Here is a 45,103-nt window from a genome sequence, read left to right on the forward strand (position 1 = left end):
GCGGCCTCGAACAACCCGTGGAACGTCACCGGATCCGACGCGGGCACCACACCCGCCCACTCCCCCAGGACCAGCCCACGCTCCACACCGACCAGCACATCGACCGCACCCACCCGCACACCCGGATCAGACGCGACCACGTCCAGGACCGCCACCAGACGACCGGCCAGCCCCTCCACCGTCACCCGGTCGAACAGATCGACCGCGAACTCGACACTCCCCTCCAGCCCCGACCCGGCCTCCGCCAGTGTGAAAGAGAGGTCGAACTTGGCGGTGTCCAGCCGGACCGGCTGCTGGGTCACCTCGACGCCGGGCAGGGCGAGTTGGTCCGAGGGGATGTTCTGGAGCTGGAAGGAGACCTGGAAGAGGGGGTGGCGGGCCGTCGACCGCTCGGGGTTGAGGACTTCCACGAGGCGTTCGAAGGGCACGTCCTGGTTCGCGTAGGCGGCCAGGTCCGTCTCCCGGACACGCTCCAGCAGCTCCCGGAAGGTGGGGTCGCCGGAGACGTCGGTGCGCAGCACCAGGGTGTTGATGAAGAAGCCGACCAGGTCGTCGAGGGCCTCGTCGGTGCGGCCCGCGATCGGGGAGCCGAGCGGAATGTCGGTGCCGGCGCCCATGCGGTGCAGCAGGGTCGCCAGGGCCGCCTGGACGACCATGAACAGACTCGTGCCGGTGTTGCGGGCCAGCTCTTCCAGACGGGTGCGGAGCTCGGCCGGGACGGTGAAGCCGACGGTGTCGCCGCGGTAGCTGAGCTGGGCGGGGCGCGGGCGGTCCGTGGGGAGCGCCAGCTCCTCGGGCAGGCCGGCGAGGGCTTCGCGCCAGTGGTCGACCTGGCGGGACAGCTCGCTGCGCGGGTCGTCCTCGTCGCCGAGGACCTCGCGCTGCCACAGCGTGTAGTCCGCGTACTGGACGGGCAGGGGGGTGAACTCCGGGGCGGTCCCGTCGAGTCGGGCGGCGTAGGCGCGGCCCAGGTCGCGGGCGAGCGGGGCGAGGGACCAGCCGTCGCCGGCGATGTGGTGGACGACGACGAGGAGGGTGTGGTCGTCGTCGGCGAGGGTGAGCAGGTGTGCGCGTACGGGGATCTCTCGGGTGACGTCGAAGCCCGTGGCGGCGGCCCGGGCGAGTGTGTCGTCCAGGGTGTCGGGGGTGACGGTGGTGCGGTGCAGCAGCGGCTGTGAGGCGGGGGCGGCCGGGTCCAGGACGAGCTGGTGCGGGCGGCCGTCGGTGTCGGGGAAGACGGTGCGCAGGGCCTCGTGCCGGGTGGTGACGTCGGCCAGGGCGGCGTCGAGGGCGGCGGTGTCGACGCGGCCGCGGAGGCGCAGTGACAGGCCGAGGTTGTAGGTGCCGCTGGGGCCGTCGAAGTGGCCGAGGAACCACAGTCGCCGCTGGGCGTACGACAGCGGGATCTCCGCTGGTCGGGCCTGCGGGAGCAGGGCTCGGCGGGCGTCGGCGGCGCCGTCGAGGGTGGTGGCGAGGGCGGCGACGGTGGGGGTCTCGAAGAGGGAGCGGACGGTGAGTTCGGCACCGGCCTCGGTGCGGATGCGGCTGATGAGGCGGGTGGCGAGGAGGGAGTGGCCGCCGAGGTCGAAGAAGCTGTCGTCGATGGAAACGGTGTCGAGGTCGAGGACCTCGGCGAACAGGGCGGCGAGGAGCGTCTCGCGCGGGGTGCGGGGGGCGCGTCCGGCGGAGAGGCCCGCGAAGTCGGGGGCGGGCAGGGCGCGCCGGTCGAGCTTGCCGTTGGCGGTGACGGGGAAGGCGTCGAGCACCAGGACGGCGGCGGGGACCATGTGGTCGGGCAGGGTGGCGCCGACGTGGGCGCGGAGCTCGGCCGGGTCGGCGTCGGACCTGGTGCCGGCGGGGACGACGTAGCCGACGAGGCGCTTGTCGCCCGGGCGGTCCTCGCGGACGAGTACGGCGCTCTGCGCGACGGCGGGGTGGGCCAGCAGGGCGGCTTCGATCTCGCCGGGTTCGATGCGGAAGCCGCGGATCTTGACCTGGTCGTCGGCGCGGCCGAGGTAGTCGAGTTCGCCGTCGGCGGTCCAGCGCACGAGGTCGCCGGTGCGGTACATGCGGCTGCCGGGGGTCCCGTGCGGGTCCGCGACGAAGCGTTCGGCGGTCAGGCCGGGGCGGCCGTGGTAGCCGCGGGCGAGGCCGGAGCCGGTGAGGTAGAGCTCGCCGGGGACACCGGCCGGTACGGGGCTGAGGCTCGCGTCGAGGACGTAGACGCGGGTGTTGGTGATCGGGCGGCCGATGGTGGGGGCACCGGCGCCCGGGCTGAGGGCGCCGGACATGGTGGCGCAGACGGTGGACTCGGTCGGGCCGTAGGCGTTGACCATGCGGCGCCCTTCGGACCAGCGGGCCACGAGCTCGGCGGAGCAGGCCTCGCCGGCGGTGACCAGGGTCATGCCCTCGGGCAGGCGGGAGTCGCCCATGGCGGCCAGCACGACCGGCGGGAGGGTGGCATGGGTGACCCGCTGCCCGGCGAGGAGCGCGGCGAGCGGTTCGCCGGCGGCCAGTCGCTCGGCGGGGGCGAGGACCAGGGCCGACCCGGTGCCGAGGGTGGTGAGCATTTCCCAGATGGAGGCGTCGAAGCTGGGCGAGGAAAACTGCAGCACCCGGTGTCCGGGACCGCCGCCGAACCAGGCGAGGTGGGCGGCGGCCATGCTGGCGACGCCTGTGTGGGTGACGACGACGCCCTTGGGGCGGCCGGTGGAGCCGGAGGTGTAGATGACGTACGCCGCGTCCGCCGGGGTGAGCGCCGCGTCGGCGGCGGGCTCGTCGGGCAGTTCGGCGGTGTCCAGGAGCAGCCGTGGGGTGCCGTCGGCGGGCAGGGAGTCCTGGAGGGCCGTGGTGGTGATGACGAGGGCGGGCCGGGAGTCGTCGAGGATGTACGCGATGCGCTCGGCCGGGTAGGCGGGGTCGACGGGCACGTACGCGGCGCCGGCCTTCATCACCGCGAGGAGGCTGACGACGGTGTCGGCGCTGCGGCCCAGGGCGACCGCGACGGAGCGGCCGCGGCCGGCGCCGTGGTGGGCGAGCAGGGCGGCCAGGCGGCCTGCTCGGTCTTGGAGTTCGCGGTAGCTGAGGACGGTGTCCTCGAAGACCAGGGCGGGCGCGTCGGGGGTGCGGGCGGCCTGGGCGGCGACGAGCTCGGGCGTGGTGGCGTCCGGGACGGGTGCGGTGGTGTCGTTCCAGCCGTGCAGCAGGCGGGTGCGCTCGGCCGGGTCGAGCAGGTCGAGGGAGCCGACGCGGGCCGTGGGATCGGCGGTGGCGGCCTCGACCAGGCGCAGGAAGCGCTCGCCGAGGTCGTGGACGGTGGCCTCGTCGAAGAGGTCGCGGGCGAACTCGATGCTGCCGTCGACGCCGGCGGGCCGGCCGTCGGCGTCGAAGCGCTCGCCGAGCCGGAAGGACAGGTCGAACTTGGCGGTGTCGGTGTCGAGGTGACGGACGGTCGCGGTGAGGCCGGGCAGCTCCAGGACGGGGGCCGCGTTGTCGTCCATGGCGAGGGTGACCTGGGCCAGCGGGTGGCGGGCCAGGGAGCGGACCGGGTTGAGGATCTCCACCAGCCGCTCGAAGGGCACGTCCTGGTGGGCGTACGCGGTGAGGTCGTACTCGCGGACCCGCTCGACGAGTTCGCGGAAGGTGGGGTCGCCGGAGACGTCGGTGCGCAGCACCAGGGTGTTGACGAAGAAGCCGACCAGGTCGCCGAGGGCGTCGTCGGTGCGGCCCGCGATGACGGTGCCGACGGGGATGTCCTCGCCGGCGCCGACGCGGTGCAGGAGGGTGGCGAGGGCGGCCTGGGCCACCATGAAGACGCTGGCCCGGGTGTCCTGTGCGAGGGCGAGCAGCCGCGCGTGGACCTCGGCGTCGAGGCGGAAGCCGATCCGGCCGCCCTGGTGGCCGGCCACCGCCGGGCGGGGCCGGTCGGTGGGCAGGGCGAGCTCCTCGGGGAGGCCCGCGAGGGTGTCCTTCCAGTGGGTGATCTGCTGGACGAGGACGCTGTCGGGGTCGCTCTCGTCGCCGAGGAGCTCCTGCTGCCACAGGGTGTAGTCGGCGTACTGGACGGGCAGCGGCTCGTACTGGGGGGCGGCGCCGCGCAGGCGGGCCGTGTAGGCCCGGCCGAGGTCGCGGGTGAAGGGGGCCACCGACCAGCCGTCGCCGGCGATGTGGTGCACGACGAGCAGCAGGACGTGCCGCTCGTCGTCGAGGGTGAACAGGTGGGCGCGGACGGGGATCTCGGTGGCGAGGTCGAAGCCGCGGGCGGCGGCGCGGGCGAGTTCGTGTGCCAGCTCGCGCTCGTCGGCCGGCTCGGTCACGAGGAGTTCGGGGCGGGCGTCGGCCGCGTCCAGGACGTGCTGGTGGGGGGCTCCGTCGACGACGGGGAAGAGGGTGCGCAGGCTCTCGTGGCGGGCGGCGACGTCGGCGAGCGCGGCGCGCAGGGCGTCGGTGTCCACGCGGCCGGTCAGCTCGACGGTGAGGCCGTCGTTGTAGGCGGCCTTGCCGCTGCCGGTCTCCATCTGGTTGAGGAACCACAGCCGGTTCTGGGCGGCCGACAGCGGCAGCCGGGCCGGGCGCGGGCGCACGGTGAGGGCTTGCCGGGCGCCGGCGCCCCCGTCGGTGGCGGCGGCGAGGCCGAGGGCGTCGGCGAGGGTGGCGACGGTGGCGTTCTCGAAGACGGTGCGGAGGGTGAGTTCGGCTCCCAGTTCCTTGCGGATGCGTCCGACGAGGCGGGTGACGTGGAGGGAGCTGCCGCCGAGGAGGAAGAAGTTGTCGTCCACGGAGACGACCTGGGTGCCGAGCACCTCGGTGAACAGCCGGCACAGGCTTTCCTCCGCGGCGGTGCGCGGGGCACGGGAGACGGCCCGGGCGGCGGCGGGCTCCGTGGTGCCGGCGGCCGTGGTGCCGGCGGCGGTGGTGCCGGGGGCCGTGGTGCCGGCGGCGGTACGGGCGCGTTCGGGCAGGCCCGAGGTGTCCAGGTCGATGGAGTCGACGCTCTCGTGGAGCTCGGTGCTGCCCAGCCGGTGCAGGAAGTCGAGGAAGGCGAGCTGGTAGGCGCGCAGGTCCTGGTCGGCGTACAGGTCGGGGTTCGCGTCGAAGTCGATCTGGAGGCCGGAGGAGGTGCCCCGGTCGTAGACGATGAAGGAGATGTCGTCGGCGGGGCCGATGGAGAGGTTGTGGGGACGCGCGGTGTGGCCGGCGAACCGCAGGTCGTAGTCGAACATCATGATGTTGACGTGCGGGCCGACCAGGCGGCGGTCGTCGGCGAGCATGCCGAGGTCGCGGCGCAGGTCCTCGAACTGGTAGCGCTGGTGCTTCATCGCGGCGCGCATCTCGGCGGAGACCTGGTGCAGCAGTTCTTCGACGGTGGTGCCGGGCTCGATGGCGACGCGGAGCGGCAGGACGTTGGAGACCATGCCGGGGACGCTGCGGGCGTTCTTGCCGAGCCGGGTGGAAACGGGCAGGCCGAGGACCACCTCGGGGGCCCCGGTCAGGCGCCGGAGCCACAGGGCGACCGCGGCGACCAGCGCGGGGGGCCAGGTGACGGCGGCGTCGGAGGCCAGGGTGCGCAGCCGCTCGGTCTCGGTGCGGCCGAGGCGAGCGGTGCGGCGGGCCAGGGAGCCGGCCAGGCCCGGCTGTTCCCCGGAGAGGCTGACGGGTTCGGGGCACTCCTTGAGCCGGTCGATCCAGTAGGCGCGGTCGGTGCCGAAGCGCTCGGAGTCGCGGTAGGCGGCCTTCTCGTCGAGGAGCTGCGCGAGGGGTGCGAAGGGGGTGGCGGGTACGGGTTCACCGGCGGCCAGCGCGGAGTACAGGGCCGCGGTGCGCTGCGCGACCATGTTGACGGTGAAACCGTCGACCAGCAGGTGGTGGTAGCGGTGAAGCCACAGGTGGCGGTCCTCGGCGACCTTGAAGAGGGCGAAGAGGAAGAGCTGGTCGTGCTCGGTGTCCAGGGGCCGGGCGAAGTCCTCGGCCATCCAGGCGCGGGCGGCCACGACCGGGTTGGGGGCGTCGCTGACGTCGACCACGTGCAGGGACCAGTCGAGGTCGGCCGCGGGCACGATCCGGGCCACGGGGCCGCTGTCGCCCTCGTGGAAGCGCAGGCGCAGCGTCTCCGCTTCGGCGACCACCTGGCGCAGGGCCTGCTGGAGGAGCAGCGGGTCCACCGGTCCGTCGATTTCCAGGAATTCACCGGTGTTGAAGATCGTGTTCTGCGGATTCAGCTGCTGCGCATACCAGACACCCGACTGGGCGGCGGTCAGCGGCAGCAGGGCACCCCGAAGGTCGGACACAGCCACTCACCCTCAATACATCGATGGAAATCACGGAGTCAGGCCCCCTGTCTAACAGCGGGCTTTCGGCCAGGACAACGGCGCTTGCAGAAAGCTGCCAAGCCCTGGGGAGCGGTCGGCCGCGTGCTAGCGTCGGCGTATGACCGAGAAGAAGGATGCGGAACGCACAATCGTCGACCGCTACATGCCCGAATGGCATTTCCGTGAACAGCATTGGATAGCGGTGAAGGCGCCGCGCGAAGAGGTGATGCTGGCGGCCCGCGAGATGACCTGGCGGGAGGCTCCCGTGGCCCGGTTCCTGTTCCGGTTCACCAAGAGCAGGCTGTCGGCGGACGGCCGCGTGCTGGATGACTTCGCCAAGGACGGCGACACCGTACTGGAGCTGTCCGACGATGAGTTGGTGTACGGCGGCATCGGCTCGCAGGCCGGCCCGGTGACCCCGGACCGGCCGATGGCGGAGGTGTTCGCGCAGTACGCGGAGCCGGGCTGCACGAAGGCCGTCTTCACGATGCGGTACGCCGATGGAATTCTGTCGACGGAGACCAGGATCCTGGCCACGGACGAGGCGACCCGGCGCCGTTTCGGACGGTACTGGAAAGCCATCCGGATTCCGAGCGGAATCGTCCGTCTCTCTTTCCTGTCCGCCGTGAAGCGCAGGGTCGACATACCCGCGTCGCGTTGAGTCACGTCACATCTGGGCGTCCCGGACGAGTTCGATGAACCGGCCTGCCGTGGAGTTGCGATAGAAGTCCTGCGTCGTGACCTTCGGCAGGCCCTGGCCCCGCATTTCGCGGAGCACCCTGATGACCAGCAGAGAATTGCCGCCGAGTTCGAAGAAATTGTCCTTCGTGGTGACGTCGCAATTCAGTGCGTGGCCCCAGACCTTGAGGATCTGCTCGGTCAGCGGGTCGTGTTCCGTGCCCGTCCCGGGGGCCGCTGCGGCCGTCGAGGCGGGCGCGGAGCCGGCCGGCGCGGCGGACGGAGCGGGCAGCGCGGCCGTGTCCACCTTGCCGTTGATGGTCAGCGGGATCGCGGCCAACACAGTCAGGGACGCCGGAACCATGTAGACGGGCAGCACCCCGCGGGCGTGGGCGAGGACGTCGGCGGCGGCCGCGGGGCCCCGCAGGGCGACGTAGGCGTCGATCCGGGCGGTGGCCGCGTCCCCCGGCACGTCGTGGTTGAGGACGGTCGCGGCGCCGGCGACGTCGGGGTGGCTGAGCAGCACGTTGCGGATCTCGTCGAGTTCGATGCGGTGGCCCCGCACCTTCACCTGGCTGTCGAGCCGGCCGAGGTGGTCCAGGCTGCCGTCGGGGCGCAGCCGGCCCCGGTCGCCGCTGCGGTAGATCCGTCCGCCGCCGTGGGGGTCGGTGACGAACCGTTCCGCGGTGAGCTCCGGCAGTCCCAGGTACCGGTCGGCGACGCCGGCGCCGCCGACGCAGATCTCGCCCGCCGCCCCGACCGGCAGCAGCCGGCCGCGCGGGTCGCGTACCGACAGGGTCCACCCGGGCAGGGCGGGGCCGACCTTGCGGCCGGCGGCCAGGACGTCGGCCGGGGTGACGGTGTGGGCGGTGACGTGCACGGTGGTTTCGGTGATGCCGAACATGTTCACCAGGCGGCACTCGGTGTGGGAGTGCCGGGCGAACCAGGGGGCGAGCATCCGGACGTCGAGCGGCTCTCCGCCGAAGACCACCAGCCGTACGGCGAGGGCGTCGGCGGGGGCGTGCCGGTCCGCCTCGACCACCTGGGCGAAGGCCGAGGGGGTCTGGTTGAGGACGGTGACGCCCTCGCGGACCAGCAGGGCGTGGAACAGCTCGGTGTCGCGGGTGGTCCAGTAGTCGACGACGACCAGGCGGCCGCCGGTCAGCAGGCAGCCCCAGATCTCCCAGACGGAGAAGTCGAAGGCGCTGGAGTGGAAGAGGGTCCACACGTCGTCGGCGCCCAGCCGGAAGTCCTCGCGGGTCGCCTCGATCAGGGCGGCGACGTTGCGGTGCGGGACGACGACTCCCTTGGGGCGGCCGGTGGAGCCGGAGGTGTAGATGACGTAGGCGGGCGCCGAGCCGTCCTCGGGCCGGGGCCGCGGCGGCGCGCCCGCGGCCAGGGCGCGCAGCGCGTCCGGTGTGACGAGGTGTACGCCGTCCAGCGTGGGGAAGCCGCTGCCGCCGACGACCACGGTGATCCCGGCGTTCTCGACCGTGTAGCGCAGCCGGTCCTCCGGGTAGCGCAGGTCCATGGGGACGTAGGCGCAGCCGGCCTTGAGGACACCGAGCAGGGTGATCACGAGGTCGGCGTCGCGCTCCAGGGCGACGCCCACCGTGGCGCCGGGGGCCACGCCCAGGGCGCGCAGTCCGGCGGCGGTGCGCTCGGCGCGGGCGTCGAGTTCGGCGTAGCTGAGGCTGGTGTCCCCGGCGGTCAGGGCGACGGCGTCGGGCCGGGCGCGGGCGACGTCGGCGAAGAGGCCGTCGATCGTGCGGGCGGCGGCGCCGGGGTCGCCGGTGGGAGGGGTGACGCCGTGGGCCAGTGTCCGCGCGGTCTCGTCGGCGTCGAGGAGCTCCACGGAGTCCAGCGGGCGCTCGGGGGCGGCCGCCAGCTGGGCCGCCACCCGGGCGACATGGGTGGCGAACCGTTCGGCGACGGCCGGGTGGAAGTCGCCGAGGTCGTGGCGGAACACCGCGGTGGCGGTGCCGTCCGCCTGCCGGGTCACGTGCAGGACGCCGGGCAGGACGGGAGCCAGGTGCGGCAGGCGGCGCACGCCCGGCCGGGATTCCTCGACCAGGACGCCGATGCCGGCCAGGTTCAGCAGGCCGCCTTCGTACGCCGCCCAGCGCGCGGTGAACGCGGCCGCGTCCTGGGTCTCGTCCACGGGCTCGCCCGCCCCGTAGCGGGCCAGGACCAGGGCGGTGGCCGCGGCGACCAGTGCCGGGTCGCCGGGCAGGGGCCGTGCCACGGCGGCTTCGGCGGTGTGCCCGGTCCGGGCCGGGTCGCCGAGGCCCCACTCCAGGACGGGCCGCTCGCCGGCCGGGGGTTCGGCGTCGGCGGGCGTGACGGCCAGGGTCCCGGGGTCGAGCGCGAGGGTGCGGCGGGCGACGAGCACGAGGTCGGCGTCGCCGTCACGGTAGTGGAGCAGGACCGCGCGCAGCGGCGGGCCGGCGGAGCGCAGCGGACGCCCGGCCTCCCGTCGCAGCCGGTCGGCGGCGCCCGGGTGGGTGGCGGCGTACGGCAGGCGGTCCTGCCAGAGGCGCAGCTCAGCGGCCGTGTCCCAGGCGCCGGCCGCGCCGGCGCGCAGACGCCGTTCGAGGTCCCCGGCATCGACAGGGCCCGGCATCCGGACCACCAGGCTGTGGCAGGACTCGGCCTGACTTCTCGACATGGTCGGACTCCTGTACGTGCGGGAAGGGGAATGCGGGTCGGGGGTCAGCGGGCGCTGAAGCCGCCGTCGACGGTGAGGGTGGTCCCGGTGACCTGGCGGGAGTCGTCTCCCGCCAGCCACAGGGCGGCGCCCGCGATGTCGTGCGGTTCGATGAGGGCGTTCATCGGCTGCGACTGGACGAAGATCTCCTCGTGCTCGGCGACGTCGACGTCGAGGGAGCGGGCGATCTCGGCGAGCATGCGGCCCTCGTGCAGCGGATCGTCGCGCACGGAGCCGGGGCACAGGGCGTTGACCCGGACCCGGAACGGCGCGTAGTCGAGGGCGGCGGCCTTGGTCAGGCCGATCAGGCCGTGCTTGGCGGCGACGTAGCCGGCGAAGTGCCGGTAGCCGACGAGGCCGGCGGTGGAGGCGACGTTGATGACGCTGCCGGAGCGCTGCTCGACCATGGCGGGGACGACGGCCTTCATCATGCGCCAGGCGCCGGTGAGGTCGATGCCGACCATCAGCTCCCATTCGTCCTCGGCGATCTCGTGCACGGCCTTGCCGGAGGGGGAGGCGATGCCGGCGTTGTTGAGCAGGACGTCGAGGGTGCCGAAGCGTTCCAGCGCCTGGCCGGCGACGGCCTCGACGGCTCCGGGGTCGCGGACGTCGGCGGCGGCGGTGTGCACGGAGACGCCGTGCGCCCGGCAGAGCTGGGCGGTGTGCTCCAGCTGGCTCCGGGAGCCCAGCGGGTAGGGCACCCCGGCCACGTCACCGGCGACGTCGACGAGCACCAGGTCGGCGCCCTCGGCGGCGAACCGCACCGCGCAGGAACGGCCCAGCCCCCGGGCGGCGCCGGTGACCACGGCGGTCCTGCCGGTGAGACGGCCGGCCCCCGTGGCGGGTGTGGCGGCGGTGGCGGTGGTCATGAGGCGGGCACCGCGGCGATCGCGTCGATCAGCGGCAGCGGAGACCCGGTGAGGTACATGTGGCCGCCGGCCGGTTCCACCAGACGGAAGGCGCCGGTGGTGAACTCCTGCCACTCCTCGGCCTCCGCGCGGGTCACCAGCGCGTCCTCGGTGCCGCGCAGCGAGGTCACCGGGATCCGCAGCGGCTCGTCGGAGCGCGGCCGGTAGCTCTCGTGCATCTCGACGTCGGCCCGCAGGATCGGCAGGAGCAGCTCCCGCATGTCGGGGTCGGCCAGCGCGTCGTGCTCGTACCCGGCGAACTCCTGCACGCGGGCGAGGAACGCCTCGTCGTCCAGTCCCGTCGCGTGCCGGGAGCGGCCGGTGCGGGGGCCGGGCGAACCGCTCACGTACAGGTGGGTGAGGGCCGCGGCCGGGTCCCGCTCCAGCCGGCGGGCGATCTCGTAGGCGAGGACGGCGCCCAGGCTGTGCCCGAAGAGCGCCAGGGGCTCGCCCGCGGCGAGGTCGGCCACGCGGGGGGCGAGGACGTCGGCGGCGGTGTGCGCGTCGCGGTACGGCTCGTCGAGGAAGAGTTCCTCTCGGCCGGGCAGCTGGATCGGGACGATCCGCGGGGCGTGCGCGGGCAGGTCTTTCCAGGCGCGGTAGAAACCTGCGCCGCCCCCCGCGAACGGAAGGCACATCAGGGAGTGCGTCATGAGCGGCATCGCTTTCTGGGAAGCTGCGTGAGGGCCACGCTGTCATCGGCTCCGGACATGGACAACGGGCGTTGCAGATTGCTGCCAACGCCCGCTGCCCAGCCGCCGGCGGGGGGTGTCAGGCGGCGTCCATGGCGTCGGCCAGCGACTTCGGCCGCATGTCGGTCCAGTTCTCGTTGATGTAGTCCAGGGACGCCTGGCGGGTGTCCTCGCCGTGCGCCACGGTCCAGCCGGCGGGGACCTCGGCGAAGGCGGGCCAGAGGGAATGCTGGTTCTCCTCGTTGGCGAGGACCAGGTAGCGGGCGTCGTCGTTCTCGAACGGGTTGGTGGCCATGGCCGGTTCTTCCTCCGGTTTGCGGGAGTGGACGGGGATGCGGGTGCTCGGGTCAGGCGGCCCGGGCGGACAGCTGCTCGACGAAGTCGGGGAGCCGGTCGACGCCCCAGTACTTGTCGAAGCCGCTGATGAAGAAGGGGACTCCGAACACCCCGTCGCGGTGAAGGGAGTTCAGCGCCTTCAGTCCCAGTTCGCGGATCTCGGGGTCCTCGTGGGCCCGGGCGAGCGCCTCGGCGTCGAGGCCGAGCCGCTCGCCGATCCCGCGCATGGTGCCGGGGTCGGAGATGTCCTCGCCGAGCTCCCAGCGGGCGCGGTAGGTCTCGGCGATGAACCCGGGGCCCGCGCCGAGCCGCTCGGCGGCCAGGTAGGCCAGGTGGGAGACCTCCCAGCGGGGGGCGGGGTCCACCGGCCACACCATGTCCAGGCCGCGGGCCCGGGCCAGGCGCCGGACGTCCTGGAGGATGTAGAGGTGCTTCTCCTTGGACATGGCGACGTACGGGAGCTTGATGTTGCTGCGTTCCAGCTCGTCCAGGGCGGGCTCGTCCGGCTCCCAGAAGGGCAGCCATTCGATCGCCGCGGCCACGTCCGCGTGGTGGTCCACCAGGTCCCGGTAGGCCATCCAGGAGTAGGGGCTGCGGAAGGAGAAGTACCAGCGCGGTACGCGTCGTGCCATCGCCGCCTCCAGCGGTTCGCGTGCGGGTGGTGCCGTGCGGTGGTGCGGGTGCGGTCGTGCGGGTGGTTCTAGATCGTGATGCCGCCGTCGATCTGCAGGACGGCGCCGGTGATGTAGGCGGCCTTGTCCGAGGCCAGGTAGGCGACGAGGTCGGCGACCTCTTCCGCGGTGCCCATGCGGCGCAGCGGGATCGAGGACAGGGCGTCCTTGCGGGCCTTGTCGTTCATCTGGGCGACCATGTCGGTCTCGATGAAGCCGGGTGCGACCGCGTTGACGCGGATGCCGGACCGGCCGGTCTCCTTGGCGAGGGCCCGGGAGAAGCCGATGATCCCCGCCTTGGAGGCGGAGTAGTTGGTCTGGGTGCCGTGGCCGTAGACCCCGGCGACCGAGGAGATGTTGACGATGGCGCCGCCGCGGCGCTTCATCATCCCGAAGACCACCGCGCGGCAGACGTGGTAGACGCCGTCCAGGTTGGTGTCGATGACCTGGCGCCACTGCTCGTCCTCCATGAGGACCAGCGGGTTGTCGCGGGTGATGCCGGCGGCGGTGACGGCCGCGGCGACCGGTCCCAGGCCCTCCTCGGTCGCCTCGGTCCAGGCGCGTACGGCGGGTCCGTCGGCGACGTCGACGCGGGTGCCCACCACCTGGACGCCGAACTCCTCGCCGGCCTTCTCCAGGGTGCGCGCGGCGCTGTCGTCCGAGCGGTAGCAGAAGGCCACGTCGAATCCGTCGCGGGCGAGCGCGCGGACCGTGGCGCGGCCGATGCCGCGGGAACCGCCGGTGACGAGGGCCACCCGGTTCGTGCTGTCTGGCATGTCGTTCGTCTCCTCAGGCGGTGGCGGGGCGCAGCGCCGCCGCCGGGCGGAAGGCCATGACGATCCGGCCGACGGTCATCACCGTCTCGCCGGCCGAGCGGGTCTCGCCGTCGAACAGCAGCGTGTCGTCGACCTTGCGGTCCAGGCGCACGCGGTGTTCCAGGACCTCGCCGGGCAGGACCGGCCGGTGGAACTCGACGCCGGTCATGCCGCCGAAGAGCATCACCTGGCCGTCGAGCACGTCCGGGTTGGGGTCGTCCCAGGTGGCCAGTACGCCGGCGGACTGGCACCAGGACTCCACGAGCAGCGACTGCGGGTAGGCGAAGTCCTCCTCGGGGGTGTCCGCGTCGAGCCGTTCGTACCAGGGCTCGTTGCAGGTGACCGCTTTGAGGGCGATCAGGCGCTCGCCGGGGACGACGTCCACGACGCGGTCCACCAGCAGCATCGGGAAGCGGTGGGGCAGCCGGGCCCGGATGTCGCGCTGGCCGGTCATGCGGCCGCCGCCTCTCCGGTCGTCGCGGTCGTGGCGTAGCGCAGCCGTACGCCGGCCGCGGGGCCCCGCCCGGTGGTGAGCTTGGCCCGCACCTGCCAGTCGCCGGCGGGGGTCCGCTTCCAGGCCATGGCGATGTCGATCCGGTCGCCGGGGAAGACGGGTCCGGTGAACCGGGTGGACTCCACGGCCGCGAGGCGGGTGCCCTTGGCGTCGTCGGGCCGGGTGGCCTCGGCGCCCTGGCGGGCGCATTCGACCAGGCAGACCCCGGGGAAGATGGGGAAGCCCGGGTAGTGGCCGGGGAGCACGGTCTCGGTGTCCGCCACCGTGAACCAGGCCGCGGTGTTCAGCTCGCTTTCGGCGGGCAGCACCTCGACCGCGGCGCGAAGTGGGCTCGCGGCGGGCATCAGGCGGCCTGCGCCGTGTCGATCCGGGAGCGCAGCACGTCGTAGGCGCTGTCCAGGGTGACGATGTGCTTGAGGTCCGATTCCGGGAGCTTGACGCCGTACTTCTTCTCCAGCACCACGACGACCTCCAGGGCCATCAGCGAGTCGACCTCCAGGTCGTCGACGAACTTGACGTCGTCGCCCACCTCGGCCACCTCGACGTCCAGCACCTGGGCGACGAGGGCGCGCAGTTCTTCCTTCTCCAGCACGGTGTTCTTGTCCTTTCGGGAGGGCGGGCCGGCTTCAGCGCAGGCCGAGCAGGGCGCAGCCGACGGTGCCGGTGCGGTCCACGGAGGTGATGACGCCGATCCGGCCGGCCGCCTCGGCGGGCCGGTCGGCGGCGTACGACAGCAGGGCGGCGGCCTGGAAGGCGGCCGCGGCGGCGCCGGTGTCGCCGATCAGGCCGGTCGGCGTCAGGTCGGCGTGGTCCACGGCGCCGAACACCTCGCGCACCGCGTCGGCCTCGCCGAGGCCCTCGCGGCCGGGCGCGCCGGAGCGGGCGACGGCGGCCACCTGCGCGGGTTCCACGCCGGCCCGGCGCAGGGCGGCGCGCAGGCAGGAGACGAGGGTGGGGCGGGGGTCGCCGTCGAGGACGACGCGCAGTTCCACGGCGAGGAGTTCGGCGAGGACGGGCTGCCCGGCGTCTTCGGGCGTGTGCGGTTCGACGAGCAGCATCGCGCAGCCCTCGCCGAGCGCCGGAACGGGCGCGGGGGCCGGGCCGGGGCCGGTGTCCTGCTCGCCGCTGTGGTGCTCCAGCCAGGCGCGGGCCTGGCTGAACTCCTCGGCGGCGCCGCACAGTACGGTACGGGCGCGGCCCGACCCCAGCAGTCTGCGCGAGTAGTTCAGGGCGTGCAGGCCCGCGGTGCGGCCGCCGGCGATGGTGGCGTTGGGTCCCTTGAGGTTGAACCAGATGGCGCTCTGTCCGGCGGCGCAGTTCATCACCGTGTTGGGGAAGCGGGCCGGGTCGACGAAGAAGGGCTGGTCGCCGGTGAGGGAGTCCCGGGTGAAGTCCATCATCGACTGGGCGCTGCCGGTGGTGGTGCCCAGGGCGAAGGCGGCGCCCTCGCCGGTGCCGACGGCGCGGTTGCGCGGCGAGTCGTCGAGCAGGGCGCCGGCGGCGGTGACGGCGAGGCCGGTGACCCGGTCCATCGAGCGGGTGCCCTTCTTGCCGAGCACCTCCCGGATGGAGAAGCCGGGCACGACGTGGCCCACGCCGTCGGGGGTGGTGCCGTGCTCGGGGCCGAGGCCGGTGACGGTGGCGCGCCGCTCCCGCAGGCCCTCGGTGAAGGCGGCCCTGCCGATGCCGTACGGCGACACGGCCGACCAGGCGGTGATCACCGGGCGTCCGGTGCCCGTGGTGGGGGTGGTCATGACCGTCACGTGTTCCTTCCGTTCAGGGTGGTCCCGGTCGGGGTGGTCACAGGAAGATGACCATCCGGTACTCGTTCCAGCGGGCGGCGGTCGCGTCGGCGGCGACGAGCCGGACGCCTGCGACCAGGGGGCGTGCGGCGCCGAGGGCCGCGATGTCCGGCTCCTCCACGAGGACGCCCGTGCCCTGGGCCAGCAGGGTGCGCAGGCCCGCGCGGGGGTCGGTGAGGGTGTCCACCGTCCGGTCGCCGATGCGCAGCGCCGGTACGGGGCCCGTGTCCAGGGCGTAGCTCGCGGCGGAGCCGCGGAGCAGGATGTCGAGGCCGCCCAGCTGCCGGTGCAGTTCGGTGGCGAGGTAGAGCTCGTCGAAGAACTGCTTCTCCAGTGCGCCGCGGTAGCCGTGTTCGACGATGGCCAGCACGCGGGCGCCCATCAGATGCCCCCCAGGTGCAGGACCTTGTCGGCGGCCGCCGCGTTGGCGGCGTAGCCGCCGGGCGGGCGGATCACCACCTGGGGCAGGTGGTCCACCGCCCCCCGGTCGTCGCTGCAGAAGCGGCAGCCGTACCAGTACAGCCGCCCCTCCCAGGTCGTGAGGAGCTCCTCCACCAGAGCCGCGGTGGAGGGGTACGCGCGGTTCCAGTCGGCCAGGTTGCGGGGCTTGTCGCCGCCGAGGCCGCGCTGGGTGAGCATGGTCGCGTAGCCGCAGGTCCATACCTGTACGGTGGCGCCGCGCTCCAGGAGGGACTGGGTCAGCCGCAGGGCGGTGGTGACCTGGTCCGATGTGTGGGGGGGACCCATGAGGGTGATGAGCACGTCCGTGTGCGGAATCTTCCTGGCCACTTCAGTGCCACACCACCCGGACGGCCGGATCGAGGATCCAGCCCGCCACCACGTCCATGCCCACGACGCGCAGTTCGGGGCGGAGGGACGCCGCTTCCAGGCCGCGCTGGGCGAGCGAGAAGCTGTCCGCGGCGAGCACTCCCCCCTCCTTCTGGAAGCGGTCCAGGTCGCTGTCGCTGCCGGGGACGGCGAGGACGACCCCGTCCTGGACCAGGAAGAGGAGCGCCGACTGCCCGGTGAGGACCTGGGTGACCGCGTCGCGCCGGAAACCGGCGTCCTGCGCGAAGCGGCCCTGGCTCTCGACGAGCAGCAGCCGTGGGGTGCCGCTCTCCCAGATCTCGCTCACGCCGCCGGCGTCCCGTTGACGGCGTCGAGGACCCGCTGGTCGAAGTTGACGAGGCTCCAGTCGCGGCGGTTCTTGATGACGGCGTAGCCGTGCACGATGCTGCCGGTGGCGGTCTTCACGAGCTCGCCGTCGCGCAGGACGTAGAAGTCCATGCGCGAGGTGTAGGTGAAGTCCTTGAAGACCTCCTCGACGGTGTAGACCGTGTAGAGGTCCTCCTCCATCAGCGCCTCGTCGAGGATGCGGATGTCGGAGCGGGGCACGACGGGGATCCAGCGGCGGTCGTCGAGCAGGGTCTTGATGGAGATGCCGCGGTCGGCGACGAAGCGGTCCTTGCCCTCCTCCATCAGGCGCAGGTAGCCCGACATCTGGATGCGCTCGGTGAAGTGGCAGTAGGGGTACGGGATGTTCCACTTCCAGGCGTACGCGTTCCGGCCGGCGGTGAGGGAGGCGAGGATCTCCTCCTCGGCCGGGGCGGCGGCGGGCGCCTCGCGCTCCAGGTCGTCGCCGAGCTTGGCGACGGCGAAGCGGGCGAGCAGCTCGGGGACCTCGCCGGCCGCCTCCAGGTAGGTGTCGATCCGCAGGGAGACGCGGACCTTCGAGGTGACGGCCTTGTGGATCTCGCCGTCCCGCTCGAACTGGATGGTGACCTTGAAGCCGATGGTGCCGTCGTCGTCCTTCGTCCACGGCACGACCTCCGCCTCGGCGGTGTCGTCCATGTGGAACGCGTGCAGGATGCGGCTGTCGATCGTGACCAGGTCCAGGCCCAGGCCGTGCTCCTCGTACAGCGCGCGGGCGGGCAGCCCGGCCTGCCGGAAGTGGTCCAGTACGGCTTCCTCGACGAGGTAGTTGACGTGCTTGAAGCCGATCCAGGTGCAGATGTTGGACCCCTCGTAGCGGGGGCGCACCGTGGTGGTCGTGGCGGTGGTCAGCAGCGCCTTGACGGCGGTGTCCGTGACGAGGGTCATGGTCGGGGCTCCAGGGCGTTGAGGAGGGCGGCCCCGCGCGGCGGGGTCAGGCCCAGGGTCGAGTTGACGAAGCTGCTGACGGCGGCGGCGAACTCCCCTGCCGCGTCGAGCATCGGGAAGTGCCCGCTGCCGGGCAGGGTGCGGAAGGCGGCGTCGGGCAGCGCCGCGGCCAGCGCCGCACCGTCCCGGGGCCGGGCGGCGAAGTCGTGCTCGCCGGCCAGCACCAGGGCGGGCGCGGTGATCCGCCCGGTCTGCAGGGCGGGGGTGCGCAGGTACAGGTCGAAGAAGCGGAGCCAGCCGTAGGGTCCGACCCGGTCGCGGACCCGCTCCCCCATCGCCTGCTGGATGTCGTCCGGGATCCGGCCGCCGGAGTGGGCGCGGATCCCCTCCTCCATGATCAGGTGGAAGTCGTTGAGGTAGTAGCTGATGGTGCTCCAGTCGAACTCCTCGGCCTTGCCCCGGTAGAAGGGGGACACGAGCACCAGGGCCCGGATGCCGTACTGGCGCAGCGAGTCGGCGCCGCCCCGGTTCTTCTGGTCCAGCAGGTCGAGCAGGACGTTGGAGGCCATCGAGTGGGCGACGACCACCTCGGCGCCACCGGGGACCGCCTCCAGCGCCTTGCCGAGCCAGCCCCGCAGGTTGGGCTGTTCGTTCCAGTCGGCGATGGTCTCGGTCCGCCACGGCAGCCGGGCCGTCCACACCTGGTACGACGGGGGCAGCTCGGGCAGGGCCTTCTCCCAGACGCTGTCGTTGGCGGCGAGTCCGTGGAGCAGCAGGACGCGGGGCCCGCTGCCCTCGGTGCGCCGTTCGACCGTCACGGGGCGCAGGTCCACGTGGGTGTTCATCACGGCCTCTTCCCCGGCCACTCAGGCGGCTTCGGGAGCGAGCAGCAGCAGGTCCGCGCTCGCGTCGTCGGCGGCGCTGCCGGTCACGGCCTGTACGGGGCCGCGCTCGCCGGCGTCGAACCAGCCGACGGCGGCGGCGATCTGGAGCAGCCCGGAGGCACCGGAGGTCTTGCCCAGGTGGGCGGGGGCCTCCCAGCGGCGGCCCCGCGCGTCCACGGCGCCGGCTCCCCTGCTGTACGGGCCGATCACGGCGCGGACCGTCGCGGAGCGTGCGGCGGCCGCGGCCCGGGACTCGACGACCAGGGCGGCGCCGCCGTCGACGGCGTGGGCGCCGCCCAGCAGCCGGCGCACGACCTCGTTGTCGGGCTCGACCCCGAGGACCAGGACCCGCTCGGCGCGTCCGGCGGTGATGAGGGTGACGGCCCAGTGCACGGCGTCCAGGCCGGACGTCTCGCCGTTGCAGACCATGAGGTTGGGACCGCGCAGCCCGTAGCGGATGGCGGCCGAGGAGGCGATGACGTTGCTGGAGGCGTTGGGCAGGTCCATCGGCGAGGTGGCCGTGACGGTCTCCTCGCGGATGGTGTCCAGCGCCCGGGCGACGGTGTCGAGGTTGCCGAAGTTGGAGCTGGCCACCACGCCGACGCCGGCCGCGGCGACGAGCAGCCCGTCCTTCTCGTCGGCGCCGAGCAGGCCGGCGTCGCGCAGCGCGGCGGCGGTCAGGGCGTAGCCGAGCTGGGTGGCCCGGTCCTTGTAGCGCAGGCCCTTCTTGCCGACGTGCGCGGCGGGTTCGACGGGGGCGCCGCCGGCGGCGGGTCCGTCGGCCAGGGCCCGTACGGTGTCGGCTCCCGGCAGCAGGACGGCGGCGCCGGTGACCACCACGGCGGTGCCGGTGGCTCTGGTGGCGGACTGTGCGGTCATCGGGGACCCTCCACAATGGCGACGGCGTTGATGCCGCCGAATCCGAAGGCGTTGAGCTGCGCGACCTTCAGGGGCTGCTCCACGGCCGGCTGCCCGGTGACGAAGCGGAACGGCGCGGCCTCCTCGACCGGCTCGTCCAGGCCCACGGTCGGCGGCACCCGCCCCTCGTTCAGGGCCTTGACGCCCACGATCAGGTTGATGAGTCCGGAGGCGCCGGAGGTGTGGCCGGTCATGGACTTCACGGCGGTCATCAGCGGCCCTGCGGCGTCGTCGCCCAGGACAGCGGCGAGGGCGGTGGCCTCCGCCTCGTCGTTGAGCAGGGTGCCGGTGCCGTGGAGCATCACCAGGTCCACGTCGGACGGTTTGACGCCGGCGAGCTCGTGGGCGGTGCGCATGGCCTCGGCGATGCCCTCCGGGGAGGGCGCGGTGACGTGGTAGGCGTCGCAGTTGACGGCGACGCCGCGCAGGTGGCCGTGGACCTGGCGGGCGCCCTCCGCGGTGCGGCGCAGCACGATCGCGGCGGCGCCGTCGCCCATGAGGACGCCGGTGCGGTTGCGGTCGAAGGGCCGTACGCGGTCCGGCGGGGTCGGGTGGACGCGCTCCAGGAGCCCGTACATCGACTCCGTCAGGACGTCGACGCCGGCGACGATGACGGTGTCGGGGGCGTCATCGCCCTCCTGGCCGAGCAGGTCGCTGCCGAGCGCGAGGGCGTAGAGGGAGGCCGAGCAGGCGTTGGAGAAGGTGTGGGTGACGTCGGCGTTGAAACGTTCCTTCAGGCCGGTGCCGAAGTGCAGCCCGGAGTCGGCGAAGGGGGAGCCGTCGCGCCACCACAGTTCCAGCGAGCGCAGTTCGCGCAGGCCGGTGCCGACCAGGATCGGGATGCCGGAGAGGTCCTCCCCCAGCCCCGCGTCGGCGGCGGCCTGGGCTATCGCCTCGTGCAGCAGCCGGCTCGCCCGGCCGGGTACGTCCTGGCCGGCGGCTGGTCGGTCGTCGACCTCGTAGGCGTGCTGCGCCCGGAACCTGGTGCGGTCGAAGCCGCGCAGTTCGGCGCGGCCGCTGACGCCCGCGCACAGGTTCTCGAAGAGTTCACCGACACCGGAACCGGTGGCGGCGACGGCGCCCATCCCGATGATGGGGCGGATCGTCATGACGCCTCCTTGATCGCGTCGTACCGGCCGAGCAGCACCGCCGCGTTGTTGCCGCCGAAGGCCAGACCGTTGTTCTGGACGATCCGCAGATCCGCCTCGACGGCGTGGTTCGGTACGCAGTCGACGTCGCACTCGGGGTCGGTGGTGACATGGTTGATGGTGGGGGGGATGAAGCGGTTCTGGATGGCCAGGGCGCAGCCGATCGCGCCGAGGGCGCTGGCGGCGCCCATGCTGTGGCCGAGCATCGACTTCATGGAGACGGTCCGGGGCGGGGCGTCCCCGAAGACCTGACGGATGGCTCCCGCCTCGGTGATGTCGTTGGCCTTGGTGCCGGTGCCGTGCGCCGAGATGAGGTCCACCTCGTGCGGCTCGACGCCGGCGTTCTCCAGGGCGAGGCGCATCAGTTCGGCGACGCTGTCCCGGTCGGGGGCGACCTGGTGGTGGGCGTCGCAGTTGAGCCCGTAGCCGAGGACCTCGGCGTAGATGGTCGCGCCGCGCTCCAGGGCGGAGTCCAGGCGCTCCAGGACCAGGACGCCCGCGCCCTCGCCGGTGAGGATGCCCTTGCGGTCGACGTCGAAGGGCTGGCAGCGGTCGGGGGCGATGGTGCCCAGCCGGTAGAAACCGGTGAAGGTCTTGCGGCACATCGCGTCCGCCCCGCCGCAGAAGGCGAACTCCGCCTCGCCGGAGCTGACGGCGTCGAAGCCGTAGCCGATGGCGTAGTTCCCCGCCGAGCAGGCGGTGGGGATGGTCAGGGCCTCCACGTCGCTCAGGCCGAGCTCCTGGGCGATCGCCACCGACAGCCGGCCGGCCGGTACGCGCCGGGCGGCCGCGGGATCGAACTCACCTACGTCCAAGGCGAGTTCGCCCTCGACCAGCTGATCGAGGTCGTAGCTCTCGCCGTCGGTGGTGCCGATGGAGATCAGGCCGCGCCTGCCGCGCAGCTCCGTCAGGTCGAGACCCGAGTCCTCCAGGGCCATCCGGGCGGCCGCGGTCGAGAACTGCGCGGCCCGGCCGAGCTGTTCCACGTCCAGCGTGGTGATCCATTCGCGCGGGTCGAAATCCGTGATCTCGCACCCGTTCGCGTGGGCGAAGCCCTCCGTGTCGAACACGGAAATGGGCCGGGCACCGCTGCGGCCTTCCCGGAGTCCCTGGAGGAACTCCTTCGCGCCGAGTCCGATGCTGGACACCACTCCCAGTCCGGTGAGAACGACCCGGTGCCGCTCCGGCCGGATACGGCCGGCGCCGCGCTCTGCCGCTGTCATGGCAATCTCCCCATCCTTCCCAGCGCCGCTTTCCCTACCAGCCGGCCGGCTCCGCGACGACCTCGTAGACGCCCTTGAGGTTCACCATGCGGGGCAGCTCGCTCTGGTTGATCACGATGCCGAACTGCTTCTCCAGGGCGGCGAGGATCTCGATGGCGCGGAGCGAGTCGGCGTTGTGGTCCTCCTTGAAAAGGCTGACCTCGGTAACCTCGTCCTCCTCGATTTCGAGAATGTCGCAGACGGTTTCCTTGATGAGTTCGAGACGATCGTCGCGCGTTGCAGTCGTCACGCTGTTTCCCCTTATCCGATTTACCGCCGCAAGCGCGGCGCGGTTACTCGCACTCGAAATGGTGCGGGCGCGAGTTCTTTTCTCACAACGACGGCTGCAACAACCTGCCACCATCGCCGCTGAATTCAGGTTCCGGAGCGGCCGGCCGCGGAATTGGGCCGGGTGCCCCGCAGCAACGCGTCACCCAGGAAGACGGCCGCGTCCGTCGCGGCGCGCCGCAGCCCCCGCCCGGGGGCCTCGGGCATCCGGCTCGACACGCCGGTCAGTGCCAGGGCGGCGGCCGCGGCGCCCGGTCCGGAACGCACCGGTACGGCGTAGGAGACCAGCCCGGACCCCATCGGGTCGGGGCCGTAGGCCCAGCCCCGGCGGCGTACGGACGCCAGGTGCGCGGCCGTGAAACGGGCCCGCCGCAGCCCCTCGTACAGCGCTTCGGGTTCCTCCCAGGCGTACAGCACCTGGGCCGCGGGGCCGGCGGTGGCCGGGCGGGCGGTGCCGATGGCGGCCAGGTCCACGCCCGCCGCGCGGTCCACGGACGAGCCGATGCAGATGTGCAGCCCCTCGCGCCGGCGGTAGAGCCGGGCGTCGAGGCCGGTCTCCCTGCTCAGGCGCTCCACGACCGGGCCCGCGGCCTCGGCGAGCCGGTCGTGGCGCGCCTCGACGGCGAGCAGGCCGAGCCGGGGGCCGAGGACGAAACGCCCCCGGGCGTCGCGGGTGAGCAGCCCGAGCCGTTCCAGCGCGATCGCGATGCGGTGGGTGGTGGGGCGGGACAGGCCGCTGTGCGCGACCAGGTCGACCAGGCTCGCCGGGCCGCTCTCCACGATCTCCAGCAGGAGGGACGCCTTGTCCAGCACCCCCACCCCGCAGTCCGGCAGCGGCCGCAGGGCGGTGCTCACCTTCGCGGGGCCAGCCGTGCGCGGATGTCGCCGACGAGCTCTTCCCGCCGGTCCACCAGGTAGAAGTGACCGCCGGGCAGTACCCGCAGTCCGAACCCGTGCGGTGCGATGTCCGCCCAGGCGGCGACCGCGTCGACTCCGACGCCGAAGTCGCTGTCGCCGACGTACCCGACGACCGGGCACGGCAGCGGGACGCCGGGCCGGGCGGCGTAACCGGCGACGGCGGTGAAGTCGGCCCTGATGGCCGGGAGCACCAGTTCGCGCAGGTCCTCGTCGTCGAGCAACGCGGAGTCGGTGCCGCCGAGCTCCCTGACCTGCTCGATGAGCTCGGCGTCGGTGTCGAAGGCCGCCGTGCCGGGGGTGAGCAGGTGCGGGGCCCTGCGGCAGGAGACCATCAGCAGTTCGGGGGCGACCGAGAACCGCTCGCGCAGCCGCAGGGTGATCTCGTAGGCGAGGGTGGCGCCCATGCTGTGGCCGAAGAGGGCCAGCGGGGTGTCCAGGAAGGGCTCCAGCTCGCCGGTGATGGCGGTGGCGAGGTCCTCCAGCGAGGTCCAGGGCTCCTCGGCGATGCGCTCCTGCCGGCCCGGGTAGCGGACGGCGAGCACCTCGACGTCGTCGCCGAACGCGTGCCCCCAGTCGTGGAAGAAGCTGGCCGAACCGCCGGCGTGCGGCAGGCAGACCAGGCGCAGGCGCGGCGGTGCGGCGGTCGTGAACCTGCGCAGCCAGGTGCTGTGGGTGCCCAGTGGCATGGTGGGTGGTCTCCTTGTGCGCAGCGCGCGGTGGGCGTGCGGTGGCGTGGGGCGGGGCGGCGGACGTGGTCCGGGAGCGGCTTCAGGCCAGGGCCCCGGGGCTGTCCAGGGACACGGCCTCGACGTCCGGGGCGATCCTGCGGATCAGGCCGGCGAGGGTCCGCCCGGGGCCGATCTCGATCAGGCGGCGGCAGCCGAGCGGTCCGACGAGGGTGTGTACGGACGGCTCCCACAGCACCGGGGAGGTGAGCTGGCGGGTGGCCCGCCCGGCCCAGTCGCCGCCGGTGTGGGCGCGGGCGTCGACGTTGGCGACCACCGGCAGGTGTGCCGGGGCGAAGGCGGTGCGTTCCAGGGCGGCGCGCAGGCGCTGGGCGGCGGGGGCCATGAACGGGCTGTGGAAGGCGCCGCCGACCACCGGACGGATCATCTTGGCGCCGATCGAGGGCGCCTCGGCCTCGATCCGGTCGATGCCGTCGGCGGAGCCGGCGACGACCGTCTGGCCGGGTGCGTTGACGTTGGCGACCCACACCTCGTGGCCGGCCGTACGGAGCTGCTCGGCAAGGCCGGTGACGGCCTCCAGCGGGGCCGCGACCAGGACTCCCATGGTGCCGGGGCGTTGCTCGGCGGCCTCCCGCATCGCCCGGCCGCGGGCGGCGACCAGTCCGGCGGCCGCGGCGGCCGGAAGGGCTCCCGCGACGGTCAGGGCGGCGTACTCGCCGAGGCTGTGCCCGGCGCAGGCCACCACCCGCTGCCCCTCGAAGGCGCCGCGGCGCACGGCCTCGGCGTGGGCGACGAGGGTGAGCGTGAAGACGGTCAGCTGGGCCAGGTCGGTGCGCCGCAGCTGCTCGCCGGGGGTGTCGAGGAGCAGCCGGGGCAGGTCCTCCCCGGTGACGTCGGACACCTCTTCGGTGATCTTCCACGAGGGGGTGTCCCGCCAGACGGCGCCCATTCCCTCTTTCTGGGTTCCCTGTCCCGGGAACACGAGGCCTACCGACATCCGGTCCATTGATCCGCCTTCCGCGCCGTACACCGCGTCGTCCGCCTGGGGCCGCGGGGATCCGTCGTGGCCGCTGCCGCGGCCGGCGGATCCCCGCGCGCCGGGTGGCATGCAGGACGGGGGGCTCTCCATGCCACCGGGAAGGGGCCGAGGGCTCACCGGGAGCTCGGATCCCCGTCCCGGCGCCATACAACTGGCGGCGCCCGGCGGGCGGCAACGGAGGTTTCAGGAAGCTGCCAGCGACCGGCCCGGACGCCGGCCGGAAGCGGTGCCGGCGGCAGCGGTGGGCAGGGCGGTGTCAGGCGCGGCCGCCACGGGCAGGGGCGTCGGGCGCGGCGGGCAGCATGCCCAGGGCGGCGGCCCGGACCCCGGCCTGGAAGCGGGACTGGGCGCCGAGCAGCGCCATGATCTCGGCGACGTGCCGGCGGTAGGTGCGCACCGAGACGGTGAGTTCGCGGGCGGCCACCTCGTCGGTGACCCCGGCGCGCAGCGCGCCGAGGATCTGCCGGGCCAGGACGGCCCGGTCGCGGTCTCCGAAGACGATGCGTTCACCGGCGGGCACGGCGTTGCGCCAGATGCTCTCGAAGAGCGTGCCGAGGGTGTGCAGGACCTCCGGCGCACGGATCATCGAGGCCCGCATGCCGGCCGCCGACTCGGCCATCACCAGCGCGCTGCTCCCGTCGACCAGCAGGGCCTGGAGCGGCGGGACCCGGGCGACCCGGATCGCCACGGGCCGTTCCAGCGCGAGCTGTTCGCGGACGAAGTCCTCGTCCACCATGGCCGGGCTGGTCAGCAGCCGGACCGAGACGCCGTCGGCGGTCGAGTAGATCAGATTGCGCTCGGACCGCCCCCGGCGGGCCTGTTCCTCCTGCGCGCCGGGCGGCCGCGCGTCGACGATGTCGATCGTTCGCACGGCTCCCCGGATGAGGTTCGCCGCGGTGTCCAGGACGGGTGCGTAGCCCCCGTCCACCTCGGCGATCTGCTGCTCCCGGATGCTGCGGTCCCGGTGGATGGCCACCGTTGACTCGATCAGGGCCCGTACTTCCAGAAGCGCTCGTTCCAGCTCGTCCTCGGTCGCGTCCGACACGTGGCACTCACCATCCCCGTTGGTGTTCATGTGTTGCTGCGCGGCCCCGATTGGTCGATCGGCGCCACGCGATCCCCGTTGAAGCCGGCTCGCGGCCGTGTCATTCCGAGAGCAGCCCCAGTTCCACCGCACGCACGCCCGCCTGGAAGCGGGAGCTGGCACCGAGTTCGCGCATGATCTCGGCTACGTGGCGTCGGTAGGTGCGCAGGGACACGTTGAGGTCGCGGGAGGCCGCCTCGTCGGTGAATCCGTCGCGCAGCCTCTCCAGGATCCGGCGGGTGAGGTCGCCGCGTATCTTCGGGCTCAGCGTGAGGTGGTCCTCCAGCCTGCGGCCGCGCGACCAGGCTCCGGCGAAGAGGAGTTCCAGGGCTCGTACCGCCGCGGCGTCGTTGACCAGGGTCGCCTGCCCGTTGGCACTGTCGGATGCCGCCCGCACCAGTGCGGAGGAGCCGTCGACCACCACGATGTCGCGCAGCTCCGCTTCGCACACCCGCACCTCCAGGCGGACGCCGGGCGCCCTGGACGGCAGGGCCGGCGAGCGGTCGGCCACTTCGGGCGCGCACAGCAGGCGCACCACGAGTCCGGATTCCAGCGTGGTCAGCGCCTTCCGGGCTATGTGCTGGAACGCATCGCTGCCCGTGACCGCGACGCAGACCGAGTGCCGGGCACGGCGGACGAGTTCCTCGACGGCGTCGCCGAGCACCGCGACGTCGGTGTGTGGGGCGGCGGGAGCCGGAGCCGGCCGCTTGCGGTGGAGCGACACGGTGGACTCGATGAGCGCGCGGGCCTGTAACAGGGTGCGCTCCACATGGGCGGCGTGGTCGGACGGCTCTGCTTCCGGAAGCTCCTCCCGCATCTCTTCCCCGTGAGTGGACTCGATGGCGGCACCTGTCATTGCATCCCCCTTGCTCGACCGGTGGTTGGATGAATGCTCTTCAGCCCCTCCGCAAAATAGATGCGTGCTCAACTATTTCATCAAGCAAATATCATAGCGAGTCTCAAGCAGCATTCGAGGTCAGACACTAGTTCGCCGAATCGGGGCTGGTCAACAATTCCCGAGGCGGCCACAGAGGTCACGGATTGCCTGGCCAGCGGGTTCCGACGGGGTTTCCGACGGACCGGGCCACGAGGGACGTCCGGGGCGCCGGGACGCCCGGCGGCGAGCCCGGCACGGGCCCCCTCGAACACCCCGCCGCCGCGACGGAGACGCGTACGGAACGACCTGACCCTCCGATCACGCCCGCATAACACCACCTGGTGAACAGTCACTTACCGGCGAGCGCAAGGCGACACGTGAAGAAGTGCCACACAATCCTTTCAATTCGCCCACTCGTACGACGCTTTCCAGCTGCGATGGCAGCAACCTGCACCCACTCCCCGGAATGCAAAACTGCCACTTCCGTTTGCATCACGGGGTGCTCCCCCTCCCTCACGATGCGTGGCGACGGTGTCCGCTTCTGGCCAACTCACCCCGGCTCAAGCGTCCCTCAGGCGGGGTTCAAGCCTACGGTGACCTCTGTGACCACACGCCACACGGGGACGGAACAGATCACATATGCGCCATTTTCGGAGACCTCCGACACAGTCGTCCGGTGGTGGCCGGTACCGGTCGGCACGTACCGGAGTGAGGACCTCGCCCTTCTCGACGACGGGGAAACGGGCCGCGCCGAAACGATGAAATCGGCGGTGGCGCGGGCCGAGTTCGTCACCTGCCGCGCGGCGGTCAAACGGGCTCTTTCCGAGGCGCTCGGCGTGTCGGCCACCGGAATTTCCCTCGGCCGCGACGCCTGTCCCGGATGCGGCAGCGAGGAACACGGACCGCCCGTGGTGCGGATCCCCGCCACGACCTGGCAGTTCAGCGTCACCCACACCGCCGGCCTGGGGATGGTGGCCCTCTCGCCCTTCCGGGTGGGCGTCGACGTCGAGCGCGTCCGCCCACTCGATGCCGACCGGTTCGACTCGGCCGTGCTCACCCGGGCCGAACGGCGGGCCGTGTACGCCCTGCCCGAAGGCGGCCCCCGCGCCCTGGCCTTCCTGCGCTGCTGGACGCGCAAGGAGGCCGTGCTCAAGGCCGTAGGGATCGGCATCGCCACCGATCTGACCGCTGTGGACACCGGCCCCGGCGGCCTCGCGCCCGGCACCGGCCACCCCGTCGGCAGCGCTCTCGTCGACACGTCACCCCTCGGATTCCCCGCCCTGTGGCGAGCCCACGGCGTGGCCGTGCCCGACGGCTGGGTGGCCTCCCTCGCCCTGCCCGCGGCCGCCGGCGGACCGCACTCCGTCCGGCGCCTGTGAGCCCGGCCGGCCGGGCGCCATCCACGTCCTTCATCCCATTGCGCACGCACGCCCCGTCCCGGCGTGCCGCGAGGCCAGGAGACAGACGACCGTGCTTTCCGCCCAGCCCTCGAACACCCCTCACCCACCTGTCACCCCACCGACCGCCACGCCCGTGCCCCTCACCCCGCCGGCCACCCTCACCGACCTGCTGCTGACCGCCGCCGAACGGCACCCGGACTCCGGCCTGCGCCACTGCCACGGCGCCGCCCACCTCGGGTACGAGGACCAGCGCTACCCCGAACTCCTGGACCGGGCCCGCCGGATCCTCACCGGTCTGCGGTCCCGGGGACTGCGCCCCCGGGACCGGATCGTCATCGCCCTGGACCGTGCGCAGGACTTCCTGCCGACGTTCTGGGCGGCCGTGCTCGGCGGTTTCCTGCCCTGCCCCATGGCGGCTCCGGCCGGTGACCCCGAGGCCTTCGCCGGGCGGCTGCGCCACGTGGGCGCCCTGCTCGGCGAGCCGCTCACCATCACCACCGGCGCCTTCGCCGACCGGCTGCCGGCGGCCGGGGGGCCGCCGGTGGCCCGGCTGGAGGAACTCGACGGGCTGGAGCCCGCCGGAGAGCCGCACCGGGCCGCACCCGGTGACACGGCCGTGCTGATGCTGACCTCCGGCTCCAGCGGCGCCCCCAAGGCGGTCATGCTCAGCCACGCCGCCCTGCTCGCCTCCATGGCCGCGAAGAACGGCCACCAGCGGCTCACCGCCGCCGACACCACCTTGAACTGGGTCTCCTTCGACCACGTGGCCGCCCTCCTGGAGTGCCACCTGCTGCCGCTGTCCACGGGCAGCCGCCAGGTCCACGCGCCGGCCGCGGCGGTGCTCGACGACCCGCTGGAGTTCCTCCGCCTGATCGACCGGCACGGGGTGACGATGACGTTCGCCCCCAACTTCCTCCTGGGGCTGGTGGCTTCGGCGGCGGGCCGGCTCGCCGACGCGCGGGAGAGCCTCGACCTCGGGCGGCTGCGGCACGTCATCAGCGGCGGTGAGGCCGTGGTCGTCTCCACCGGCGAAACGTTCCTCCGTGTCCTCGCCCCGTACGGACTGGCCCCCGACGCCCTGTGGCCCGCCTTCGGGATGACCGAGACCTGCGCGGGCAGCGTCTATTCCCGGGGCGAGTTCCCCGAGGCCGACCGCGGCGCGGAGTTCGCCCGCCTCGGCACCCCCGTCACGGGGCTGCGGACGCGGATCGTGGACGAGGCGGGGCGGGTACTGCCCGGGGGCCGGACCGGCGAGCTCCAGCTCCGCGGCCCGATGCTGACCTCCGGCTACTTCAACGACCCGCGGGCGACCGCCGAGGCCTTCACCGCCGACGGCTGGTTCCGCAGCGGCGACCTGGGCCGGATCGACGACGGCCGGCTGACCCTGGTCGGGCGCAGCAAGGACAGCGTCATCGTCAACGGCGTCAGCTACTTCAGCCACGACATCGAGGCCGTGCTCGAACGGCTCGACGGTGTGACCCCCACGCAGGTCGCGGCCTTCCCCACGCGCCCGCCCGGCAGCGACACCGAGCAGCTCGTGATCGCCTTCACCCCCGACCTGCCCGCCGGCGACGAGGCGGCCCTGCACGGGGTGATGACGGCCGTCCGCAACACGGTGGTGATGCACTGGGGGTTCCGGCCGGCTCTGGTGCTGCCCCTGCCCGCCTCGGAGTTCCCGAAGACCAGCCTCGGCAAGATCCAGCGTTCACAGATGCGCCGCGTCCTGGAATCGGGTGCCTACGAGGAACAGCGGCGCGCCGCGGCCGGCCTCCGGCAGCGCATGCTCGGCGGCCACACCCCGCCCGAGGGGCCCGTGGAGCGGGCGATCGCGGAGATCTACGCCGAGCTGTTCGGTGTGGACCCGGCCGCGATCAGCGCCACGGCGAGCTTCTTCGACCTGGGCGGCACCTCGCTCGACATCCTGCGGCTGCGGGCCAAGGTGGCGCAGCGGCTGGGCGTCACCGGGATGGCGGTCGTCACCGTCCTGACCGCTCCCACGGTGCGCGCGCTGGCCGCCCGCGTGGCGGGCCGCGCCCGCACCGGCACGGACGTCGACACCGCGCCCGGACCCCGCCCGTACGACCCGGTCGTGCCGTTGCAGACCTCCGGCACCAAGACGCCCCTGTTCTGCGTCCACCCGGGTGTCGGCGAGGTGCTGGTCTTCGTCGGGCTCGCCACCTACTTCGCCGGTGACCGCCCCTTCTACGCCCTGCGCGCCCGTGGCTTCAACGACGGCGAGAAGCCCTTCGCCTCGTACGCGCAGATGGTCGACACCTACGTGGACGCCATCCGGGCCCGGCAGCCGCACGGCCCGTACGCCCTGGCCGGCTACTCGTACGGCGCATCGGTGGCCTTCGAGATCGCCAAGGTCCTGGAGTCCGAGGGGGAACGGGTCGACTTCGTCGGCAGCTTCAACCTCCCTCCGCACATCAAGTACCGGATGGAGAAACTGGACTTCACCGAGACCGCCACCCATCTGGCGGCCTTCCTCGACCTCATCGACAAGGAGCGGGCGGCCCTGCTCCCGGCCACCCTCCGCGGGCTGCCCCGGGAGACGCAGGTGGCCCGCCTGGTCGGACTCGCGCCCGCCGGGCGGCTCGCCGAACTCGACCTGGACGAGGCCAGGTTCGCGGCCTGGGCGGAGGTCGCCGACGCGCTGACCGATCTGGGGCGCGGCTACGAGCCGACCGGGTCCGTGCGCTCGATGAGCGTCTTCCACGCGGAGCCGCTCCAGGGCACCCGGGAGGAGTGGCTGGAGCGGCAGCTGCGCCGCTGGGACGAGCACACCACGGAGCCCAACCGGTACCTGGAGGTGCCGGGCGAGCACCACACCCTGATGGGCGCGCGCCACGTGGCGGCCTTCCAGGGGATCCTGCGCCGGGAGCTGGACCGCTGCCTGGCCGCCTCGGACGCCGGGCGGGCTGCCGCCGGCGCCGTACACACGACCGGTCTCGGGGGAGAGAAGAAGTGACGAAGGGCAAGAAGATCCTGATCACCGGCGGCACCGGGCAGGTCGCACGGCCGGTGGCCCGGGCGCTGGCCGCGGACAACGAGGTCTGGTGCATCGGCCGGTTCGGCGACCCGGCCGTCGAGCGCGAGCTGGCCGGCGCGGGGGTCACCACCTGGCGCTGGGACATGGCCGACACCTCGGACCGCGCCTTCAAGGGGCTGCCCGAGGACTTCACGCACGTGCTGCACTCGGCCGTGGACCGCGGGGAGGACGGCGACTTCAACCGCAGCACGGAGGTCAACACGGTGGCCACCGGCCGCCTGATGAGCCACTGCCGCACTGCCGAATCGTTCCTGTACGTCTCCACGGGCGCCCTGTACGCCCGCCGGACGCTGGAGCACGCCTACGCCGAGGACGACCCGGTGGACGCGTCCGCCGACTGGCTGCCCGCCTACCCGGCGGGCAAGCTCGCCACCGAGGGCGTGGTCCGCGCGTTCGCCCGGGTGCTGGGCCTGCCCACCACCATCGCCCGCCTCAACATCGCCTACGGGCCCGGCGGCAGCTACGGCGGCGTGCCGATGCTGTACTTCCGGCAGATGCTGGCCGGGGCACCGGTCGCGGTGCCCCTGGAGGGCCAGAACTGGTGCTCGCTCCTCTACACCGACGACCTCGTCGCGCAGGTCCCGCACCTGTGGCGGGCCGCCTCGGTCCCCTCGACGCTGGTCAACTGGGGCGGCGACGAGGCGGTCGGCGTCACCGACCTGCTCCGCCACATCGAGTCGCTGACCGGTGTCGAGGCGCGGCTCGCGCCGAGCGCGGTCACCCGGGAGACGTACCGGTTCGACCCCGCGCTGCGCCTGCGGCTCACCGGGCCCTGCCGGACCGGCTGGCGGGACGGGATCGAACGCACCCTGCGCGCCCTGTACCCGCAGCAGATCCATCGCTGATCCATCGCGGTTCCATCGCGGTTCTTCTCGCATCGACACAACGGGGGATACGAAGACATGACGACCATGACACCAGGCACGACCGACGCGAACCTCGCCCTCGTCCGGCGCGCCTACCGCGCCTTCCACGACCGCGACGTGGCCGCGCTGCTGCGCACCCTGGATCCCCAGGTGGAGTGGGTGCACCCGCACGGAATGGCCGAGTACGGCCTCGGCGGCACCAAGCACGGCCACGCGGGGGTCCGAGAGTTCCTCTCCCGGGTGCCCGCGGTCCTGGGCGGGATGCGGCTGGAGCCCCAGGAGTTCGTGGCCTCCGGCAACCGGATCGTGGTGTTCGGCGTCCGCCAGGTCACCTCGGTCCGCGGCACGACGCGGACCCTGCCCTTCGTCCATTCCTGGACCCTGCGGGACGGGGTCGCGGTACGGATGGAGGACGCCTTCGACACGGTGGTCTTCCAGGACCTGATCGAGAGCTGAGCCGGGCCGGTCGCGGGCCGGTCCGCCGCCCGGGCGTGGGCCCGGGCGGCGGACCGGTGGACCGGGGGCCGGGGGTCAGTTCGGGGTGACCTCGCGGCGGAGTTCGACCAGCGCGCGCAGGGCCGCGCTGTACATGTGGATGCTCTTCTCGTTGTGGGCGTTGACGGCCGTCGAGACCTCGCGGAAGGTCTTGGCGATGACCTCGTCGAGGTCGTTGACGTCGATTCCGTTCATGGCTGTGTCTCCTGTCGTGGTGGGGGGTGGGGTGGTCAGCCGATGGGCCAGTGGGTGAGGCTCGCCCACTCGGCACAGTCGGTGGCCTTCTCCGTGCCCTTGCAGACCGTCACGTAGGCGGTGGTGGTGGGCATGTAGGACCCGCGGACGGTGACGTCGACGGTGCCGTCGCCGCACACCTGGGCCTGCTTGCGGGCGGGCATGGGGGCGAAGTCGAACTGGAAGCGGGTCCACACCGAGGAGCAGCCCTCGCCGGTGTGGGAGAGCTTTCCGTCGACCTGGAGCTGCAGCACTCCGGTGGCGCTGCGCGCGAGGCGCCGGTCGCCCTCGGCCTTGCCCGTTCCGTGGGTGACGGACCAGGGGATCCCGCCGCCGGCCGCGGAGGCGGGGGCGGCGGCGGTGATGAGGGCGGTGGCCGCGGCGGCCGCCACGGCCCAGGTACGGGTACGGGTACGCATCAGTGGTTTTCCTTTCGGAGGGGGGCCAGGTCGGGTGTGTCCAGGCCGTGGTGACGCTTCAGGGCGCTCCGGGCCGCCAGGTATCCGCACATGCCGTGCACGGAGGGCCCGGGCGGGGTGGACGACGAGCACAGGTACACGCCCTTCAGGGGGGTCGAGTACGGGTCCGGGCGCGCCGTGGGGCGGGCGAGGGACTGGCGCAGGGTCATGGCCCCGGAGGCGATGTCCCCGCCCACGTAGTTGGGGTTGTAGACCTCGTACCGGGCGGCCGGCAGGCCCCGCGAGGCGATGATCGTGTCGGTGAAGCCGGGGGCGTACGCCTCGATGCGCCGCCGGATCAGGTCGACGGGGTCCCGGGTGTCCCCGTGGGGGACGTGGGCGTACGCCCAGACCGGGCGTTTGTCGCCCGCGGTCCGGGACGGGTCGGTGACGGCCGGGTCGACGACCAGCGTGAAGGGGTCGTCGACGGGCGATCCGGCCACCGTGGCGTTCTCCTGCCGGATGATGTCGGCGCGGGTGCCGCCGAGGTGCACGGTGCCCGCCCGGCCCACGAGCGGGTTGGTCCACGGGACGGGACCGCTGACCAGGAAGTCGGCCTTCGCCGCCCCCGGGCCGTAGCGGAAGCGGCCCAGCGCCCGCCGGTAGCGGGCGGGCAGCCGGTGTCCGCCGATCGCCAGGAACTCCTTCGGGCTGACGTCGAGGAGGACCAGCGGGACGTCACCGAGCTCGGCCAGGTCCCGGACGTGGTGTCCGGTGTGGAAGACGCCCCCGTGCGCGGTGATGTCGGCGGCCATCGCGTCGGCGATGCGGGCGCTGCCGCCCTCCGGTAGCGGCCAGCCGGTGCTGTGCGCGGTGTGGGCCAGCAGCATCGCGACGGCCGAGGAAGCGAGCGAGGGGAGCTTGCCGACCGCGTGCGCGGCCACTCCGGCCAGGAGCGCCCGGGCTTCCTCGGTGGCGAACGGACTGCGGGAGGTGGCGTGGGCCAGGACGCGGGGCAGGAGCAGCAGCGGCGCGGTGACGTCCCGGGGCAGGGAGCGCTGGTTGGACAGGAGCAGGTCGACGACGGCGCGGGAGCGGCCGGCGAGGGGTCCCATGAGACGGGCCCAGCGGGGGCCGTCCGCTCCCAGGTGCTCGGCGGTGCGGGCGATGCTGCGCCAGGCGGCGGCCGCGCGGCCGTCCGGCAGGGGGTGGGCGTAGGGAACGTCCGGCTGCAGCAGCCGCACCCCGCGCGCGCTCAGGTCGAAGGCGCGGAAGAACGCGGACGCGGCGGCCATCGGGTGGACGGCCGAGCAGATGTCGTGCGGGACGTCCCGGTCGAACAGCGGCTCGGTGCGCAGACCGCCGCCGATGGTGTCGGCCTTCTCGAACAGGGAGACGCTCAGACCGGCCCGGGCGAGGGTGACGGCGGCGGCGAGGCCGTTGGGGCCGGTGCCCACGATCGCGGCGTCGGTCACGAGGCGGCTCCGGCGGGGGCGAGCTGCTGACTGGCCAGGCGCCGGTAGGTGGTGTCGCGGTCCATCAGCTCGGCGTGGGTGCCGGCGGCGCGCAGGGCTCCGTCCTCCATGACGAGGATGCGGTCGGCGCCGATGGTGGTGGAGATGCGGTGCGCGATGGTGAGCACCTGGCAGCGGGCGCCGATGGTGGCGATCGCGTCGCGCAGCGCCGTCTCGGAGTCGGAGTCGAGGTTCGAGGTGGCCTCGTCGAGCAGCAGCACGTCGGGCCGGGTCAGCAGGGCGCGGGCGATGGCCAGGCGCTGGCGCTGGCCACCGGACAGGCCGGTGCCGCCCTCGCCGAGCTTGGTGTCCAGTCCGTCGGGCAGGGCGTCGACGACCGAGGTGAGGTGCGCCGCCTCGACGGCCTGCGCGATCTCGTCGGGCGTGGCGTCGGGGTGGGCGTACACGAGGTTCTCCCGCACGGTGCCGCGCATGAGCGGGGCCTCCTGCTCGACCAGGCCGATGCGCGAGCGCAGTTCGGCCAGCGGCATGGAGGAGGCGTCGGCGCCCGACAGGAGGATCCTGCCGTGGTCGGGGTCGTGGAAGCGTTCGATGAGCTGGAACAGGGTCGTCTTGCCGGCACCGGACGGGCCGACGATCGCCGTGACGCCCGTGGCCGGCAGCGAGAAGGAGACGCCGGTCATGGCGGGGGCGGCGGCGTCCGGGTAGGAGAAGGAGACGTTCTCGAACGCGACCGCGGGAGCACCGCCGACGGTGGCGGAGCCTGCCTCGCCGGTCGTCTCCTGGTCGATGGCGGCCAGCTCGGTGACCCGGTCGATGGCGGCCCTGCCCTGCTGGAACTCGCCGAGGGACATGAACAGCATCACCAGCGGCGACACCAGGTAGAAGAGGTACATGATGAAGGCCGTGAGGTCTTCCACGGGCAGGGCCCCGGTGGCGGTGCGCGCCATGCCCCAGGCGATCACCACGGCGAGGGACACCTGCGTGCCCACGTTCATGGCGGGCATCAGCATCGCCGACAGCCGGGTCACCCGGATCCCGCTCAGACGTGCGGAGTCGGCCAGCTCCGCGAGGCGTTCGGCCTCGCGTCCCTCGGCGCGGGAGGCCTTGACCGTGGTCAGCGCGCCGAGGACCCGCAGCAGCCCGGAGCCGTAGTCGCTGGTGTCCTCCCGGTTGACCACGGCGGCCTTGCGGACGGCGCGGGCCAGCAGGAGGGCGATCACCGAGGCGGTGCCCAGGCAGCCCGCGGTGACCAGCAGCATCTTCCAGTCGATCCAGGCCATGACGACGATGCAGCCGAGGGTGGTGAACCCGGAGGTGATCATCTGGGCGACGGAGGACGACAGGGCGACGCGGGCGAGGGAGGTGTCGGCGAGGGTGCGGGTGAACACGTCGCCGTGTTCGAGCCGGTTGAACGCCTTGATCTGGGAGTGCAGCAGCCGGCCGGTGAGCGTGGTGCGCATGTCGAGGACGATGTTCTCCCCGGCGCGGCCGATCAGGTAGAAGTGCAGGGCGGCCAGCATCGCGTCCGCGGCGAACAGCGACGCGATCCAGATGATCGGCCACGCCACCGACTCGTCCGCCGCCACGGCTTCGATCAGGTCACCGATGACGAGCGGCTGTACGAGGGTCGCGACGGTGCCTGCCAGTCCGAGCAGGATGCCCGTGCCGAGCAGCAGCCGGTGGCGGCGGGCGATGACGGAAATGTTCACTGCGTGCCTTCGTTGAGGGCGGTGTACCAGTCGTACGGCTGGAAGCCTTCGGCCGGTGTCACGTGCTCGACGGTGAATCCGGCCTCGGCGAGGCAGGCTTCGACCTCGGCGCGCTCGATGAGGAGGATCTGTTCGGCGAACTCCACGGGCGGCGCGTCGTCCTCGTCGATGCGGGTGTGCATGGTGAGTACGTCGGCGTCGTCGAGGGTGACGGTGAACGTGGTGACGCCGCCGGCGCGGTGCGGCGTGGGCATCGTCAGGGTGTGCTGGGCCACGAGCGGCCGGTAGGTGCCGGTGGCGTAGTACTCCATCGACAGCGAGCCGCCCGGTTCGAGCACCTCGCGCACATGGGTGAGGGCGGCGACGAGCTCCTCGCGGGAGCGCACGCACGCCAGGGAACCCATGGTGGCGTAGGCGGCGTCGAACCGGCCGACGGGCGGCAGCGGCCGGCGGAAGTCGGCCTCCACGAGCCGTACGTTCGCGGGCACGGTCTTGGAGCGGAACTCGTCCAGCATCGGCCGGGAGTTGTCCACGCCGACCAGCTCGGCGGCGATCTCGGCGACGGGGAGGGCGATGCGGCCGGTGCCCACCCCGATCTCCAGCACGCGGGCGCCCGTGACGTGGGGGCGGAGCCGTTCCACGGCGTCCCGGCTGTCCATCGCGGGTGAGATGAACGAGTCGTAGACGGACGCCACCTCGGTGCCGTACTGGACGTCCTGGCTCACGGGTTCACTTCCTCGTAGTCGAAGACCATGTCGTACTTGGGGTCCTCGCTGTGGTCGTAGCCGGAGTAGCGCACGAGCATCACCTGGAACAGCGGGAAGCCGGGCTCCGGTGCGAGCCGCCGGCGCACGAAGTCGTTGACGAGGCGGTAGGCGGACTCCTTGGCCTCCCGGTGCAGGGGGGTCATGGCCCCCGGGTTGTTCAGGAGGGTGGAGGCCACGTCGAAGATCGCCTTCTCGATGCGGCGGCCGGGGAACCAGAAGGCGTGGACCAGCTTGCGGGGCGCGATGGAGTACACGTCGCGCCACTCGGTGTGCTCCGTCCGGTCCTCGTTGGCGAGCCGGTACAGGAAGTGCTGGTCGTCCACGGCCGGGTTGGGCGCGAAGAACCGCCAGTTCGGGATGAGGATCCCGGTGCCGGTCTTGTCCGCCTTGCGGACCTTGTCGTAGCTGCGGTCGGGGTGCTGGCTCAGCACCGACGCGATGAACCATCCGGCGAGGATCGCCGGGACCGCCTGTTCCATCCCGATCTTCGTCCTGCTCACGCCGCGTCCCCCTGCTCCTGCCGGTCGTCGGCGGTGAACCGGGCGGTGATCGCCGCCACCGCCTCCTCGATCGCCTTCGCGGTGACCGGGGTGTACTCGGTCCCGCCCGTGACGGACACGTGGGTGGAGCCCTCGATCGTGATGATCCGGCCGCCGTCGCCCGACGCGACGTAGTCGTCGTACAGGTCCTGGTGCTCGGGGATGTCGCGCATCGTCGACTCGGCGGCGACCACGGAGACGGGTATCCGCAGCTGGTCGAGCGGGCGGCCGCCGTCGAGCATGAAGGCGTAGGAGTAGTCCCACTCCCGCCGGGTGGCGCGCCAGGTGGAGGGCGCCGACGCTTCGAGGCGCAGCGTCCGGTAGTGGGGGCTGCCCTCGGCGAAGGCGAACATCCCCTTCTTGTCCAGCAGCAGTCCGCCTCCGAGCATCGCCGACCAGGTGCCCAGCTTCATGGTCAGGTTGGCGGCCCGGGACCCTTCGCGCTGCCTGCGCGAGTGGATCAGTTCGCGGGGGTGCGTGGGGTCGACGAGCACGAGCCCGTGCACCCGGTCGGGGGCGGTGGCCGCCGCGCGGTGGACGAGGTAGCCGCCGAGCGAGTGCCCGATCAGTACGCAGGGCCCGTCCTGGCCGACGGCCTCGGTGACGAGTTCCACGAGGTCGCCCGCGGACTCGTTCAGCGAGTAGTCCTCCGGGCAGCGGCGCAGCGAGCTGCGGTATCCGGCCCGGTCGTAGAGGACCAGCGAGATGGCGGGGTCGAGGTGGTCCGCGAGGAGGAGCCACGCGGCCGACGTGTTCATCAGCCCGGCCTCGCACACGAGCGTCGGACCGCCGGGCGCCCCGCGGCGCACGTGGTAGGTGAGGATGTTGCCGCTGCCGCACTGGAGGCGGCGGCGTTCGAAGCCGGCGTGGCGGCGGGTCCGGGAGCTGAGCTCGGCGTAGCCCTGGTGGACGACGCCGGCGGCGAGGCACGCGGCCAGGCCGACCGTGGTCAGCCGGGTGAACGTCGGGGAAGTCATGCCGCCCTCCCGGCGCCCTTGGCGAGTGCTCGTACGGACGGGTAGGTGGACACGAACGCCCAGGCGAAGCGGGACAGGCCCATGAAGCGGGCGTTGGCCAGGTGGAAGGCGCCCATCGCCAGCAGCCCGGCGTCGAGGTACTTGCCCTTCTTCAGGAGCAGCAGGGGGAACCCGCACTCCAGCGCGAGGACGGTGTGGCAGATGACGCGGGACGCGGCCGGGTACTTCTCCAGCCGGTTGAAGAACCACTCGTCGCCGTAGGTCTGCGTACGCATGATCTTGGCGAGGGCGTCGCCGGAGCGCCAGGTGTCGCCGGGGAGCTTGGCCCACCCGGAGGCACCGTAGGACAGGACGGTCTGGGCGCCGATGAACTGCACGGCGGCGTTGCGGGTGGCGTCCGTGCCGCCCGCCCTGCCGAGCGCGGCGGCGGTCTGCACCAGGAACGAGACCTGGTCGGAACCGTCGGTGCCGAACAGGTGCCGCGGATAGATGAGGATCTGGCTGCCCGCCAGGTAGGCGTTCGCGGCCATCCTCACCGCATTGTTCTTGACCGGCGAGATGAGCACGGCGGCTGCCAGGGCCCGGGAGCCGTGGATGGCCTGGGTGACGGGCTCGCGGGCGACGAAGTCCTTGACCGCTTGCACGGTCTTCGTCCTGGCGGGGACCTGCGACCTGGTGTGGGTCCAGTCGTTGAGGCCACCGGGTTCCCGGTCGGTCTTGCGGACGATGTATTCGAGGCTGGACAGCAGGTGGGTGGCGGCGGACAGCCGCTCGGCTGTGACGAGCGGCCGGGCGCACGCGGCTTCGGCCACTTGGCGCAGGCGTGTGAGCATGATCTATTCCTGATCGCTACGGGTGGAGCGAGCTGCGGGGGTGGGGAGCCTCGAACCGCTGGAGACTCCCCACCCCTCGCCCGGCTACTTCTGGCAGGCCTTGACCGCCGCACCGACGCCGGCGGCGGCGACGATGATGGCGGTCGCCTTGGCGCCGCCGACGAAGCCGAGCGTGAACGCGGCGGGGGTCGCCATCACGGGCGCGACCGGGCCGTCGACGTGCCGGCCGACACCCGCGTTGACCTTCTCGATGAGCACAGACATGGCACTTCCTCCAGCAATCTGATAAATGGGACAGTGCTCCGGTTCTGGCAGACACTTGGACTGTCTGCCAGAACCGGTTCGTCGGGACCGCGGCCGGCGGCGTGCCGTGGCTCGCCCTGCGCCCGGCTGGGGCGGTCCCTCCCTGATGTGGTGGTCAGGAACTCCGGTGTCAGCCGGTGGCGGTCTTGTACGCCACCGCGGCGGCGCCGGTCACCACCGCGCCACCGACGACGAAGCCGGCGGTCTTGGCGATCACGGGGGTGGCGAAGATGGCCGGAGTGGCCATGACCGGAGCGGCGGCACCGGCGGGGGCGCCCGCATTCAGAATCCCCTGAAGCGATGCGTTCGAGTTGACCTTCTGAGTAAGCACAGCTCTGTTCCTCTCGTTTTTTGTGATGTGGTGAGCCATTCACCATCCCGCCTTCACGATAATCAATGCAGGCGGGAATACTTTGGGATTCATTTACCGACGGCAGAATTCTCACCCGCGAAAGTGCACGCCAAATCGGCCCCGGGCGGATATGTTTTCAACGCCCGGCGGATGAATCGATTAACAAATGATCGGCCTGAACGCCATGAGGGCACGGGAATTCACCGCCGCGCGCAGCGGCGTCCCGGCGGGAGCCGGGCCGGGCCATGGGTGCAGGCAGTACGGAAGCGCGGGAAGGCAGGGCGTGCGGAGCGGCCCGCACACGCTTCGGCCACCGGCGCGGCCGCGCCCGGCGCGTCCGCCCGCGGGGCATGGTGGAAGCCGGGAGGGGCCCGAGAACCCGGGCGGTCTTCAGGATCGCCGGGTGGGCACCGCCCTCACCTTTACTTCTTCGCGGTCACGTACCCGACGGCGGTGGCAAGAGCGACCGCGGTGGCCTTGCCGGCACTCGGCGTGAAGATCAACGCGGGAGTGGCCATGACGGGCGCGACGGCACCCACCGGCGCGTTCGGACCCAGCGGGCCCGTGAGCGCGGCGTTCTTGTTTACCTTCTCCGTGAGCATGAAATTCCCCCTGTTTGGAAAACCCTTCAGCATCGAAGGCGGGCGGTCATTCCCACTCACTTCGTTGCTGGTTGCAAGTATATGAATGTCGAACGCGCCTTGATCAAGTGTTTGCCGAGTGATGACCGTCACATGGATCGATTTTCGCGGAATTTGAGGTTCACAGGTGGTAGTTCATTTTGGCGGAACTTGAGGTTCCGAATCGTCCGCCGGCATGACCCGGCGGCTGCTGGCACGCCGCGCGCGAGACATGAAAGGATCCATTCCGCTGCATTGCTCTAGAGGAGGGGCGCATGACCCAAGAAGAAACCAGTCACATTCAAGCCACCGATGTGTGGCGCCGTTATGGGCGGGGCAAGAACGCGTTCGACGCGGTGCGCGGTGTCAGCTTCAGCGTCGCCCCCGGCCAACTCTTCGCCCTGCTGGGCACGAACGGCGCGGGCAAGACCTCCACCGTCGAGCTCCTCGAGGGTCTCGCCGCCCCGCACCGCGGTCACGTCCGTCTGTTCGGACGACTGGATCCGGTCACCGACCGGGGCCGCATCCGGCCCCGTACCGGGGCGATGCTGCAAGAGGGCGGTTTCATATCCCACCTGACGGTGCGGGAGAGCGTGGAGATGTGGGCCCAGCTCGTCTCCCGGCCCCGCCCCGTCGCCCAGGCCCTCGACCTCGCCGGACTCTCCCACCGGGCCGGCGTGATGGTGCAGAACCTCTCCGGCGGCGAGAAGCGCCGCCTCGACCTGGCGATCGCGACGCTGTCACACCCCGAGGTGCTGTTCCTCGACGAACCCACGGCCGGCATGGACGCCGAGGGCCGCCGCGCCACCTGGCGGCTCGTCCGGGAGCTGCGGGAGCAGGGCACGACGATCCTGCTGACCACGCACTACCTCGAAGAAGCCGAGTCCCTCGCCGACCGGCTGGCCATCATGCACCGGGGGCGGATCGCCAGTACCGGAACCGTCTCGCAGATCGTCGCCGATCATCCGTCGACGCTGTCGTTCGGTCTCGCGGACGGGTGGAACGTGCACGACCTGCCCGTCAGCGGGACCGCGGAACAGCAGGACGGCCGGGTGACCGTCACGACGGACCGGCTGCAGAAGGACGCCGCCCGGCTCCTGGCCTGGGCCGAGGACAACGACGTCGTGCTGGACCGGTTCACGGCGCGCCCGGCTTCCCTGGAAGAGGCCTTCATCAGGATCGCCGGTACGCACGACGGCACCGACGACACCGACGACACCGGGGATGCCGGGGACGCCGGGGACGCACGGCACCGGCAGGAAGGGGAGGGCGCGTGAACGCTCCGGCCGTACGGCACATGAAGGCTCTGTTCCGCATCGAGTGGAAGCTGTTCAACCGGATCAAGGCGAACTACCTGTTCGTGGTGTTCGTACCGCTGATGATCCTCATGGCGATGCGGGCCGTGCACGACCAGTTGGACCTCGCCGAGTACGGACTGAACGCGGGACCGCTCATGGTGTCCACCGCCGCGGGGACCCTGCTGATCTTTTCCCTCTACTCGTCCGTCACCGGCCTGTACGTGGCCCGCAGGGAGGAGCTCGTCCTCAAGCGGCTGCGGACGGGAGAGGTGTCCGACCCGGTGATCCTCGCCGGCGGCGCGTCCATGTACGTGACGATCTCCGTGGTGCAGATCGTCGTGGTGACCACCGCGCTGTCGGTGATGTTCGGCGCGGCTCCCCGGGCCCCGCTCGCGGCGCTCGTCGGACTCGTCACCGGTGTCGCGCTGATGACGGCGATGGCGGCCGCGACCGCGGCGCTCTGCCGGACCGTCGAGTCCGTGATGGTCGCCACGCTCCCGGCCATCTTCATCCTGCCGATGATCTCCGGGGTCTACATCCCCCGCGAGGTGCTGCCCGACGCGCTGGGCGACGCCCTGCTGTTCGCGCCGCTGTCCTCGACGGTCGATCTGATCCGCTCGGGCTGGACGGCCGAACTGACGGTGGGCGCGTCGCTGGGCCGGGTCGCGCTGACGGTCGGATGGACGGCCCTGTTCGCGTGGATCGCGATCCGGAGGTTCCGCTGGGAGCCGCGTACGTAGCGCAGGGCCGCCGCCTCCCTCAGGGCGTCAGGTTGTCAGGGCGTCAGGGCGTGAGGGCGGCCGTGGCGAGGGTCCCCCGGAGGATCCGCTCACGCGGCAGGGAAAGACCGAAGAGGCGGCCCAGGATCTCGAACAGGGCGCGCCGCGTGCGCTCTTCGTCCTCCGCGCCGGCGTACCCTTCCCGGCCGCCGGCCGGCAGCCCTGCCCCGGCGATGGCCGCCGTCACCTCCGCGGCCACCGCCGGGTCCCCGTCGACGCCGTCGTATCCCCATGACCCGTCCAGGTGCAGGTTGAACGAGCAGGCGAGGTTCCCGTCGTGGTGGTACTCGAAGAACGGCGGCACGGGCTTGCCGTTGTCCTCCTCGAACACCACCTGGAAGACGTGCGCCCCGCCCTCCGAGGCCGGACCCAGCTCGCCGAACTCGCCCCACCACGGGCCGTACATGACCGCGAACGACAGTCCGGCGTGCTCGCCGTACCGCAGGAACACGTCTTCCTCGACCTCGAAGGCGTCCAGGTCCGCGAGCTCCTCGGCGGTGTGCTCGCCGGGCACCCTGTGGACGACGGCGGGCCCCGCCCAGCAGGCGGCCGCGGCGAGCCGCTCGACCAGCGCGTCCGGTGTCAGCCCGCGGGCCATCACCACGTTGTAGCCGCCGTAGGGGATCCAGCGGGGCGCCGCGAGCCAGGAGATCCCGGTCTCGGCGTCGCCGGAAGCGGTGTCCTGCGGGCGGTCCTGCGGGCGGTCCTGCGTGTGTTCGGTCACCCGGACATGATCCACGACCCCACTGACAGCCGGTGAAGGACCCGGGCCGAAGCGGCCGGACCGGCCCGGACGGGATCCGCATCCTGTGAGGCCCCGTGTCGTTGGGCGGGGCATGAAGAAGATCATCACGGGCGCCCTCGTGGCCGTCCTCACCGCCGTCTCCGCCGGCACGGCCGCCGCGGACGAGTACCACCGGGATTCGCACAACGCGCCGGTGGTGGCGCTGGTCAACACCGGGCAGATCGACGACCCGCTGGAGGACGTGCTGGAGCACACGCTGAACTTCGGCGGCGGCGGCAACGGCAACAGCAACAGCAGCACCCGGGACTGACCCGGCGCGGCCCCCCGGTCAGTCAGCGGCCGGGAAGTCCTCCGCGGTGTCGTCCGAGGGCCCGGCGCCGCCGCCGAACACCTCCTTGACGAGGCTTTGCGTTGCCTTCAGGAACGCCGCTCCCAGGGACAGGGCCGCGTCGTCGACGTAGTTGAGGGCGGCGGTCAGGGTCCTGGTGCCGTCGGGGGTGCTGTACATCAGTGCCGCGTTGCCCGCCATGCCGCCGTTGTGGGTGATGACGGTCCCGCCGTTCTCGCCCGTGTCCTGGACGAACACCCCCAGGCCGTAGCCGGCCTTGGGGTGCGGCGTGCACATCTCGGCCAGCAGCGGGGCCGGCAGGAGCCGGCCGCCCATCAGTGCGGCGATGAACGTGTGGAGGTCCCGGGGGGTCGAGATCATGTCGCCGCCGCTGGAGATCCAGGAGGGGTTCTGGCGGGTGACGTCGACCGTCTTCTCCTGCCCGGCCTCCTCGTACCGGAAGTAGCCGTGGGCGTACGGTTCGGGAACCTCCGGCTCGGTGGTCGGCGCCGTGGTGTCCGACAGCCCGAGGGGGCCGAGGATCCGGCGCTGCATCTCCTCGGCGACCGGGCGGCCGGTGACCTTCTCGATCAGCAGCCTGGCCAGTACGTAGTTGGTGTTGGAGTAGCTCCAGTCGGTCCCCGGCTCGAACCGCGCGGGCTTGGACAGCGCCAGTCGTACCAGCTCCTCCGGCCGGTAGGTCCTGAACCGGTTGTCCACCCACTCCCGGCCCGCGGTGGTGGCGGGGATCCCCGGCGCGAAGGTCCCGTCGTCGTAGTACTCGCCGGTGAAGTTGAACACCCCGCTGGTGTGCTGGAGCAGCATCCGTACGGTGATCCGCGGGTCCAGCCCGAACCCGGGGAGGTGGTCGGCCACCGGGGCGTCGAGGGTGACCGAGCCCTCGGCGACGAGTTGCAGCACCAGGGTCGCGGTGAAGGTCTTGGTGTTGCTGCCGATCCGGACGTGCCCGTTCGCCGGCGGCTTCGCGGTCTCGCCGCGCTTGCGCACCCCGGCGCTGCCGACCCATTCGCCCCGCTCGTCGTGCACGCGCAGGGTCACCCCGGTGAAACCGGACTCGACCATCTCCTCGATGACCTTCCGCAGTTCGGGGCGGTCCTGGCCGGTACGGGTGAGGGACATGGTGATGTGCTCCTTCGGGACGGTGGGGAAGTGCGACTGGGCCTGGGCGGTGTCTCGTTCAGAGGCTGCGGGCGGTGATGTCGCCGTAGGAGGTGGTCGCGTGGATGGTCAGGGCGGCGGTGGCGCCGTCGGTGTTGTTGAGGCTGTTGTTGATG

The 45,103-nt window shown here is 72.4% G+C and carries 46 protein-coding genes; 8 read left to right on the forward strand and 38 right to left on the reverse strand.

What is annotated here, in order from left to right; all coding sequences use genetic code 11:
- On the reverse strand, positions 1-6,287 hold a 6,287-nt coding region (locus ABZZ17_RS34340; protein WP_356882208.1), incomplete at its 3' end, for an amino acid adenylation domain-containing protein.
- 139 nt (positions 6,288-6,426) lie between these two features.
- Between ABZZ17_RS34340 and ABZZ17_RS34345 the strand changes: the two genes are divergently transcribed.
- Entirely contained in the window at positions 6,427-6,969 is a 543-nt protein-coding gene (locus tag ABZZ17_RS34345) for a hypothetical protein (protein ID WP_356882210.1), read from the forward strand.
- 6 nt (positions 6,970-6,975) lie between these two features.
- On the opposite strand, the gene ABZZ17_RS34350 is transcribed toward ABZZ17_RS34345, so the two are convergent.
- The 24 genes from ABZZ17_RS34350 to ABZZ17_RS34465 form a co-directional block, all read right to left on the reverse strand.
- Complete coding sequence (locus ABZZ17_RS34350) at positions 6,976-9,654, reverse strand: non-ribosomal peptide synthetase (protein WP_356882212.1); 2,679 nt, start codon at positions 9,652-9,654, stop codon at positions 6,976-6,978.
- 44 nt (positions 9,655-9,698) lie between these two features.
- Complete coding sequence (locus ABZZ17_RS34355) at positions 9,699-10,562, reverse strand: mycofactocin-coupled SDR family oxidoreductase (protein WP_356882214.1); 864 nt, start codon at positions 10,560-10,562, stop codon at positions 9,699-9,701.
- Positions 10,559-11,254 carry an alpha/beta fold hydrolase gene (locus ABZZ17_RS34360; RefSeq protein ID WP_356882216.1) on the reverse strand — a complete coding sequence of 232 codons (696 nt, stop codon included), beginning with the start codon at positions 11,252-11,254 and terminating at the stop codon, positions 10,559-10,561. The genes ABZZ17_RS34355 and ABZZ17_RS34360 overlap by 4 nt, the downstream gene beginning before the upstream one ends.
- Before the next feature lie 118 nt (positions 11,255-11,372).
- Positions 11,373-11,588 carry an MbtH family protein gene (locus ABZZ17_RS34365; protein WP_356882218.1) on the reverse strand — a complete coding sequence of 72 codons (216 nt, stop codon included), beginning with the start codon at positions 11,586-11,588 and terminating at the stop codon, positions 11,373-11,375.
- A 52-nt stretch (positions 11,589-11,640) separates the two neighbouring features.
- Complete coding sequence (locus ABZZ17_RS34370) at positions 11,641-12,261, reverse strand: DsbA family protein (RefSeq protein ID WP_356882220.1); 621 nt, start codon at positions 12,259-12,261, stop codon at positions 11,641-11,643.
- A 68-nt stretch (positions 12,262-12,329) separates the two neighbouring features.
- Entirely contained in the window at positions 12,330-13,076 is a 747-nt protein-coding gene (fabG, locus tag ABZZ17_RS34375) for a 3-oxoacyl-[acyl-carrier-protein] reductase (protein WP_356882222.1), read from the reverse strand.
- 13 nt (positions 13,077-13,089) lie between these two features.
- Positions 13,090-13,569, reverse strand: a complete 480-nt coding sequence (locus ABZZ17_RS34380) for a beta-hydroxyacyl-ACP dehydratase (RefSeq protein WP_356882224.1) — start codon at positions 13,567-13,569, stop codon at positions 13,090-13,092.
- Complete coding sequence (locus ABZZ17_RS34385; protein WP_356882226.1) at positions 13,566-13,973, reverse strand: hypothetical protein; 408 nt, start codon at positions 13,971-13,973, stop codon at positions 13,566-13,568. Before ABZZ17_RS34385 ends, ABZZ17_RS34380 begins: the two co-directional genes overlap by 4 nt.
- Positions 13,973-14,221 carry an acyl carrier protein gene (locus ABZZ17_RS34390; RefSeq protein ID WP_356882228.1) on the reverse strand — a complete coding sequence of 83 codons (249 nt, stop codon included), beginning with the start codon at positions 14,219-14,221 and terminating at the stop codon, positions 13,973-13,975. The genes ABZZ17_RS34385 and ABZZ17_RS34390 overlap by 1 nt, the downstream gene beginning before the upstream one ends.
- A gap of 34 nt (positions 14,222-14,255) precedes the next feature.
- Entirely contained in the window at positions 14,256-15,383 is a 1,128-nt protein-coding gene (locus ABZZ17_RS34395) for a beta-ketoacyl synthase N-terminal-like domain-containing protein (protein ID WP_356882230.1), read from the reverse strand.
- 46 nt (positions 15,384-15,429) lie between these two features.
- On the reverse strand, positions 15,430-15,813 hold the full coding sequence (locus ABZZ17_RS34400) for a hypothetical protein (RefSeq protein WP_356882232.1): 384 nt from the start codon (positions 15,811-15,813) through the stop codon (positions 15,430-15,432).
- On the reverse strand, positions 15,813-16,220 hold the full coding sequence (locus ABZZ17_RS34405; RefSeq protein WP_356882234.1) for a hypothetical protein: 408 nt from the start codon (positions 16,218-16,220) through the stop codon (positions 15,813-15,815). The genes ABZZ17_RS34400 and ABZZ17_RS34405 overlap by 1 nt, the downstream gene beginning before the upstream one ends.
- 1 nt (position 16,221) lies before the next feature.
- Entirely contained in the window at positions 16,222-16,566 is a 345-nt protein-coding gene (locus ABZZ17_RS34410) for a hypothetical protein (protein ID WP_356882236.1), read from the reverse strand.
- Entirely contained in the window at positions 16,563-17,531 is a 969-nt protein-coding gene (locus ABZZ17_RS34415) for a hypothetical protein (protein ID WP_356882238.1), read from the reverse strand. Before ABZZ17_RS34415 ends, ABZZ17_RS34410 begins: the two co-directional genes overlap by 4 nt.
- Positions 17,528-18,376 carry an alpha/beta hydrolase gene (locus ABZZ17_RS34420; RefSeq protein ID WP_356882240.1) on the reverse strand — a complete coding sequence of 283 codons (849 nt, stop codon included), beginning with the start codon at positions 18,374-18,376 and terminating at the stop codon, positions 17,528-17,530. Before ABZZ17_RS34420 ends, ABZZ17_RS34415 begins: the two co-directional genes overlap by 4 nt.
- A 21-nt stretch (positions 18,377-18,397) precedes the next feature.
- Positions 18,398-19,294 (reverse strand): beta-ketoacyl synthase N-terminal-like domain-containing protein, encoded by an 897-nt coding sequence (locus ABZZ17_RS34425; protein WP_356882242.1) that lies wholly within the window; start codon positions 19,292-19,294, stop codon positions 18,398-18,400.
- Entirely contained in the window at positions 19,291-20,442 is a 1,152-nt protein-coding gene (locus ABZZ17_RS34430; RefSeq protein ID WP_356882244.1) for a beta-ketoacyl synthase N-terminal-like domain-containing protein, read from the reverse strand. The genes ABZZ17_RS34425 and ABZZ17_RS34430 overlap by 4 nt, the downstream gene beginning before the upstream one ends.
- A complete protein-coding gene (locus ABZZ17_RS34435) occupies positions 20,439-21,704 on the reverse strand; it encodes a beta-ketoacyl-[acyl-carrier-protein] synthase family protein (RefSeq protein WP_356882246.1) in 1,266 nt (421 codons plus the stop codon). Before ABZZ17_RS34435 ends, ABZZ17_RS34430 begins: the two co-directional genes overlap by 4 nt.
- Positions 21,705-21,738: 34 nt before the next feature.
- Positions 21,739-21,993, reverse strand: coding sequence for an acyl carrier protein (locus tag ABZZ17_RS34440; RefSeq protein WP_356882249.1), 255 nt, complete (start codon positions 21,991-21,993; stop codon positions 21,739-21,741).
- Between the two features lie 125 nt (positions 21,994-22,118).
- Entirely contained in the window at positions 22,119-22,886 is a 768-nt protein-coding gene (locus ABZZ17_RS34445) for a helix-turn-helix domain-containing protein (protein ID WP_356882251.1), read from the reverse strand.
- Positions 22,883-23,635, reverse strand: coding sequence for an alpha/beta fold hydrolase (locus tag ABZZ17_RS34450; protein WP_356882253.1), 753 nt, complete (start codon positions 23,633-23,635; stop codon positions 22,883-22,885). Before ABZZ17_RS34450 ends, ABZZ17_RS34445 begins: the two co-directional genes overlap by 4 nt.
- An 82-nt stretch (positions 23,636-23,717) precedes the next feature.
- On the reverse strand, positions 23,718-24,641 hold the full coding sequence (locus tag ABZZ17_RS34455; RefSeq protein ID WP_356882255.1) for an ACP S-malonyltransferase: 924 nt from the start codon (positions 24,639-24,641) through the stop codon (positions 23,718-23,720).
- 289 nt (positions 24,642-24,930) lie between these two features.
- Positions 24,931-25,719, reverse strand: coding sequence for a LuxR family transcriptional regulator (locus tag ABZZ17_RS34460; RefSeq protein ID WP_356882257.1), 789 nt, complete (start codon positions 25,717-25,719; stop codon positions 24,931-24,933).
- A 100-nt stretch (positions 25,720-25,819) separates the two neighbouring features.
- Positions 25,820-26,614 carry a DNA-binding response regulator gene (locus tag ABZZ17_RS34465; protein ID WP_356882259.1) on the reverse strand — a complete coding sequence of 265 codons (795 nt, stop codon included), beginning with the start codon at positions 26,612-26,614 and terminating at the stop codon, positions 25,820-25,822.
- Positions 26,615-27,405: 791 nt separating this feature from the next.
- On the opposite strand from ABZZ17_RS34465, the gene ABZZ17_RS34470 reads away from it, so the two are divergent.
- The 4 genes from ABZZ17_RS34470 (at position 27,406) to ABZZ17_RS34485 (ending at position 32,409) form a co-directional block, all read left to right on the forward strand.
- A complete protein-coding gene (locus tag ABZZ17_RS34470) occupies positions 27,406-28,014 on the forward strand; it encodes a 4'-phosphopantetheinyl transferase superfamily protein (RefSeq protein ID WP_356882261.1) in 609 nt (202 codons plus the stop codon).
- Positions 28,015-28,168: 154 nt separating this feature from the next.
- A complete protein-coding gene (locus ABZZ17_RS34475; RefSeq protein ID WP_356882263.1) occupies positions 28,169-31,006 on the forward strand; it encodes a non-ribosomal peptide synthetase in 2,838 nt (945 codons plus the stop codon).
- Positions 31,003-31,932 carry an NAD(P)-dependent oxidoreductase gene (locus tag ABZZ17_RS34480; protein ID WP_356882265.1) on the forward strand — a complete coding sequence of 310 codons (930 nt, stop codon included), beginning with the start codon at positions 31,003-31,005 and terminating at the stop codon, positions 31,930-31,932. Before ABZZ17_RS34475 ends, ABZZ17_RS34480 begins: the two co-directional genes overlap by 4 nt.
- A 57-nt stretch (positions 31,933-31,989) precedes the next feature.
- Positions 31,990-32,409, forward strand: a complete 420-nt coding sequence (locus tag ABZZ17_RS34485; RefSeq protein ID WP_356882267.1) for a nuclear transport factor 2 family protein — start codon at positions 31,990-31,992, stop codon at positions 32,407-32,409.
- A 75-nt stretch (positions 32,410-32,484) separates the two neighbouring features.
- Here the strand turns inward: ABZZ17_RS34485 and ABZZ17_RS34490 are convergent, their stop codons facing one another.
- From ABZZ17_RS34490 to ABZZ17_RS34540, 11 genes are all read right to left on the reverse strand, one after another.
- On the reverse strand, positions 32,485-32,643 hold the full coding sequence (locus ABZZ17_RS34490) for a hypothetical protein (protein ID WP_356882269.1): 159 nt from the start codon (positions 32,641-32,643) through the stop codon (positions 32,485-32,487).
- Between the two features lie 35 nt (positions 32,644-32,678).
- Complete coding sequence (locus tag ABZZ17_RS34495; RefSeq protein WP_356882271.1) at positions 32,679-33,101, reverse strand: hypothetical protein; 423 nt, start codon at positions 33,099-33,101, stop codon at positions 32,679-32,681.
- Entirely contained in the window at positions 33,101-34,555 is a 1,455-nt protein-coding gene (locus ABZZ17_RS34500) for an NAD(P)/FAD-dependent oxidoreductase (protein WP_356882273.1), read from the reverse strand. Before ABZZ17_RS34500 ends, ABZZ17_RS34495 begins: the two co-directional genes overlap by 1 nt.
- Positions 34,552-36,267, reverse strand: coding sequence for an ABC transporter ATP-binding protein (locus tag ABZZ17_RS34505; RefSeq protein WP_356882275.1), 1,716 nt, complete (start codon positions 36,265-36,267; stop codon positions 34,552-34,554). Before ABZZ17_RS34505 ends, ABZZ17_RS34500 begins: the two co-directional genes overlap by 4 nt.
- The gene (locus ABZZ17_RS34510) at positions 36,264-36,992 is read right to left on the reverse strand and encodes a class I SAM-dependent methyltransferase (RefSeq protein ID WP_356882277.1); all 729 of its coding nucleotides are present in this window, start codon (positions 36,990-36,992) and stop codon (positions 36,264-36,266) included. Before ABZZ17_RS34510 ends, ABZZ17_RS34505 begins: the two co-directional genes overlap by 4 nt.
- The gene (locus ABZZ17_RS34515) at positions 36,989-37,534 is read right to left on the reverse strand and encodes a hypothetical protein (protein WP_356882279.1); all 546 of its coding nucleotides are present in this window, start codon (positions 37,532-37,534) and stop codon (positions 36,989-36,991) included. The genes ABZZ17_RS34510 and ABZZ17_RS34515 overlap by 4 nt, the downstream gene beginning before the upstream one ends.
- A complete protein-coding gene (locus ABZZ17_RS34520) occupies positions 37,531-38,550 on the reverse strand; it encodes an alpha/beta fold hydrolase (RefSeq protein WP_356882281.1) in 1,020 nt (339 codons plus the stop codon). The genes ABZZ17_RS34515 and ABZZ17_RS34520 overlap by 4 nt, the downstream gene beginning before the upstream one ends.
- Positions 38,547-39,383, reverse strand: a complete 837-nt coding sequence (locus ABZZ17_RS34525; RefSeq protein ID WP_356882283.1) for a hypothetical protein — start codon at positions 39,381-39,383, stop codon at positions 38,547-38,549. Before ABZZ17_RS34525 ends, ABZZ17_RS34520 begins: the two co-directional genes overlap by 4 nt.
- Positions 39,384-39,467: 84 nt before the next feature.
- On the reverse strand, positions 39,468-39,647 hold the full coding sequence (locus ABZZ17_RS34530; RefSeq protein WP_356882285.1) for a hypothetical protein: 180 nt from the start codon (positions 39,645-39,647) through the stop codon (positions 39,468-39,470).
- A gap of 169 nt (positions 39,648-39,816) precedes the next feature.
- Entirely contained in the window at positions 39,817-40,017 is a 201-nt protein-coding gene (locus tag ABZZ17_RS34535) for a hypothetical protein (RefSeq protein WP_356882287.1), read from the reverse strand.
- A gap of 443 nt (positions 40,018-40,460) precedes the next feature.
- Positions 40,461-40,640 carry a hypothetical protein gene (locus tag ABZZ17_RS34540; RefSeq protein WP_356882289.1) on the reverse strand — a complete coding sequence of 60 codons (180 nt, stop codon included), beginning with the start codon at positions 40,638-40,640 and terminating at the stop codon, positions 40,461-40,463.
- A 293-nt stretch (positions 40,641-40,933) separates the two neighbouring features.
- On the opposite strand from ABZZ17_RS34540, the gene ABZZ17_RS34545 reads away from it, so the two are divergent.
- Complete coding sequence (locus ABZZ17_RS34545; RefSeq protein WP_356882291.1) at positions 40,934-41,935, forward strand: ABC transporter ATP-binding protein; 1,002 nt, start codon at positions 40,934-40,936, stop codon at positions 41,933-41,935.
- Entirely contained in the window at positions 41,932-42,696 is a 765-nt protein-coding gene (locus ABZZ17_RS34550; RefSeq protein WP_356882293.1) for an ABC transporter permease, read from the forward strand. Before ABZZ17_RS34545 ends, ABZZ17_RS34550 begins: the two co-directional genes overlap by 4 nt.
- Before the next feature lie 43 nt (positions 42,697-42,739).
- Here ABZZ17_RS34550 and ABZZ17_RS34555 read toward each other — a convergent pair whose 3' ends face one another.
- Entirely contained in the window at positions 42,740-43,459 is a 720-nt protein-coding gene (locus ABZZ17_RS34555) for a hypothetical protein (RefSeq protein ID WP_356882295.1), read from the reverse strand.
- Positions 43,460-43,571: 112 nt separating this feature from the next.
- Here ABZZ17_RS34555 and ABZZ17_RS34560 point away from each other — a divergent pair, with 112 nt between their 5' ends.
- Positions 43,572-43,790, forward strand: a complete 219-nt coding sequence (locus tag ABZZ17_RS34560) for a hypothetical protein (protein ID WP_356882297.1) — start codon at positions 43,572-43,574, stop codon at positions 43,788-43,790.
- Positions 43,791-43,808: 18 nt separating this feature from the next.
- On the opposite strand, the gene ABZZ17_RS34565 is transcribed toward ABZZ17_RS34560, so the two are convergent.
- Positions 43,809-44,948: a serine hydrolase domain-containing protein gene (locus ABZZ17_RS34565; protein ID WP_356882299.1), complete on the reverse strand. Its 1,140-nt coding sequence runs from the start codon at positions 44,946-44,948 to the stop codon at positions 43,809-43,811.
- Positions 44,949-45,103: the final 155 nt, after the last annotated feature.

The organism is Streptomyces sp. NPDC006512, assembly GCF_040611935.1.
Lineage (GTDB): Bacteria > Actinomycetota > Actinomycetes > Streptomycetales > Streptomycetaceae > Streptomyces.

What these genes read in the sequence shown, in the direction of transcription:
- ABZZ17_RS34345 (WP_356882210.1), top strand. Translation starts at nt 6,427, where the DNA reads ATGACCGAGAAGAAGGATGCGGAACGCACAATCGTCGACCGCTACATG.
- ABZZ17_RS34350 (WP_356882212.1), bottom strand. Translation starts at nt 9,654, where the DNA reads ATGTCGAGAAGTCAGGCCGAGTCCTGCCACAGCCTGGTGGTCCGGATG.
- ABZZ17_RS34355 (WP_356882214.1), bottom strand. Translation starts at nt 10,562, where the DNA reads ATGACCACCGCCACCGCCGCCACACCCGCCACGGGGGCCGGCCGTCTC.
- ABZZ17_RS34360 (WP_356882216.1), bottom strand. Translation starts at nt 11,254, where the DNA reads ATGACGCACTCCCTGATGTGCCTTCCGTTCGCGGGGGGCGGCGCAGGT.
- ABZZ17_RS34365 (WP_356882218.1), bottom strand. Translation starts at nt 11,588, where the DNA reads ATGGCCACCAACCCGTTCGAGAACGACGACGCCCGCTACCTGGTCCTC.
- ABZZ17_RS34370 (WP_356882220.1), bottom strand. Translation starts at nt 12,261, where the DNA reads ATGGCACGACGCGTACCGCGCTGGTACTTCTCCTTCCGCAGCCCCTAC.
- fabG (WP_356882222.1), bottom strand. Translation starts at nt 13,076, where the DNA reads ATGCCAGACAGCACGAACCGGGTGGCCCTCGTCACCGGCGGTTCCCGC.
- ABZZ17_RS34380 (WP_356882224.1), bottom strand. Translation starts at nt 13,569, where the DNA reads ATGACCGGCCAGCGCGACATCCGGGCCCGGCTGCCCCACCGCTTCCCG.
- ABZZ17_RS34385 (WP_356882226.1), bottom strand. Translation starts at nt 13,973, where the DNA reads ATGCCCGCCGCGAGCCCACTTCGCGCCGCGGTCGAGGTGCTGCCCGCC.
- ABZZ17_RS34395 (WP_356882230.1), bottom strand. Translation starts at nt 15,383, where the DNA reads ATGACCACCCCCACCACGGGCACCGGACGCCCGGTGATCACCGCCTGG.
- ABZZ17_RS34400 (WP_356882232.1), bottom strand. Translation starts at nt 15,813, where the DNA reads ATGGGCGCCCGCGTGCTGGCCATCGTCGAACACGGCTACCGCGGCGCA.
- ABZZ17_RS34415 (WP_356882238.1), bottom strand. Translation starts at nt 17,531, where the DNA reads ATGACCCTCGTCACGGACACCGCCGTCAAGGCGCTGCTGACCACCGCC.
- ABZZ17_RS34420 (WP_356882240.1), bottom strand. Translation starts at nt 18,376, where the DNA reads ATGAACACCCACGTGGACCTGCGCCCCGTGACGGTCGAACGGCGCACC.
- ABZZ17_RS34425 (WP_356882242.1), bottom strand. Translation starts at nt 19,294, where the DNA reads ATGACCGCACAGTCCGCCACCAGAGCCACCGGCACCGCCGTGGTGGTC.
- ABZZ17_RS34430 (WP_356882244.1), bottom strand. Translation starts at nt 20,442, where the DNA reads ATGACGATCCGCCCCATCATCGGGATGGGCGCCGTCGCCGCCACCGGT.
- ABZZ17_RS34435 (WP_356882246.1), bottom strand. Translation starts at nt 21,704, where the DNA reads ATGACAGCGGCAGAGCGCGGCGCCGGCCGTATCCGGCCGGAGCGGCAC.
- ABZZ17_RS34450 (WP_356882253.1), bottom strand. Translation starts at nt 23,635, where the DNA reads ATGCCACTGGGCACCCACAGCACCTGGCTGCGCAGGTTCACGACCGCC.
- ABZZ17_RS34455 (WP_356882255.1), bottom strand. Translation starts at nt 24,641, where the DNA reads ATGGACCGGATGTCGGTAGGCCTCGTGTTCCCGGGACAGGGAACCCAG.
- ABZZ17_RS34465 (WP_356882259.1), bottom strand. Translation starts at nt 26,614, where the DNA reads ATGACAGGTGCCGCCATCGAGTCCACTCACGGGGAAGAGATGCGGGAG.
- ABZZ17_RS34485 (WP_356882267.1), top strand. Translation starts at nt 31,990, where the DNA reads ATGACGACCATGACACCAGGCACGACCGACGCGAACCTCGCCCTCGTC.
- ABZZ17_RS34490 (WP_356882269.1), bottom strand. Translation starts at nt 32,643, where the DNA reads ATGAACGGAATCGACGTCAACGACCTCGACGAGGTCATCGCCAAGACC.
- ABZZ17_RS34495 (WP_356882271.1), bottom strand. Translation starts at nt 33,101, where the DNA reads ATGCGTACCCGTACCCGTACCTGGGCCGTGGCGGCCGCCGCGGCCACC.
- ABZZ17_RS34520 (WP_356882281.1), bottom strand. Translation starts at nt 38,550, where the DNA reads ATGACTTCCCCGACGTTCACCCGGCTGACCACGGTCGGCCTGGCCGCG.
- ABZZ17_RS34525 (WP_356882283.1), bottom strand. Translation starts at nt 39,383, where the DNA reads ATGCTCACACGCCTGCGCCAAGTGGCCGAAGCCGCGTGCGCCCGGCCG.
- ABZZ17_RS34530 (WP_356882285.1), bottom strand. Translation starts at nt 39,647, where the DNA reads ATGTCTGTGCTCATCGAGAAGGTCAACGCGGGTGTCGGCCGGCACGTC.
- ABZZ17_RS34540 (WP_356882289.1), bottom strand. Translation starts at nt 40,640, where the DNA reads ATGCTCACGGAGAAGGTAAACAAGAACGCCGCGCTCACGGGCCCGCTG.
- ABZZ17_RS34545 (WP_356882291.1), top strand. Translation starts at nt 40,934, where the DNA reads ATGACCCAAGAAGAAACCAGTCACATTCAAGCCACCGATGTGTGGCGC.
- ABZZ17_RS34560 (WP_356882297.1), top strand. Translation starts at nt 43,572, where the DNA reads ATGAAGAAGATCATCACGGGCGCCCTCGTGGCCGTCCTCACCGCCGTC.
- ABZZ17_RS34565 (WP_356882299.1), bottom strand. Translation starts at nt 44,948, where the DNA reads ATGTCCCTCACCCGTACCGGCCAGGACCGCCCCGAACTGCGGAAGGTC.